The sequence below is a fragment of the Acidovorax sp. genome (genome assembly GCF_046314175.1).
In the GTDB taxonomy this organism is placed as follows: Bacteria; Pseudomonadota; Gammaproteobacteria; order Burkholderiales; family Burkholderiaceae_C; genus Acidovorax.
On sequence record NZ_JBKBXG010000047.1, the window covers coordinates 1 to 42490 of the forward strand.

A 42490-nucleotide genomic window follows, 5' to 3' on the forward strand; every position below is an offset into this window, starting at 1 on the left:
CGAGCTGGGCGCCCATGTTCTGCAGCTTGTCCTTGAGTTCGATTTCCTTGGCCACGGACACACCGTCCTTGGTCACGGTAGGGGCGCCGAACGAGCGCTCCAGCACCACATTGCGACCCTTAGGGCCCAGGGTCACCTTGACCGCGTTGGCCAAGATGTTCACGCCTTCAACCATGCGTGCGCGGGCTTCGCCGCCGAAAACTACGTCTTTTGCTGCCATGATGGAGCTCCTAAATTTGGTTCAAATTGGCTGCTATCGCTTATCCAGTGAGCGTTAACAGCTATGAAAATGAGAGTTTCTGAATGCTGGGGGACTTCTGTCTCCGGCCGGGCTTGCAGCCCTTAACTTGGCTGCGCCAAGTTAGCCTTCGACGAAAGCAATCGCTGAAGCGATTACTTTTCAACCACTGCGAACAGATCGTCTTCCTTCATGACCAGCAGCTCGTCGCCGTTGACCTTGACGGTCTGGCCCGAGTACTTGCCGAACAGAACGCGGTCGCCGACCTTCACGTTCAGGGCCATCACTTCGCCCTTGTCGTTCTTCTTGCCGGGGCCGACGGCCAGCACTTCACCTTGATCGGGCTTTTCAGCGGCGTTGTCAGGGATCACGATGCCGGATGCCGTCGTGGTTTCGCTTTCGATACGCTTGACGATCACGCGATCGTGCAGAGGGCGAAGATTCATTGCAATGCTCCTGATTTCAGTAAAAAAACTGTCGTACTCAATAAGCGCCCGGTGACCCAGGCGCTACCAAACTGCCGGCAGGAGAAATGTTGTTAGCACTCGCCTGCAGTGAGTGCTAATGATACGGGCATTTGTGGCCATTTCAAGACACCCCCAGGTTCAGCAGGGGAAACTTCACAAATTTGTGGCGCGGGGTGTCGAGCCCGGCTACCCCGATAATCGACCATGGGCCAACCCTCCAACCACGGCGTCGGCGCACGCACTTCAAGTGCGGTTCGTGCCGTGGGGTTGGGAGCGTCAGCCGGTGGGCTGATCGCGTTGGAGCAATTTCTGGCGCATGTTCCACGGTCGAGCGGTCTGGCCTACGTGGTGGTTCAGCATCTGGACCCTACGCAAAAGGCGATGCTGGCTGAACTGCTGCAGCGCGCTACGGCGATGGAGGTGCTTGAAGCGACCGACACGATGCGCATGGAGCCCGACGTGGTCTACGTCATTCCGCCGAACAAGGAACTGACGGTGGCCGCAGGGCTGCTGCACCTTGCGCCACCGGCCCAGCCCCGCGGCATGCGGCTTCCCATTGATCTGTTTTTTACATCGCTCGCCCGCGATTTGGGTGCGCAGGCCATCGGTGTGGTTCTTTCGGGCATGGGGTCCGATGGCACCTTGGGGTTGCGGGCAATCCAGTCCGAGGGAGGCCTGACCCTGGCCCAGTTGCCTGAGTCCGCCCAGTTCGATTCGATGCCCAAGAGTGCTATTGCCGCAGGGTGCGTTGACATCATTGGCCTGGTGGCCGAACTGCCGGATCGCATCATGCGCCGCATCGAAGAAGAGCGCGGCGCTCCAGGGACGCCAAAGGACGGAGCGGTAGACGAGTGCGCAACGAGTGATGAAGGTGATGAGAGGGGCGGCGGGCCCGCGATGGGAGCCATCCTGGGGTTGCTGAGAGAACGCAGCAAACACGACTTGTCGGACTACAAACCCAGCACGCTGCGCCGACGCATCCAGCGGCGCCTGGGTGTCCATGGCCTGAGCACCACGGCCGCTTACGAGAAGTTCGTCAGAGACAACCCCCAAGAACTGGACTTGCTCTTCAAGGAGATGCTGATTGGCGTAACCCAGTTTTTCCGAGACGCCCCTGTCTGGCAAGAACTCAAGGAGGTCGTCATGCCCGCCTTGTTGGCGCGCTGCGCGCCAGGCACCCGACTCCGAGCCTGGGTGGTGGGATGCTCGACGGGCGAAGAGGCTTACTCCCTGGCCATGGTCTTCAGAGAGGCGGTGACAGAGTGCGCTGGCGCCGAACGCTGTTCGCTGCAGATTTTTGCCAGTGATCTGAGTGCCGACGCCATCACTGCAGCCCGCAAGGGCCTGTATCCGTTGAAGATTGCGGACGATATGGACCCCGTCCGGTTGGACAGATTCTTCACGCGGCAAGGCGGTGGTTTTGTGGTCAGCAAGGAGATTCGGGAAATGGTGCTGTTTGCACAGCACGATGTCATTCTTGACCCCCCCTTCACCAAGCTGGACCTGCTCTCGTGCCGCAACTTGATGATCTATTTCAATGCGGCACTGCAAAGTCGACTGATGCCGCTTTTCAGCTACAGCCTGCGCCCTGGCGGCGTGCTGTTGCTCGGGGGTTCCGAGACCATCGGCAACTCGCAAGCGCTTTTTACGCCGATGAGTCAGAAGTCCCGGCTGTATTGGCGCAGTGAGAATTCAGTCAACGCTGGCTCGGTGCACTTTCCGACCAGCCCTCGCCGGGCAACCAGCCGGCATCCTCAGGAGTTCAAGGTGTCCCCTTCGGCCGTGCTTCCCGCCAATCTGCAAACCCACGCTGAGCAGGCGTTGCTGCGGGAGTTTTCCCCTGCTGCGGTGCTGGTCACCGACCAGGGCGACGTCGTCTATATCAACGGCAGCGTGGGCAAGTACCTGGAGCCGGCGTCTGGCAAAGCCAACTGGAACATTCATGTGATGGCCCGCCCCACCATCCGGACCCAGATTGCAGCGGCACTGCGACAAGCCATCCTGGAAAAAGGCAGTGTGGAGCTACGCGGTTTGCACCTGGGCGAAGAGCCCACGCAAACGTCTTTGGATGTGACGGTCAAGGTTCTGCACGAACCCCATTCACTGGCAGGGTTGGTGATGGTTGTTTTTCGCGACGTGGTCGCGCCGGTTGCGGCCAAGCGCAGGCGCCGTGTCTCTTCAGGTGTTGCCGATCCTCAGGCGGCCGAAGAACTGCAGCGCTGCAAGGATGAAATCAAGGCCCTGCGGCAGGAGATGGGGGCTTCGGCCGAGGAGTTGCAGGCTGCCAATGAAGAGCTGCAGTCCACCAATGAGGAACTGCAGTCAGCCAACGAGGAGCTGACCACTTCGAAGGAAGAGTCGCAGTCGATGAACGAGGAGCTGCAGACGCTGAACCAGGAGCTGCAAACGAAACTGGACGATCTGGCGCTGGCGCAGAGCGATATGCAGAACCTGCTCAACAGCACAGACATCGCCACCTTGTTTCTGGACAGTGCCTTGAATGTGCGCCGCTACACCGAGCAAATCACCCGCATCATCCACCTGCGAGAAGGTGACATCGGCCGACCGCTGACGGATCTGGCCAGCACGCTCAATTACCCCACGCTCAACGACGACGCCCGTCAAACCCTCAAGACGCTGACCTTGACAGAAAAAGAGATCACCACGACCGATGGATTGTGGTTTCTGGTGCGGATCAAGCCTTACAGAACACTCGCCAATGTGATTCAGGGGGTGGTCATCACCCTCATTGATATCACCACGGCGAAAGAGCTCGAGTCTCGGCTTCGCAAGGGGTAGAGTCAAAAGCAGCGGCGAAACGTACGCTTTGCAACGCACATTTTTTGGAGCATCCATGTCATACCTCGCGGAATCTTCGCCTTACCTGTCGGGCTTGCGCGAGCGGGCGACGAGCCAGTTGACGCAAGGCGTCCGAAGCGACTTGTCCCGTGCCAGCACATCCGAAGCGATGGCGGTGTTGTTCCAGTTGGCGTCCTCGCCATCCACCGCTGGCGATGCCCTTGCGCTGCTGCACGAACTCCAGGTCCACCAGGTTGAGGTCGAAATGCAGCACGAGGAACTTCAACAGTCCCGTGCCGAGCTGGAGAACCAATTGGCGCGTCAGCTGCACCTTGTTCAGCAAGCGCCTGCAGCGTTTCTGGTCCTTGATGAAGCCAGCGTGGTGTGCGAGATCAACCAGGCGGGTGTCCGCTTGTTGGGTGCTGCAGGCAACGACGTGCTGGGCAGATCCTTCAACCGCTTTCTTTCACCGTCCAGCAATGCGCAGCTGCAGAAAATGCTCACGCAGGCAAAAGATGACGCTGTGCCCGAGTCCTTTGAGCTGCAACTGCTGCCGCTGCAAGGCTGCGCCCCTCGAAAGCTGCTGTGCACCGCTGGCAGGGAAGTGTCTTCAAGCCGGTTTGTGTTGGTGCTCGTAGCGGTACCGGCGTAGGGCCTGGGCCCGTGGGCTAGACACAGAGGCGCGGGGCGCTGTCTTCCTAAGACCCACGCGAACGCATGAGGATGCCTGAAGGTTGAGCGCAGCGTGGGGCAGACGCGCGTTCATCAAAGCATTGGGCGACTTTCCCGGTCAGTACGTGCGTAAGCGCACAGACGCAAGCGCAGCAACGCTCTAAAAACGATTTGTTGGGTTGTTCGGCCTGAGCCGTGCGCGCGGTCGAACCCAACGGGCAGATCTGTTCTGAAGTAACTTGACCGGAGCAATTCAATGGCAATGACTTCATCTGAAGCATCGACGGCGGCGGCTGCGCAATGCTGGCAGCAGCCAGTATGTCCATGGTTCTCCGCAACACCTCCTGCCCAGCGCCGCGCACCGCAGGGCGACTCCTCCTGGTCGTCACGAATGCTCTACACCACGCTGGGCAAGGCGGCCACCTGCGCCCCAGCAAAGCGCAACTGCGCTGCCCCACATCTTGGTCCCTCAGCTTCCCCTGTAGGTATTGCAATGGAAGATTGGCATTTGCTTTTTGGGGCGGTGACAGAAACGCTTGCCCGGGCGGTGTCCGAGAAGGGGTCCGTCAACCCTGCGGGTTTTCGATGGGAGACGCCGCAGCAGGTGGTGGCCGACTGCGTGAAAGCGCTGGATCAACTGCGCAGGTCTGTACCGAATGCGCCGCCCCATCGGGTGTGTTGAGGCCGGGCACAACAGCCCACGCATGACCTGACCCACCGCGCGTGAAAAGAAGCTGTATTCAATCCGGAGGCGTAGATTGTTGACAGATGAAAGCGACGGAACGCCATTTGCTGGGGCCACCACGTCCGGTAGAACACAGCCTGTGAAATGTGGCTACAAAAACTGCGTGCGCACGCCCACCATCAAGCGCCGACCCGCTGCGGGTTCAAAGAACCGCCCGTTGCCGTCATTGACGATCAGCGTACCGGCGTACTTGCGGTTGAAGACGTTGTCCATCCGTGCCCAGAACTGCCAACGCGTGGCTCCAGCGTCGCTGCTGCCCACACGATAGGCTGCGTGCAGACTGACCACGGCAAAGCCCGCTGCGGATTCACTGTTGCGGTCGTTGGCAAAAACGGCGCCTGATACGTTCACCGCTGCGCCCACCTGCCAGTGCGCTTGGGGCGCGTAGTCCAGCGCCAGTTGCGCCGCGTGTCGCGCGGTGCCCGGCAGCCGGTTGCCCGCCGCGATGGTGGCGTTGCCTGCGCCGGTGAAAGCGCTCCCGAAATACGCGTCCAGGTAGGTGTAGCTCACGCGGGGCGACCAGGTGCCATGGTTGGCACGCCAGGTCAGTTCCAGCCCGCGGCGGCGCACGTTGTCCACATTCTGAAACACAGAGCGGCCGTTGACCGTTGCGACCGGAACGATCTCGTCTTTGCTGCGGGTGTCGAACCACGCCACATCCAGCTCATGTGCGGCTGCACGCCACTTGGCTCCAAGCTCCCACTGACGACTGCGCGCGGCAGCCAGGCCGTAGTTGGGGCCCCGGTTGTCGATGCCATAGGCCATCTCGGCCAGTGTGGGCGTCTCAAACCCCCTGCCGATGTTGGCGTACAGGTTGAGCTGGTCGGTGGCGGTCCACACCAATCCGACGGAAGGGCTGGTGTGTCGCCAGGTGCGTGATCCGCTGTCGTCGGGGTTGGTGGGGGTGATGTATCGGTCGTCCACATTCACCCGAACCTGGCTCGTGCGCAGGCCCGCAATGGCACGCCAGCGGGGCGACAGCCAGGTGTCCACCTGCGCATAGGCATCCATATTGCCTGCGCTGTCTTGTTCATTGCGCCGCAGGTCGCCGCTGGTGCCCGCAGCGTTCACAAAGCCCTGGCGGTGCTCGGACAGGCGGTGGGCTTCCAATCCTGCTGTTAGCGTCAATGGCAGGCCCGAGGCCAATCGCAGCGATCGTGTCCAGGTGGCTGCCGCGCCGTAGTAGTCGCGGTCCAGGTCCACCACGCCGCCGGAGCTGTTGGCGGCCTCGCCGCTGAAGCTCAGGTACTGCGTGAGTTGGCGCGTGCCGCCATAGGCGCGCAACTGCACACTGTCGGTGTCGCTGAGCTGGTGGTCCAGCACTAGCCCCAGCTGGTTTTGCCCCACGGATTTGCGTGTGCCAAATGCGGTGGTCGCCGCAATCGCCTGGCGTGGGTTGGCCTGGAACTGCGCCTTGGTCATGCCGACCGGGTCCAGCGCCAGAGGTTGGTCGTACAGATTGACCAGGCCAGTGACGCGCGTTCGGGCGTCGATTTGTGCGACCAGTTTCCCGTTGAGGTGCGTGCGCCGCGCGGCGCTGTGGTCGCGCCAGCCATCGGTCTCGAAATGCGAGACGCCCAGCACCCCGCCCAGGTTCTGGTCGCCAAAGTCAAATGACGCCTCGGCAAGCCGCTGGCCGAAGGAGCCCAGGCCGATGCCCGCTTGCGCCCCGCCCCCGGGGCGCGGGTTGCGGGTGGTGACTTGCAACACCCCGCCCGCGGAGTTGCCATACAACTGCGCAAGCGGGCCGCGCAGCACGTCGATCTGAGATGCCGTTAGCAACTGCGCCGTGGCGGCCTGGCCTTGGCCGTCGGGCATGCTGGCCGGGATTCCGTCCACAAGAATGCGCACGCCCCGTACACCAAAGGTGGAGCGTGAGCCAAATCCGCGGACTGACACCTGCAGATCTTGCGCATAGTTGCCCCGGTCGGATGCCACCACGCCCGCCTGGCCCGCGAGCACTTCGGAGACATGCACCAGAGGGGTTGTTGCCGTGAAGCTATCGATGGCGACGCTGCTGTGGCTGGCGGCGCTGTCAAAACGCTTTTGTGCCTGCGCGCTGTCCACCACGTCGACGGTGCCCAGCGACACGGGAGGCTCGGTGGAGCTGGGTTCTGGCGCGCCTTGCGCGTGGGCAGTCGCAATCGTGCTGCTGACCAGAAACACCGGGACGGCCCACTGCCACGGCAGGTGTCGGGTGAGGGATTGAGAAGGCTTTTTAGTCACAGTGACACATCACTGTACACGCCCAACGCGCCAGATCACGTTGCCCACATCATCGGCCACCAGCAGCGCGCCTTTGCCATCCAGCGCCACGCCCACGGGGCGGCCATAGGCGTTGCCGTCCTTACTCAAGAACCCGGTCAGAAACGGCACGGGTGCGCCTGTGGGTCGCCCCTGGGCAAATGGCACGTACACCACGTTGTACCCGGTCAGTTCCTTGCGGTTCCATGAACCGTGCTGGCCGATGAAGGCGCCACTGGCAAATTCAGCAGGCATGCGTGCATCAGAGAACGCCAGGCCCAGCGGGGCCACATGCGAGCCCAGGCCATAGTCTGGAGCAATGGCCTTGGCCACCATGTCCGGGTTGGGTGGCTTCACCCGGGTGTCTACGTTCTGGCCCCAGTAGCTCCAAGGCCAGCCGTAAAAAGCGCCGTCCTTTACTGACGTCAGGTAGTCCGGCACCAGGTCATTGCCCAGCTCGTCGCGTTCGTTCACCACGGTCCACAGGGCTTTGCTCTGCGGCTCCCAGCCCAGGCCATTGGGATTGCGCAGGCCGCTGGCAAACAGCCGCTTGTTACCCGACGCGACATCCACCTCCCAGATGGCCGCGCGGCCTTCTTCAGACGCCATGCCGTTATCGCCGATGTTGCTGTTAGACCCCACGGTGGCGTACAGCTTGCTACCGTCTGCATTGGCAATGATGTTTTTCGTCCAGTGGTGGTTTGCGCCAGCGGGCAGGTCCGTCAATTTCACCGGGGTGGTGGTGATGGTTGTCTGTCCCGTCTCGTACGGCACCTTCACGATCGCGTCGGCATTGGCGATGTAGAGCTGGTTGCCCACCAAAGCCATGCCGAAGGGGGAAGTCAGGTCTCTCAGAAAGACGGATTTGGTTTCTGCCACGCCATCTCCATCGGCGTCGCGCAGTAGCGTGATGCGATTGGCACTGGGCGTTCCGGCACCGGCCCGCTTCATCACCAAGCCCATGGCCTTGCCGCGAAGGCCATCGGCGTGAACGTTCTTCACGCCTTCGGGTTGCGGGGGCTTGTTGCTTTCGGCCACGAGCACGTCGCCATTGGGCAGCACATACACCCAGCGAGGGTGGTCCAGCCCTGAGGCCAGCGCGGTCACCTTGAAGCCTGCGGGCGCTTGCGGGATCACGCCTTGGGGCCAGCCCTCGGCGGGCGCAATATTGACCGTGGGGATCAGCAGGTTTTTGTCTGGTGCTGGTAGCTGCGGGCTGGCTCCCACTCCGACACCTGGCGCCTGCTGGGCGACCGCAGCCGCCATATGGCCGACGAGTGCAAAAAAGGGCACCCATCGGATGGGCGAGCGGCGTGAGGTGCAAGATGGCATGGTCATGGCGAAAGTATGGGCGGCCCACTTTGGCTGCCTTTGTAGGTCAAGGCCGCAACCCCGACGGGACGCAGGCGTGGGTGCTGCGAGCTACGTCTCCGTTCCCTATCTGCTGCGCAGCACTAAGGAGATGCAAGGCGCACAAAAGCGCCCATATTCCAGGGAAGATTTCACTTGGCATGTGGCGATGCCAAGAAAATGGCAAAGCGCTGGACAAGGAAAGCAACGCCATTGACGCTCTGATCGACTAGGTTCAGAAGATCAAGGCCAGCATCAGTGCCAAGGAGGGAGCATCCGTTCCGGATAATCAAATGGCAATTTGGCTATACCAAGGCGCTCTACCGGGAGGGCTGAAGAAGAACGCGCTAAAGCTTAAGACGCTGTGTGCTCTATCGAACCTGTGGATGGTGCGTCGTCAGTTATAGGTGGTGGCGTGGGAATGCGTGCGCTCGGTAACGGATTGCGGGCCGCAAAAAACGGGGCACATCACTCGAAACTGCGTGATAGTGGCGCGAAGACGCGAGCAAACGACTGCAACTGCGGCATATGAAAAAACTTTGGCCCTGTAGTACTCACGAATCCGAGCTGCTCAGAGTATCCCCAACCCGTCCTTTACAATACGGGCAGCATGGGTCGATCGGCTGTCGCGCCCATCAGATGTGTATCGCGTCCATGCTCCAGCGGTACAAACAGTCATTTCCCGCCCGCAAGAGTGTCGTCGGGCACCCTCACAAGTTTTCAGAATTGGGCCTGGAGCGTCATGCCATCTTTGCAAATAACTACCGCGCTGATGGGTATTGGCTTGGCGGTGCTGATTCTCTATCTGATACGCCGGGATCACCTGTACCTTATGCACGGTTTGTTCTGGGTCGTGGTGGCTGTGGCAGCGGCGGTGTTAGGTGCCTGGCCCGGCCTTATAGATCGTTTGGCGAGGTGGACGGGTTTCAGCTATCCGCCTGCGCTATTGCTGCTTTTAGCCTGCATGGTGCTGGTGGTCAAAGCCTTGCATGCAGATATGGTTAACACCCGAATCGAGCGCGACGTGCGTCGCTTGAATCAACGGTTGGCCTTGCTGGAAGCAGATCTCGAATCGGTTCGCCAGTTTGGGTCATCTGATTCTTTCAACCCGTGACAGACCTCTTGCTTCCCGTCATTTTGTGCGGAGGCTCAGGCACTCGCTTGTGGCCGCTTTCGCGAGAAAGTTATCCTAAGCAGTTCTTGGCGTTCTCGGGGACAAAAACCATGTTGCAGCATACCGCTACACGCCTGCATGGTCTACACCCTGCCATCCCAATCGCTTACGCGCCGCTATTGGTTTGCAACGAAGATCATCGGTTTCTGGTGGCCAGCCAGTTAAGAGAAGCAGGTGTACTTGGTGCGACTATTCTTCTAGAGCCTGTTGGGCGAAATACAGCGCCGGCCTTAACCCTCGCAGCGCTCCAGGCTACAGCACAGGGGGCAGACCCCGTCATGCTTGCCATGCCAGCAGATCACGTTGTTTCTGACTTGGCCGCTTTTCACAGCGCAGTGCAAACTGCTTACGCAGCAGCAATCCAGGGGCATGTGGTCACTTTTGGTGTTGAGGCAGACTATCCCGAAACAGGTTATGGCTACATACGCCATCAGAGCACTCAGGCAGAAGGAGTTTTTTTGGTCGACGGCTTTACCGAGAAACCGGATGCTGACACTGCCCAGCAATACGTGAACGCAGGTAACTACCTGTGGAACAGCGGCCTGTTTATGCTGCGCGCCAGCACATGGTTGAAGGCGATTGGCCATTGTCGCCCCGACATGCGTCAAACCTGTGAGAAGTCGATGCAAGCGGCCCGCCACGATATTGACTTCATTCGACCGGATGCCACGGCTTTTTCGCTCTGCCCATCCGACTCTATTGACTACGCTGTTATGGAAAAGCTGCCAATGCACCCTGAATGGGGCGTGGCGCCGTGCGTGGTGCCTTTACAAGCGGGGTGGTCTGATGTGGGGGCATGGGATGCTCTGTGGGGTGTAAGTGCGCGTGACGCACAAGGCAATGCGCTACTCGGCGACACCGTGGTGCAGCACAACTGCACCAACTCACTGCTGTTGGCCAGCAGCCGCTTGGTAGCCGGAGTTGGGCTGCAAGATATCATTGTGGTTGAAACACCCGACGCCGTGCTGGTTGTTGACAAGCGCTTTACCCAAGAGGTCAAACAAGTGGTGGCAAACCTTGCGCGCAATGGTGATGCCTTGGCACACACACATCGCAAGGTCCATCGCCCTTGGGGTTGGTATGACAGTATCGACCGCGGCGAACGATTTCAGGTCAAGCGCATCGTGGTGAACCCCGGAGCTAGCCTTAGCCTGCAAATGCACCAGCGCCGCGCTGAGCACTGGGTGGTGGTGAAGGGAATAGCTGAAGTCACGCACGGTGATCGATGCTATCGCTTGCACGAAAACGAATCCACATTCATTCCCGTAGGCCACACACACCGGCTGCGCAACCCAGGTGCAGAGCCTTTGGAGATTATCGAAGTCCAGTCTGGCGCCTATCTTGGCGAAGACGACATCGTGCGTCTGGATGACGCTTACGGCCGCACAGAGCGGGTGCAATGAGATGAGCGATGCGCAACCGGCATCCGGAGCCGCCGCCGTTCTGGTGTCGCGGCTTGATGCGCCGTACGCACCCCTGACTGGGATTGGCGTGCTCGTGATCAACTACAACACCGCCCGGCAGACCTTGCGCTGCCTGGAGTCCATTCAACAGTCCACTGTGTTGCCAGACTGGGTGCTGGTTTTGGACAACGCGTCGTCCGCCGAAGATTTCGAGCACCTGCGCCAGGGGTGTCGGCCGCCTGCGGGCGGAAGCCTTCAAATCTATCGGTCAGACACGAATCTGGGCTTTGCCAACGGCAGCAATGCGCTCATCGACTTGTTGCTTCGCCAATCCGCATGCCAGCAAATCATGTTGCTGAACAACGATGCCGTTGCGCAGAAGGAGATGCTGGCCACACTGAGCGCAGCGCTGGATGCCGCAGGCAGCGGGGCAGGCTTGGCCGGAGGGCGCATGCACAAACTGGCAAACCCTGCAGAGGTGGATACGCTGGGCATATCCATGTATGCCAGCCTGATGCCGGCAGACCGCAAAGCGCTGGACGACAACTACATAGGGCCCACGGGCGGCTGCTGCATGTTCACCCGGGCACTGGCAGAGCGCCTCAAAGCCGTGTCCGGCTACTGCTTTGACCCCCGTTTTTTCTGCTACTGCGAAGACACCGACATGGTCCTGCGTGCACTGTTACTGGGTTATCGCCCTATTTTTATAGACCAGTTGATGGCACTGCATGAAGGCCAGGCGAGCAGTGGTGGTGGCTACAACGCTTTTATCGCTTACCACGGGCTGCGCAATGCCTTGTGGATGCACATCAAGCTCATGCCGCAAGGCATGTTTTTGCGGTACGGCCTATTTTTGCTGCTTGCCCATATGTTGATGACGGCGCGACATATCCTTGCGGGGCGGTTCTCGCTGATTTGGAGGGTTTATAGAGACGCCCTGCGCCAGATGCCAGAATTCATGGCTGAGCGCAAAAGCCTTCGTCCCCACCTCCAATTGCATTACAGCGCCCTGCCAAGCTTCATAACACCGCGCTTTTACCGTGCGGGCTACGCGCGTATGGTTGCGCAAGAGTATTCTTTTTTTAGAAGTTTCTTTTTCAGTTCCAAAAAATGACCAACGTGACTGGCAGCGACGGCTTCACTAGCGCCGACACTATTGTTGACTTTCCAGGTGCCTGCGTCGGGTGGGCGCTTAACCTGAAAAAATGCGGTAGCTGCTCGATATGAAAATCGTCCAATGAATTGCACCACGGGTTCCAGCATGCCGCTGGTCAGCTACTGCATCCCTGCATATAACCATGCGAAGTATGTAGGGGCATGTCTCAAAAGCATACTGGCACAGTCGTACCCCAACATTGAGGTGGTGGTATTCGATGACTGCTCTACCGATTCAACCTATGAAATTGTCCGCTCGCAGAGCGATTCGCGTATCCGTGTGTATCGTAATTCCATCAACGTCGGACCTGGAGAAACCGTCAACCGATGCATACGGATGGCTAAAGGTGAGTTCCTTGCGGTCAGCGGATCTGATGACATTCACTTGCGTGATAAAACAGCGCTTCAGGTTGAGCACTTGTTCGCGAACCCAAAAGTGGGTGCTGTCTTCTCAACCCCAGTATTCATTGGCCCCCAAGGAGAGTCACTAACACGTCGACAGTATTCGGACCTGCCTGTGTTTCCAGCGTTCAATGCAGACAAGGTTGTTATTTTCCAAGAATTGCTGCGGCGGGGAAACTTTCTGCTAGCGCCGAGTGCTTTAATTCGCCGATCGGTGATCGAACGAGTTGGATTTTTTGATCCTGGCCTGATTCAGTTACAGGACTATGATTATTGGCTGCGCGTTGCAGTCGACAATGACTTGTTTGTGATGGATCAGCCGCTTGTCCAGTACCGGATGATGCTCAACGGGTCCAATCTGAGTTCCGAAAATGAAGCATCGCGAAACCGCCACCATTTTGAGCTTAGTGTTGTCTATGAAAAACTGGCCGCCCCAGTTTATGAAGGGGAGAGCGCGCAGCAAGTGGCCGTGCGCCGTGCGCTGATGTTGGAGGCACTGGAAAACTTGCATAGCCGTGAGGTTTTGAACTTCAGGGCCCGTGTGCTGTATCACCGTATTTCTGGCGGTGTGGCCGACCACAGTGGGGCATCCATGACTACGTACCGGCAACTCATATCTGACAACGCGATTTTCTCGGATCGAAATCCGTTGGTGGATTTCGTGGACAAGTTACGTCGGTATGCACGGAAAAAAATAGTGAGGAATACTTAATGGAAAGGCAGGTGGACAGGTGCATTGAATCCGCGCCTCAGATCAGGCCAGTGAGTCAGGCGTCTTTGTTATGCAAGGACATCGGGGAGTCGCTGCGAAACTGGAGATTCTGGGTTTTTCTGGGGTGGAACGACATTGCCAAGCAGTACCGCCGATCATTTGTGGGACCGCTATGGATCGTCTTCAACAGCGCGTTCTTCATTGTGGCCTTCGGCCTTATCGGTGCGCAGCTTTTCAAGCTTCCCATCGCCGACTATTTGCCCTATTTCTGCGCCGGACACATCTTCTTTGGTTTCATCTCCGCGTTAATCAATGAAGGATGTATGACGTACATCCAGTCGGATGCGTTTCTCAAGCAGATGCCCTATCCCAAGCTGACGTTTGTGTTCAGACTGGTATGGAGAAATGTGATCATGCTTGCTCATAATCTCGCCGTGCTGGTGGCTGTGCTGCTATGGTCTGGACACTTCGCCCACGTGCAGTGGTTACCCTTTCTCGCGGCGGTGCTGCTTACCCTTGTGTGTGCCTGGGCGGTCGTTGCCATCCTCGGGGCACTGGCTGCTCGTTTTCGCGACATTCCCATGGCTGTGGCCAGCGTCATGCAGATAAGTTTTTTTATTACGCCGGTCATGTGGCGCCCGGACCAACTGACCGAGAGGGCCAGGATATTGGTGCATTTGAATCCGCTGGCTGCGTTTCTGGAGATATTGAGAGCACCACTTCTCGGCGCGGCGGCAGCGCCTCAGGCTTGGACGCATGCCTGGGGGGCCACCGTCCTGGCACTGGCGCTTTTTTGCGTTCTCTACCTGCTCGCTCGCAGGCGCATTATTTATTGGCTGTAGCAGAGCGTCATGGTCGGAATTACACTTCAAAACGTCTCCATCGATTTTCCCGTATACAACTCGCGGTCGCGGGGGTTGATCAATACCATTTTTGGGCATTCGCGGCGCGAGCAAAATCGAGTGGAATCTGCAGGTATGGGGAACGTATGTGTCCATGCGCTCCACGACATCAGCCTTGCGCTGAAGCCCGGCGACCGCATCGGCCTGATAGGCCGCAACGGCGCCGGCAAGACCACGCTGCTGCGGGTGCTGTCGGGTGTTTATGAGCCGACACGCGGACTTATGGCCCAGGAAGGTCGGATATCTTCGCTGACGGACATCATGCTGGGCATGGACTTGGATGCCAGCGGTTATGACAATATCGTGATGCGTGGCATCGTGATGGGACTCAATCGACGCGCCGCCATTGCGCTAATTCCTGAGATTGAGCGTTTTACCGAACTGGGCGAATACCTGCAATTGCCCGTGAGGACTTATTCGCAGGGCATGCTTTTGCGCCTTGCATTCGCCGTATCCACTTCGATAACCCCCGATATTCTGCTGATGGACGAGATGATCGGCGCCGGCGACGCGTCTTTCGTCAAGAAAGCACAGGCCCGGATCAACGGGCTGATCGACGGCGTGTCGATCTTGGTGCTTGCCTCACATAACGAGAGTATTCTCCAATCGTTCTGCACAACCGGAATCGTGATGAAGCGCGGACGGATCGAATTGATCGCGCCCATCGATGAGTGCCTCCGCTGGCACCGTGAGGATGGAGATGCTGAGCTGATGCAGATTTGAGCATGGCAGACAATCCGACACCCATCGCCCCGACCGTGGCCGTTGCCGACCCGTCAAGTGCTCCGCCTTCCGCGAACGCCGCGGCCATGGAAGCCATCATGCTCGTCGCACCACCCCCCCTGCCAGCCAGTCCCGTGGACCGCGCCAAGAGCCTTTGGCTGGGACAGTTGTATGTCCGCCATGCCAAGCGCTATCCGGTCGTGCGGACCATGGTCAATCGCTGCTGGCTGATGTTCTTTCCGCGCTATCGCAGACTCCGTCGGCGCCTGGAACTGCTCTTGGGCATCCTCCCTACCATGCCCTTGGCCGCACAATCCGTTTTCGTGCGCACGCATGGCCTGAAGACGACTGTCCTGGCCGCGCCCCATGAGGTGGAAACGCCTGCGCCCCGTGCCTACCCCCTGCGAGACCAGCACCGCCTGAAGTCGCCCCACGCCCGCTATACGTTTCCAGAGACCTTCGTCGCGGAACTGTCCGATGCTTTGGTGCAGGGTGGAACCCACATCGTGGGCGCCATGGGTTGTGCGGTCCACCATGACCTGTTCGCACGGGCTGAAGACTTCACGAGCGAAGAACTACACGACCGCATGTACCTCGATGTCGGGGCTGGCACCGTCAGCTGGTACGCACCTGACCCGACGCCTGAAGTCATGGATGTCGCCGCGAATTTCGTGGACGCCTGCGCGCTGAACTACGCACATTGGCTGACCGAGGTGGCGCCGCGTATCGCCCTCCTGTGCGCGAGGCCCGAGTTCGATGGCATTCCGCTCATCGTTAACGACGGGCTGCACCCCAACATCATGGAGTCGCTGCGGACGCTGGTAACGGACAGGCACCCTATCGTCGCATTGCCGCTGGGCCGGTCGATGAAGGTCACACGGCTCTATATCGTCTCCAGCGCCGGCTATGTTCCCTTCGAGCCGCGGGGAGGGCATGCGGCCGTAATGAGCCATGGCAAGTTCAGCCGTCTGGCCTTCGAGGCCATACGCCAGGCCTGTTTTGCGTCGCTGCAGCCAGGCCCCACGCCGCGCAAGATCTTCCTGCGCAGGAATTCGGGGGTACGGCGCCTGGTGAATACCGACGCGATCGAATCTCTGCTGGTCAACCGGGGATTCACGGTGGTGGAGCCCGAGAAACTCAGCTTCGCGGTGCAGGTGCAACTGTTCCGACAGGCTGAAGTCATCATTGGCCCGACAGGCGCAGCGCTGGCCAATATCATCTTTTCCAACAGCCAAGTGCACATCGCGATACTGATCAGCCGCCAGGAAGATGTCATCTACTGGTACTGGCAGAACATGGCGAAAGCCTCTGGAAAGGCCGTCAGCTATGTGTTCGGCAACCATGTCGAGGGTGCCGCCAGCCATGTGCATGCAGATTTTCAGGTGCCCCCTGAGGCCGTCAGTGCATTCATCAACGATCTGGAGCCTCACACGCCCATGAGCCATCCCAACATCCATCCCTCCGCGATCATCCACCCGGAAGCCATTCTAGAAGAGGGTGTCGTTGTTGACCCTTATGCAGTCATCGGCAAGGCGGTGATCGGGCGCGACACCCGCATCCACGCCCACGTCGTGATCGCGGACGGCGTGCGCATTGGGGACGCCGTCGAGATCTTCCCCGGCGCTTTCATCGGCAAGGAGCCCAAGGGCGCTGGGGCGCTGGCCAGGACGCCGGAATTCGAGCGCTTCGTCGAGATCGGTAGCAGTTCCAGCATCGGCCCGCACGCGGTGCTGTACTACGACGTGCGCATCGGGCACAACACTTTAATCGGGGACGGGGCGTCCATCCGCGAGCAGTGCCGCATCGGCAGTTTTTGCATCGTCAGCCGCTATGTCACCCTGAATTACAACGCCCATGTCGGTGACCGCACCAAGATCATGGACAACACGCACATCACCGGCAACTGCCGGATCGGCAACGATGTCTTCATCAGCATCCATGTCGGGACGACCAACGACAATGTCATCAGTGGAAGCTATGCGGACCATATCGCTGGCCCTGTGATTGAAGACGGTGCCACGCTGGCTGTTGGCGTCAGCGTGCTGCCGGGCGTGGTCATCGGAGCGCATGCCATGGTCGGCGCCGGCGCCGTGGTCACCCGCGATGTCGCTCAGGGCGCGACGGTCATGGGGATCCCTGCCAAGCCTAGGCCCACTGTCTCCGCGGATCCTGCTGTCCGCATAGAGCCTTGAGGCAAAGATGAATTTCAGTATCGATATCTGCCAGGTTGTGGAGCTGCCGAAGATCTCCGATCCCCGCGGCAACCTCACCTTCATTGAAAGCCAGCGGCATATCCCGTTCGGTATCGAACGCGTCTACTACCTCTACGACGTTCCTCAGGGTTCCGAGCGGGGCGGACACGCCCATCGCGCGCTGCATCAGCTGCTGATCGCGGTGACCGGATCCTTCGATGTCCATCTAGAGGACGGTCGGCAGAAGAAGACGGTCCATCTGAACCGCAGCTTCCAGGGGTTGTATGTGTGCCCAATGATCTGGCGCGAGATCGACAACTTTTCGTCGGGTGCAGTGTGCATGGTGCTGGCTTCCGCGTACTACGACGAATCCGATTACTACCGGGACTACCCGGAATTCTGCAAGGTTGCGAACCCATGACCCGAGCGATCCCCTTTCTCGACCTCAAGAGGCTGCATTCCGAGGTCCGCGAGGAGCTGGACGACGCTTACCGCCGTGTTATCGACTCCGGCTGTTTCGTCATGGGGCCTGAACTGCAAGCGTTCGAGGGCGAGTTCGCACGCTATTGCGGTGTGGAGCATTGCATCGGCGTTGGTAACGGGTTGGATGCGCTGAAGCTCTTGCTACAGGCATATTGCATCGGGTCGGGCGACGAAGTGATCGTTCCCTCCAACACCTTCATCGCTACCTGGCTGGCGGTTACGCAGTGCGGCGCGACAGTGGTTCCCGTCGAGCCCGACATGGCGACGCACAACATTGACGTTGCTGTCATTGAGGCGGCCATTACATCCCGTACTAAAGCAATCATTCCAGTGCATCTGTATGGCCAGCCGGCGGAAATGGACTCGATCATGGCAATCGCCGCCGCGCACAGTCTCGTGGTGATCGAGGATGCCGCGCAGGCGCAAGGTGCTCGCTACAAGGGTCGTCGTGCAGGCGGGCTGGGACACGCGGCCGCCACGAGCTTCTATCCTGGCAAAAACCTGGGCGCGATGGGGGACGGGGGCGCTGTACTGACAAGCGACTCGTCCATCGCCGAAAAGGTTTCCCAGCTTCGCAACTATGGGTCGAAGCGCAAGTATGTGCATGACATCCAGGGAGGCAACTCCCGGCTGGACGAGTTGCAGGCTGCCTTCCTGCGCGTGAAGCTCTCCGCGCTCGACCGCTGGAACGCCCGGCGGCAGGAGATCGCCGACTGGTACGCGGACTACCTCGCAAACAGCGCCTTGCAGCAACCCCGGATTGAGGCGGGCTGCGAATCCGCGTGGCATCTCTATGTCGTGCGCGCCGAGCGGCGCGACGATCTACAGCGATTCCTGTCTGAGCGGGGCATCTCCACGGTGATCCATTATCCAATCCCGCCGCATCGTCAGGCCTGCTATGCGGGCATGGTCGGCACGTCGCTACCGCGTGCCGAACGCTTGGCCCATGATGTTCTCAGTCTACCCATGTGTCCCACCATGGGCCGCGAGGACGTCGCCATCGTGGCGGATGCCATTGTTGCGTTCGGCGCTTGAGTCCGGAGCGCAACCCATGATTTTGGAAACGCTTCGGTCAGTGTGGCGCGTCGGCTACGCCGCATTCCGGCAGCGCGGTACGGCTTCGCAAGAGGCCGGTGGCGCGCTGCCGGGAGAAATCCGGCCGGGTGTAGATGCCAAGGCGACAGCCCTGGCCTCAGGCCGCGCGGACCGCACGCCCTTCGCTCCCCATGCGCAGCATGAGGCCATCCGCGTCGTCTTCCTAGCGCAGCATGCGTCGTCATGGGCGGGCTGGCGGTCCATATGGCAGTCTGCCCAGCGCCATCCGCAGGTGGTGGCCAAGGTGGTCTTGGCGCCTTTCGTCCACCACCTTACTTCCGAGGCGGCGACCTACGATGCGCTCAGGCAAGCAATGCTTGAGGAGGGCATTCCATTCCACCCCCTCGCATACTTCGACCTCGCGGCGTTCGCGCCTCATGTGGTACTGGTTCAGAACCCTTACGACGAAACCCGGCCGGAAGGCGTGCGCATGCCGGCGCTCGCCGCGATGGGGGCGCGGGTCGTATATGTTCCATACGGGTTGGAAATGGGCGGCGGTGCATGGAACTGCAAGGCACAGTTCGACACCGACGTGCAGCGGGGTGCGTGGCGGGTCTATTCCCGTTCCGAGCGCCACCGCCAGATGTTCGGCAAGCACTGTGCGTCGGGCAACGGCCACGTCGTCGTCACGGGGCACCCCAAATTCGACGGAGAGGACGCGCCGGAGCCCTCGTCTGCGGCACGCGGCTGGCTGGAGGAGGCCGCGGGCCGGAAGATAGTGCTGTGGACGCCCCATTTTTCCGTGGCAGGCGCGCCCGCCTGGTCGACCTACAACGCGTATGGGAACTTCATTCTCGATGCGTTCGAGCGTCAGCCGGATCTATTTCTGCTGGTGCGTCCTCATCCCATGCTGTTTTCCGCCATCCGGCAGGCGTCCCCCGATGGCCCGTCCCGTGAAAGCGCGTTCCGGGAGCGCATGGCGGCGATGCCCAACGGGGCATTGGACGAACTGCCCTCCCATACCGACGCTTTTGGCGTATCGCACGCGCTCATGGCCGACGTGGGGTCCTTCCTGCTGGAATACTTGCCACAGGACAAGCCGATGCTGTATCTTGAACTGCAAGGTGGCATCGGGATGAACGAGGACGGAGAGCTGGTAGAAGCGCTGCACGTCGCCCGCTCCGGGCAGGACATAGCTGCGTTCCTCGACATGGTGGCTTTGGGAAACGATCTCCGTGCCGCCCAGCGGCAGCTGGCGACGCGTCAGTTCCTCTACCGGCTGGACAAGAAGGCTGGGGAACGCATATGCCAAGACATCGTCGAGGGGGTGTATCGCGCCGACCCGGCCGCAAACCTCGCGAAACGGTGGCCGCCCGAGTTGGACCAGCAGTCTCTGCGCTACTGGCGGGCCGCGCAGACGACCTTTCTTGCTCCGGACCATTACTATGAAACTAAAGAGCGATCTCTTGTCCGGACGCTGGAAGCGCTGGGCCCCGTCGGCACGGCCATCGATGTGGGCTGCGGCACTGGCCGCTACACGCGCGTGCTGGCGCGATTTGCCGACGACGTGCAGGGGTACGACGTATCGGCGGGCCTCGTGGCCCAGGCGCGGGAAGCGGCGGTAGCCGAGGGGACGGGCAACGTTCGCTTCGACTGCGTTGCGATCGAGGACCTGCGCCCCGTGGAAACTTTCGATCTCGTGGCATGCCTGGGTGTGACCAGCTGTGTGATAGACGACCTTGCGTTTCTCGCTGCCGCAGACAAGCTGATGCAGCTGGTCAAGCCTGGCGGCCACGTCTTGCTGGTGGACACGCTGGCGAGGGGCGGCGGGCGTGTTGCTTCCGACGTCACAGGTTACGTGGCCCACTACCGCACGATAGCAGACTATCAGAAGGTCTTCGAGCGCAGGGGGCTGCGCCTGTTGAATTCGACTGAACTCGTGGTTTCGGAAGACGGCACGCTCATCAACATGCTGTGGCTTTTCCAGGCGACTCTCCGGACAGGCCACGCAACCTCGGATAATCGGTCGTAATGATGTCTAGGCAATTTTCAACAGCCCACGATCCTAAGCCGCTCATCGACCCGGCGTCAGTGCAGGATTTTTTCGAAGAGCGCGCTCGTAAGGCGGGAGCGCTCGGGCCCGTGCGCGCCGTCATCTACCAAGACAAGAACCCCACGCTGGCGCAGCAGCGCGACTTGGCGGAGAAGGCGCTGCTGCTTCCGCTCATCGGCGTCCGGCGCCATGACGTCGTGCTCGATGCGGGCTGCGGTTCTGGACGGTGGGCAGAGGTGCTGATACCGGCCTGTGGGCGGTATTTCGGTGTTGACGCCAGCCGCGGGTTGGTCGATATCGCGCGGCAGCGGTTCGGTCAGTGCCACAACGCCCGGTTCGACGTTGCCTCCGTCGATAGGCTGTCGGACAGCATTGTCCTGGCGGCAGAGCGTTTCACGCGCCTCATTTCCTTCGGCGTCTACATCTACCTGAATGACGCAGACGTCGAATCCGCGCTGCAGCAGCTGTGCTCAGTGGCCGCCCCCGAAGCGAAGGTGGTGCTGCGCGAGCCCGTGGCGACTGGCGACCGCCTGACGCTGACCGATTTCTATTCTGAAGACATGGACCAAGCCTACAGCGCTGTTTATCGCCCCGAGTCGGAGCTGATGGAAATGTTCGAGCGTACCCTTGGGGCGGCCGGTTTCCGGCTGCACGGGCGCGGCGACGTGTTCGAGGCGGGACTCAATAACCGCGCCGAAACCCGGCAACGTTGGTTTGTCTGGAGCCGAGTTCGCTGATGACACGGGCTTTCTGCTTCGATCTCGACGGCACCATCACTACCACCGAGATCCTCCCATGCGTGGCTTCCGAGCTGGGCGTTTCCGACGAGATCGCCACGTTGACCCGCGCCACGATGGATGGCCTCATAGACTTCGAGTCGTCCTTCCGCCTACGTTGCGTGGTGCTTGGGCAGGTGCCGCCGGAAAGGGTGGACGCCATCGTTGCGCATGTTCCGCTGAACGAGGCGATCCTGTCGTTCATCCAGGCCCACCGGGAGAATGCGTTCATCGTGACAGGCAATCTGGACATCTGGATACGCACCATCGCAGAGCGCTGCGGGTGCGAAGCATTCTCTTCCCATGCTACCTACGAAGGGTCCCAGTTGCGCCTGCAGAAGGTGCTGTTTAAGGCCGACGCGGTGGCCGCGCTGCGCCAGCGCGGGTTCGACGAGATCGTCGCCATCGGCGACGGAGCGAACGACGTGCCCATGCTCTCCTCGGCCGACATTGCCATCGCCTATGGCGGCGTGCACCCGCCTGCGGCGTCCGCTAGGGCGGCAGCTCAGTACATCATTCATGAAGGAGAGGCTCTATGCAGGTTGTTGAAAGCGCTGTGATCGCTGCGGCCGGCATGGGAACCCGGCTGGGCCTGGGCATGCCCAAGGCCATGATCGAGGTGGGCGGCAAGACGATTCTCGCCCGGCTGGTGGACAGTCTGCGCCGACACGTGAAAGTGATCCACGTCGTCGTCGGCTACCGCGAAGAGATGATCGTGGACTATTGCCACAAGTATTTCCCGGACGTGGTTCTTGTCAGGAACCCTGATTTTCGCACCACGAACACAGCGCATAGCTTGTACTTGGGCGCCCGGCATTTACGGGGCAAGATCATCTACTTGGATGGTGATCTCATACTGGAGCCATTGAGCCTGGAACAGTTTCTCGCCGCAGCTGCCGATGTGCCGCTGTTGGTCGGCGTCACAGAGGCGAAGAGCGAGAATGCCGTGTTCGCTGAGGTCGGTGATTCCGTTGAATCCCCGGTCGTGGCAAGGTTTTCCCGCGAAGTGCGCTCGCGGTTCGAGTGGGCAAATGTCTTCTGCGGTGACAGGGATATCATGCGCGATGCACCGGGCTACGTATTCGAACGCTTGGCTCAGCATCTCCCACTCCATGGCTGTATGCTGCGTTTGGCGGAGGTGGATACTTCAGCTGACCTCCTTGCCGCAACACAGTTCCTTGCTGAACTGCAATCGGCCGCGGCGCCAGCAGCCGTGGCAGTGCTGGATAGAAGGTTTTGACTGGCTAGTTTGCCCGTGGCGGGGGAGTTGTGTGGTCCTGCCCTGTTGGGTTTGGCTTGAACGCTAGGAGCTCTTAGCGACCTCCGGTGCAGCGCTCGCGCGCCGTCCATGCGCAATGCTGAGAAGTGAAGAGGCTGCCATGTACCGTAAGGCATTGGCCCAAGACCTGAAAATCTTCGACTGGTCTTTCTTTGGGGTGTGCATCGTTAGTGCCACTTCCGAGATGCTCTTGCCTTCGCGTCTCATCAGTACCAGCGTGCCGATGTCCTGGTAGTCCAGCAGTGTGGCTTCCGCCGAAGCTGCCACTTGCATGGCTGCTCGGTTGTAGAGGCGAAATCCTGATACAAAATCGCGAAAAGTCAGACCTGTTATCCAACGTAACCACTGCCACGCCGCGCGGCGGGGGAGACTATTTTGGTCTGCAAAAAAAGCCACGACCATGTCGCTCCCGCTGCCTGCAGCCAGTAACGTAGGGAGCTCCTCCACTTCATACCGGCCCTCCGCATCGATGGTGACCACCGATGCATAGCCCTGGGCTAACGCGTGGCGTATCCCAGTCTGCAGGCTCCCCCAAGGTGTCATGGCCAGCAGGGGACGCAGTACGCGAACACCCTGTTGTTCAGCTAGGTGGCAGGTAGCGTCAGTGCTGCGATTGTCCACTACCAAAACGGGGGCATTGACGAGGGCACGCACGCGCTGCAGCAGGTGGGTAATGTCAGCCGCGTTGTTGTGGGTAGAGATCACCACCATTACCCCTTGGTCAGCTGCGATGTTTGCGCTGCCCGGGGCCAAGCCGCGGTAATGGCGGGCAGTGGCGCGTTCGCATGGTCCTATGCTGAAATGCTTGTGCAGAGCCTTATGGCCCGCCTGTCCCAAGCGGTGGCGCAGTGCAGGGGTGTGCTGAAGGCGGGCAATGGTGGTGCGCCAAGCATCGATGTCTTCAAAGGGTACATGCAGGCCGCAATGGGCTTGCGAAACCACCCAGGGCATCCCTGACCCGGGCAAGTCCGTCACCAGGCAGGGGCGAGCGTGTTGCATGGCCTCCAGCAGCACAATGCCAAAGGCTTCGGTGCGCTCACGTGATGCCAGACAGAACAGGTCACATTGGGCTAGCAGGGCATGTTTTTGGGCGTCATTCACGGCGCCGAGTAGGCGCACAGCAGGGGGCTTTCCGAGTGGTGTGGTGCTCTGTATCAGCGCTTCCAACGTGTCGCGCAGCTCACCTTCTCCTGCAATGAGGAGTTCAACCTCGGGCATGGTAGAGACGGCCTGGATCAGTGTCTCAAAGCCCTTGTAGTAAGTAAGCCTGCCGATCGACAGCAGCCGAAGCTGCGTGTCTGTTCGCCATTGCACGGCGTCTGCTTGCGGGGTGATTGGCGGAGAGTGGCGCAGGTTGATCCCGAGCGGCACCACTTCGCATTTACTGTGCCAGCGGCGCAGCGCAGCACTGGCCTGCAGATACGGGGGGGACGTGACAAAAACTTGCTGCGCGCGCTCGAGAAGTGCTTGTTCAAAAGGGCGGTAGAGCATGTAAGCCAGCGCTACAGACCACTTAATGTTGGACACCACGACATCCGAATGCCAGTGCACTACCCAGGGAACCTTGCGAGCGCTTGGCAGCGTCAATGCCCACAGCACCGAATTGTTCGGCATGTGCAAATGCAGTACGTCCGGTTTGATGTGGTCTATGGCGCGCCCCAGGGATTTTCTGAAACCCAGCGCTATGGGCGCATAGACCAGGTTGAACTGCACTGGCACACGCTGCACCCAATCGGGGTCACCAGGAAGCGGGTCGCCATGTACCAGCGCGTGTGCGTCGATGCCTTGGCGTCTTTGCTCGGTGATTAAATCGGCCAAAAATACTTCCATGCCCCCCAGGTAAGGCGGGAAGAATTTTCCAATGTGCAGAACGCGCAGTGCCATGGAGTCGGTTGTCTGGCTGTTGCCCTATTTTTTATTCGTCGCAGCCAGCTGCGCTCGCACCTGCGGATATTGCGGATTGCGGGGGTCAAGTGCAATTGCGCGGTCTAAGTCCTTCAGGCTATCTTCAAGCCGTTTAGCCGCGTTGTGCGCCATTGCGCGGCCGTAATACGCTGCTGCGGCATTCGGTGTACTTGCAATGATCTGGTCAAACTGTGCAATCGCCGCTTGGGTGTCGCCTTTGCCTACAAGCGCCATCCCCAGCCCCAGCAGTAGGCGCCTGTTTTGCGGGCTTGCCGTGAGCAATGTCTCGAAGTCACCTATGGCGGTGTCGTACTGGCTAGCACCTATGGCCGCCTCAGCTCTTCGTAGGCGCACGGTTTCACGCATGCGAGCACCGTCTGTGCTCAAATCTTCGTGTACCGTATTGGACAGGCCTTGTGTGAAGCTGTCAAAAGCCATAGCAAACTGTCCCAGCGCAAAAGCGGATTCCCCGCGATGGTAGTAGAGAGCTTGATCTTTGAACCCCTGCTTTTCAGCTTCCGCAAACGCTGCCAGTGCTTCTGCATGCTTCTTTTGCTGTTGAAGTGCTACCCCCAGGTTGAAGCGGGCTGAGCCGTGTAGTGCGCCCAGTGCCTCTGCAGTGGCAAAATTCCGCTGCGCCTCAGTCAGGGAGCCCCGATCAAGGTGGTAGGCGCCCAGATTCAAAAAGGGCTGCCAGCGGCCTACCGCATTTGCAGATGCCTTGAGATCAATTTTTTCAGATGCGTCGTTCCAGGCGGTATGCTCATCCCGCAACGATTGCACGCGCTCAAAAGCCAGCACACTGAAAGCCAGGGACAACGTGCAACCGATAATGTAAAGAGTTTTCGGCTGGAAGCCTGTCAGCACAACAGACACCAGCACGGGCACCGCCACTGCCCACAGGTAACTGCGATACAGCACGAACGGGTCTTGCACCCACACTGTGGCAAATTCTGTTGCATACAGCAGCAGCGGAAACATCAGCGCCACCCCTGCCAGGCTGAGCGCACCGCGCCGTCGCAACACCGCCCACAGGGCTGCTACCCACAGCCCGACGTAGCCAAAGATCCCCAGGACCTGGGGGAACGCACCGAAGGACAAAGGGAATTCGGGGCGCAGGTCCACCGACATCCACATCACGTTCGGTACAAACCAAAGAAAACCGTAGGCGAAGAAAAGTGCTGCCTCGTTCAGGATGCTGAGCGGATGCATGCGCTGGGTGATTCCCGGGCTCAGGCGTTCTAGTTGCTGTGCGAAGTCGAGCGAGCGCTGATCGAAAAGCTTGCCGATGAACTCGCCATAAATGCCAAAAAGGACCGCCGCTGCAACTGCGATGACAGCAGCGGATGCGCCCGCAATGGTGGCAATAGTTTTCCAGCTCGGGCGGCGCACGTGGATGTAGAGCGGCACCGCCATTGCCGCCAACATGACGGCATGCTCTTTGGACAACACGGCCGCAACATAGCCCAACAAGGCCAAGCCGTACCAAGTCACTCCGCGCCCCGACAATCCGCGTACAAAACACCAGCAAGCCAGTACGGAAAAAAGCGTCGCCATTACGATGGAGCGCTGCACCAGGTAGCCCACTGCATACACAGCCATTGGATTGACCGCGAAAAGTGCTACGCCCACTTGTACGGCCGCTTTGCGCGACAAGCTGAAATGCGATTGCGATTGGAAATCTTCCGGGAAACGGGTGCGTTCCAGAAGGTCGCGCACCAGTGCATAGAGCGCAGCCACTGTGGCTAGGTGCAGCCCTACGTTTAACAACCGCTGCTTCCACCACCCTGGGCCGACAAGTGAGTCCACCCAGATGAAACTGCCATAAGACAGCATGCGCTGCTTGAGCGTGAGCAGGCTGCCGTAGTTATCAAAAATTGCACCGTCTGTCAGGCGCAGATCATCGAAAAGTAGCTCATGGTTCCATCCGGGAAGATAGATGGCGAGGACTGCCGCCACAACGAATGCGCCAAAGAGAACGGGTAGGGTAAGCAGTTTGGCCATGGTCGATACAGGCGAGTGGACAAGAGCGATGGCAAGTAGTCTGCGCAGGCTAGAGCAGGAGTCTAAGCGAAAGAATTTTCACTCGGCTTGCTCAATGCGAGCTCCGGCATCCCAGAAATTTGCTTCTGTTTGGGGTCGTATCAATCCCTTGAAGGGTTGCCCCGCGCGGGCTCCAGGCCGCGTAGAACCAGATGACAGATGAGTTCTTCGGCCTTTTTATAGTCATTTTCGGTCAGCGCGGGCTTGCCCAGCAGCAACGCAAACTGGGCCTCCTGCTCGGCATAGGCCTGCGTCACCGACCAGATGATGAACATCAGGTGCGTGAAGTTGACCTTGGCAATGCGGCCCTCGCGTGCCCAGCGCTCAAAGGTGCGCACTTCCGTCCTGAGCAGCGGGCCCACGCGCTCGGTAATGGCTTTGCCGTAGCGTGGTGCACCCGCAATCACCTCTTTGGTGAACACCTTGGCCCCCTGGGGGCGCACGCGTGAATACTGCAGCTTGGCCCGGATGTAACGGCGTAGCGCCTGCTGCGGGTCGTCACTGTGCGACAGGTCTTCCATGCCGGCCAGCCACTGTGTGAGCACATCGTCCAGCACACGCTGGTACAGCGCTTCCTTGCTGGGAAAGTAGTACAGCAGGTTGTGGCGGCTGATGCCGATGGCTGCTGCAATGTTCTCCAGCGACGCCCCTTCAAAGCCAAACTGCGCAAAGTGGTTCTCGGCCTCGGCCAGGATGCCTTGCTCTTTCAGCAGGCGTGACGCGGTTGGCGCGCGGGGCGTGGTGTCTTCAAGTACATCAACCGCAGTAGCTGCACCCGCCACGGGGGGTGTGGTCTGGGTGCGCTGCGTTCTGGGGCGGCGGGGGGTGGGGGTGTCAGCCTTGGATTGGCGGGCGTCGGTCATTGCACCATTGTGGAACAAGCGGCGCGCCAAATGCTGGCAATTCGCTTGCGCAGGGGTGGTCAAAGGCCGTCTGTGGCGGTTTTCGGTGCATTTTTGCTGGCACGGGGTTTGCTCTAGGGATTTTACCAATTGGTAAATTTTTACGGGTTGGTAAATTGACCCACATCGCAGGGCACCGCAGCAACCATAGCCGCGGGCACCTGCACCCACCAGCGAGGCCCACGATGAAACCTCCGAAGTTTGCTGGCACCAGCACTCCCGCTGGCGTCGCATTGACTGGCGCCATTTTCTGTCGCGCCAGCGCTCCACGGCATGCGCTCGTATGTCCTGTGCACGCCCAGACACCCACCCTGACCCCCTCGGAGGAAACCTGATGGACACACCCGCAAGCCGTGCCTGCGGCATTCATGCCGCACGCCTGAACCTGGCCGACTACGCCGCCAACTTCAGCGACGCCCATCCGCCACTCACCCGTCCCCAGGCCCTCATCGAGGCCGAGCGCTGCTACTACTGCTATGACGCACCCTGCGCCACGGCATGTCCGACCGGGATCGACATCCCATCGTTCATCCACCGCATTGCGCAAGACAACAACCGCGGGGCGGCGCGCGCCATCCTGGAGGCCAACCCGCTGGGCGGCATGTGCGCCCGCGTGTGCCCCACCGAGGTGCTGTGCGAGGAGGCCTGTGTGCGTAACACCAATGAAGACAAGCCGGTGGAGATCGGATCGCTGCAGCGCTATGCCACCGATGCCTTCTTTGCCAAACCGGGCGCGCCCTTGTTCCAGCGCGCTGCCGCCACCGGCAAGCGCGTGGCCGTGGTGGGCGCGGGTCCCGCGGGTCTGGCCTGCGCGCATGGGTTGGCAGTGCGTGGTCACGACGTGGTGCTGTTCGAGGCCAGGCCCAAACTGGGTGGCCTCAACGAATACGGCCTGGCCAGCTACAAGACCACCGACAACTTTGCGCAGAAGGAGGTGGAGTGGCTGCTTTCCATTGGCGGTATTGAGGTGCGCACGGCGCAGCAACTGGGCCGCGACATCACGCTCGATGGGTTGCTGCAAGGGTATGACGCCGTTTTCCTGGGGCTCGGTCTGCAAGGGGTGAATGCACTGGGCGTGGCCGAGCCCACCGCCACTGGCCTGCGCAATGCAGTGGATTTCATCGCCGAGCTGCGCCAGGCTGCCGACCTTTCCACCCTGCCTGTGGGCCGCCGCGTGGTGGTGATTGGCGGCGGCATGACAGCGGTGGACGCTGCGGTGCAGTCGCGCAAGCTGGGCGCCGAAGACGTGACCATCGTCTACCGCCGCGGCGCGGATGCGATGTCTGCATCGGCGGTGGAGCAGCAATGGGCACAGACCAACGGCGTGAAGATCCGCCACTGGGCCGCACCCAAAGAGGTGCTGAGCGAAGGTGGTGCGGTGATCGGCGTGCGTTTTGCCGCCACCGTGCTGAGCGCTGGCAAGCTGGTGGAAACCGGCGAAACCTTCACGCTTGACGCTGACATGGTGCTCAAGGCCATTGGCCAGACCTTTGTTGCCGAACCTGTTGGCAAGGCCATCGCGCTGGAAGGTGGGCGCATCGTCACCGACGCCGAAGGCTGCACCAGCCTGGCCCGCGTCTGGGCCGGGGGCGACTGCCGCGTGGGCGGCCGCGACCTCACGGTGGAAGCGGTGGAGCACGGCAAGGTCGCTGCTGTCTCCATCCACGCCGCGCTCATGGCACCTGCCGCCCAGGCTGCCTGACACGCCCACCAGTCACACCGCACAACACACGGGAGCATCCCATGGCAGACATTCGCAGCAATTTTCTGGGCATCCAAAGCCCCAATCCCTTCTGGTTGGCCTCTGCGCCACCCACCGACAAAGAGATCAACGTCACCCGCGCCTTCGAGGCGGGCTGGGGCGGCGTGGTGTGGAAGACGCTGGGCGAAGACCCGGCCGTGGTCAACGTCAACGGCCCGCGCTACTCCACGCTCATGTCGCAAGACCGCCGCGTGATTGGCCTGAACAACATCGAGCTGATCACCGACCGGCCCCTGCACACCAACCTCGAAGAGATCAAACGCGTCAAACGCGCCTGGCCCGACCGGGCGATGATCGTGTCGCTGATGGTTCCCTGCGAGGAGCAAAGCTGGAAGAACATCTTGCCGCTGGTTGAAGACACTGGCGCCGATGGCATTGAGCTGAACTTCGGCTGTCCGCATGGCATGAGTGAACGTGGCATGGGCGCCGCCGTGGGCCAGGTGCCCGAATACATCCAGATGGTCACAGCCTGGTGCAAGCACTACAGCAAGCTGCCCGTGATCGTGAAGCTCACACCCAACATCACTGATGTGCGCCAGCCTGCGCGCGCCGCCAAGGCGGGTGGTGCCGATGCGGTGTCGCTGATCAACACCATCAACTCGGTGATGGGCGTGGACCTGGACCGCATGGTGATGAGCCCGAGCACCGATGGATGGGGCTCGCACGGAGGCTATTGCGGCCCGGCCGTCAAGCCCATTGCGCTGAACATGGTGGCGGAGATCGCTCGCGACACGCAGACCGCTGGCCTGCCCATCAGCGGCATCGGCGGCATCACCACCTGGCGCGACGCGGCCGAATACATTGCGCTGGGCTGTGGCACCGTGCAGGTGTGCACTGCGGCCATGGTGTATGGCTTCAAGATCGTTCAGGACATGTGCGACGGGCTGTCCAACTTCATGGACGAGCATGGCTACGCCACCATCGACGACTTCAAGGGCCAGGCTGTGCCCACGGTCAAGGACTGGAAGAACCTCAATCTCAATCACATCGAAAAAGCCGTCATCAACCAGGATGCCTGCATCCAGTGCGGCCGCTGCCATGTGGTGTGCGAAGACACCTCGCACCAGGCCATCACCAACATGGTGAACGGCGCGCGGCGCTTTGAAGTGAAGGAGGAGGAATGTGTGGGCTGCAACCTGTGCGTGTCCATCTGCCCCGTGCCCGAATGCATCACCATGCGCGCCCTCCGACCCGGCGAAGTGGATGCACGCACGGGCAAAACGGTCACTGGCGAATACGCCAACTGGACCACCCACCCCAACAACCCGCAACGCGTGTCTGCCGCAGCGTGAAGCGAGCTTCAGCGCACCAAATAGAGCCATGAAAACGGACTTCAGCCCCGCTGATCTGGTGCACATTCGCAACGCGTGCTGCACTGCATCTGGTGCAGTTCTTGCGTGATCTATAGCATCGCTCGCTTCCCTTTTGCCCGCTATCTGCCAGCGTGAGGGCGCTGAACCAGACGGCGGGTTGTGTGCAACCCCAACGAAGTCTTTAACAGGAGTACAGGTATGACAAAAAGTACCGGCAGTGCCGCCCACGTGGCGGGGCAAATGCCCGGCGGTGGAATGAGCCCGCTCGCGAATGAAGATTTGCTCCCCACCACGCAAGCGCAGCGCCACTGGGCCTGGAAGGACTATGCGGCGCTGTGGGTGGGTATGGTGGTGTGCGTGCCCACGTACACCATGGCCAGCTCCATGCTCGATCAGGGGTTCACCTGGCAGATGGCCGTGTGGCTGGTGTTTTTGGCCAACTGCATCGTGTTGGTGCCCATGCTGCTCATTGGCCGTGTGGGCCCCAAGTACGGCATCCCGTTTCCGGTGCTGGCGCGTGCGTCGTTCGGCGTCAAGGGCGCCAACCTGCCTGCCGTGCTGCGCGGCCTGGTGGCCTGCGGCTGGTTCTCCATCAACTGCTACTTTGGCGCGCTGGCGCTGCATGGGTTCCTGAACATCCTGGGCATGGGCCTGGCAGGACCGGCTGAGGGCGAGACCATCAGCAGCTCGCAGTTCATGTGTTTCCTCGCCTTCTGGGCGGTGCACATCTACTTCATCTGGAAGGGGCCTGAATCCATCCGCAAGCTCGAGGTGATTGCAGCGCCGCTGATGATCATTGCGTCCATCGTTCTGGTCGTGGTGTTGCTTAGCAAGGTGCCCGCCAGCCAGTTGTTCAACCTGCCCGCCAAGGTGGTCGAAGGGGGCCCCAAGACCTGGGCGGCGCTCACCGGTCTGGTGGGGTTCTGGGCTACGCTGGCCCTCAACATCCCCGACTTCACGCGCTTTGCCCGGTCGCAAAAGGACCAGGTCATCGGTCAGGCCATTGGCCTGCCGATTCCGATGGCGCTGTTCTCCATGGTGGGCGTGATCGGGTTCTCGGCATCCGCCATCCTGTACGGCAAGGCGCAACTGTTCCCTGACGGCTTGCTCACCCAAATGGGCAGCGTTGCAGCGGGCGTGGGCCTGCTGGTCATCCTGCTGGCCAACCTGACCACCAACGTCGCCGCCAACCTGGTGTCGCCTTCGTATGACTTCAGCCAGGTGGCGCCATCCAAGATCAGCTTTCGCACTGGCGGTTTGATTGCAGCCTTCATCGGCCTGCTGTTCATGCCCTGGAAGCTGCTAGCCACGTCGGGCGGTTACCTGTTCACCTGGCTGGGCGGCTACGGCACGCTGCTGGGCGCCATTGCGGGCATTTTGCTGGTGGACTACTACCTGGTGCGCAAGACAGAACTGAAGGTAGACGACCTGTACCGCCGCGGTGGTGACTACGAATACAGCAACGGCTGGAACGTGCAGGCCCTCATCGCGTTTGCGCTGGGCGTGCTGCCTTGCTTGCCAGGCTATCTGGCCGTGTCAGGCGTGGTGGACAAGGCCTCGGTGCCCGGACTGCTGCTGGCGCTGTTTGACTTTGGCTGGTTCTTCAGTCTGGCAGTCGCCGGCACCTACTACTACCTGACCGCCAAGAAGAAGTGACCCGGTGGCTCTGCCCGTGGCCACAGGCCGGGGCAGAGCCTTTTTTGATTTGTACCCTCTGAAGGAGACCCCCATGACCCAAGCCCTTGTGATCCGCGGTGGAACCGTGGTCAACGCCGACCGCGAACAAGCAGCCGATGTGCTGTGTGTGGACGGCCGCATCGTGGCGGTGGGTTGGGGCGCAGCGACACTGGCGCCTGCGGGGGCCGAGGTGCTGGATGCCAGCGGCCAGTACGTGCTGCCCGGTGGTATTGACCCGCACACCCACATGCAGCTGCCGTTCATGGGCACCACGACCATGGATGACTTCTACACCGGCACGGCAGCTGCGCTGGCCGGTGGCACCACGAGCATCATCGACTTCGTGATCCCCGATCCGCAAGAACCCATCCTTGATGCTTATCGCAAGTGGCGCGGCTGGGCGGAGAAGTCGGCCGCCGACTATTCGTTTCACGTCGCCATCACCTGGTGGAGCGAGCAGGTGCGCGCCGACATGGGCACCCTGGTGCAGGACGAAGGCGTGAACAGCTTCAAGCACTTCATGGCCTATAAGAACGCCATCATGTGCGACGACGAAACCCTGGTGAACAGCTTCAAGCGCGCGCTGGAGCTGGGCGCCATGCCCACGGTGCACGCCGAGAACGGCGAGCTGGTGTACCTGCTGCAGCAAGAGGTCGCCAAGATGGGCATCACTGGCCCTGAAGGCCACCCGCTCTCGCGCCCCCCCATGGTCGAGGCCGAGGCCGCGAACCGCGCCATCGCCATAGCCGACGTGCTGGGTGTGCCCATCTACGTGGTGCATGTGAGCTGCATGGAATCGGCAGACGCCATTGCCCGCGCCCGTGCACGCGGCCAGCGTGTGTATGGCGAGGTGCTCGCCGGGCACTTGTTGATTGACGACAGCGTGTACCGCGACCCGGACTTTGCGAAAGCGGCTGCGCACGTGATGAGCCCGCCCTTCCGGCCCAAGGGCCACCAAGAGGCCCTGTGGCGCGGCCTGCAATCCGGCCAGCTGCACACCACGGCCACCGATCACTGCACCTTCTGCGCTGCGCAGAAGGCCGCAGGCAAAGACAACTTCGCCAAGATCCCCAACGGCACCGGCGGTGTGGAAGAACGCATGGCCGCCATCTGGGACGGCGGTGTGAACACCGGGCGCCTCACGCCCTCCGAGTTCGTGGCGATCACCTCGGCCAACGCGGCCAAGCTGTTCAACATCTACCCGCGAAAGGGATTCATTGGCGAAGGTGCCGACGCCGACCTGGTGCTGTGGGACCCCCAGGGCACCAAGACCTTTTCGGTCAAAACCCAGTTCAGCAAAGGCGACTTCAACATCTTTGAAGGCCGCACGGTGCGCGGCATCCCCAGCCACACCATCAGCCAGGGCCGCGTGGTGTTTGCCAACGGCGACCTGCGGGCCGAGCAGGGCACGGGCCGCTACATCAAGCGCCCCGCGTTTGGCGCCAACTTCCAGGCCGTGCAAAAGCGCGCCCACGATCTGGCCCCCACTGCGGTCGCTCGCTGAAGAACGAACGCCATCACGGAGAACACCATGGACACCCAAGTGAAGACCGACATCGAGAACCTGCGCATCAACGGTGACCGCCTGTGGGCATCGCTCATGGAGCTGGCCCAGATCGGCGCCACCCCCAAAGGCGGCGTATGCCGCCTCACCCTCACCGACCTGGACAAACAAGGCCGTGACCTCGTCACCCGCTGGGCGCGCGAAGCCGGCATGACGGTGACCATCGACAAGATCGGCAACGGCTTCATGCGCCGCGCAGGCCGCAACAACAGTTTGCCGCCCATCATGACCGGCAGCCACATCGACACCCAGCCCACCGGCGGCAAGTTCGACGGCAACTACGGCGTGCTGGCGGGCATCGAGGTGGTGCGCACCCTCAACGACCACGGCATCGAAACCGAGGCCCCCATCGAAGTCGCCTTCTGGACCAACGAAGAAGGCAGCCGTTTTGTGCCCGTGATGATGGGCTCCGGCGTGTTCGCCAAAGCCTTCACTTTGGAACACGCCTACGCCGCCACCGACACCGAGGGCAAAACGGTGAAGGGCGAGCTGGAGCGTATCGGCTACATCGGAGACCAGGAGCCTGGCGACCACCCCATTGGCGCCTACTTCGAAACCCACATCGAACAAGGCCCGGTGCTGGAAGACAACGACAAGACCATCGGCGTGGTCAGCGGTGTGCTGGGCATCCGCTGGTTCGACTGCACCGTCACTGGCATGGAAGCCCACGCAGGCCCCACGCCCATGGCCCTGCGCAAGGACGCCCTGCTGGCCGCCACGCGCATCATGCAAGACGTGGTGGCCGCTGCCCACCGCCACCCGCCGCACGGGCGCGGCACCGTGGGCATGGTGCAGGTGTTCCCCAACAGCCGCAACGTGATTCCGGGCCGGGTCAAGTTCAGCATCGACCTGCGCAACAGCACGGACGAACTGGTGGACGCCATGGCCGCCGAGGTCAAGGCCTTTGCCGACCAGGTGGCCCAAGAACACGGCGTGCAGGTGCACATCGAGATGGTGTCCAGCTACCCCGCGCAACTGTTCCAGCCCGAATGTGTGGAGGCCGTGGGCCGCGCAGCCGCCAAGCTGGGCTACAGTCACATGCCTGCCGTCTCCGGCGCGGGACACGATGCCGTGTATATGGCCAAGCTCGCGCCCAGCGGCATGATCTTCATCCCCTGCAAGGACGGCATCAGCCACAACGAGATCGAGGACGCCAAGCCCGAGCACATCGAGGCGGGGTGCAACGTGCTGCTGCATGCCATGCTGGAGCGGGCTGGAGGCTGAATCTCAGATGACTATAAAAATGATAGCTATTTGCGCTTGATGGATAAGCGATAGAGCCATTTTTGATGTTTTTTCGGCTTGCGGCACTCGCAGGTCCCGCTAGGGTTTGAGGTGGGCCATCCCGGGCTTGGCTCGGCATGAAGGGGTCAGAAGGCCTGCAGCTTTGGGGGGGGGGTGACCTGGGTGACTGGCGGGAGTCGGCCCTGCGCGAGGTGGCGTCACCGGCCCGGCTTGATCGGGGCACCACTGCACGGGCTGTCGCCGACGTGTCCAAAAAATGCGTGGAAAAAATGAAGACCTGTGCGACCATGTAAGAGCCTGTAACGGTCCTTGGTCTCTTGCTCTGCGCGTTTTCCACATGTTTTTTCCCGTTGTCCTGATCACCTCGCGAGGTGCTTGTCGTGGTGGCCGCCCGCCGTGTGGGCCTGCATGAAGGTGACCGGGATGCAGCTTTACGCGCCCGCCCCCAGCCGCCACGAGCCTGATGCGGTGCAACTCGCGGAGCGGGTGGCGCGCTACGCCGCGCTGGAGTGGTTGTCGCAGCCCGTTTGGGTGTTTGACATCGACCACAAGCGGGTGCACTGGGCCAACACCGCCGCTTTGTCCGTGTGGAACGCACCCTCGCTGCAGGCGCTATGCCTGCGCGACATGGGTGCCGACATGTCGGAATCGGTGGCCCAGCGGCTCGCGCAGTACCAGAGCGACTTTGTGGCCTCCGATGCACGGTTCAACGAGCAGTGGACGCTGTACCCCGAGGGTGTTCCGGTGTCGCTCAACGTTCGCCTGAGCGGCCACCGGCTGCCCGATGGGCGCATGTGCATGCTGTGCGAGGCGGAGCCAGTCGGGGGCGTGGCACCCGAGTCTTTGCGGTCCGTCGAGGCGTTGCTTCATACGGCCGTGATGATCACGCTCTACGGGCAAGATGGCCGCCCGCTGTACCGCAACCCTGCCGCGCGCTCTGCGGTGTTTCAGCCCGACGAGCGCCTGGAGGACCGGGTGGGTGATCCAACTGCGTATGCAGCCTTATCGGCCAGCCTGGCCAACCACGGGGTGGGAACGCTGACCTTGTCGGTGCAAACGCCCACGGGCAACCGCTGGCACGAGTTGGCGGCCCGGCGATGCCGCGACGCGGTGACCGGGCAGGACGCGCTGCTCGTCAGCGAGGCCGACATCAGTGCCATCAAGCACACGGAAGAGCGTGCCAACTTCCAGGCGCTGCACGACTCTTTGACGGGCCTGCCCAACCGGACCCACTTCATGCAGCGGTTCGCCTGGGCGGTGTCCGAGGCTCGCGCGATGGGGCACGAGGTGGCACTGCTGTTCATCGACCTCGACCATTTCAAGGATGTCAACGACACCCTGGGGCATGCGGCGGGGGACCATTTGCTGGTCACCATGGCCCAGCGCCTGCGCCACGCCAAGCGCAGCGCCGACATGGTGGCGCGCTGGGGCGGTGATGAGTTTTTGGTGCTGGTGATGTCGGCGGACATCCGCAACGACCTCAGCGCCCTGCACGAACGCATTGCGGCGGCAGTGGCAACGCCCGTGCGCATTGCCGATGTGGATGTACGCGTGACGCCCAGCGTGGGCGTGGCCCTGTATCCGCGCGATGGAGAGACCATCGATATCCTGCTGCGCAACGCCGACCTGGCCATGTATGCGGCCAAGGCACAGGGGCGCGACACCATGGCGTTTTTTGACGAACACATGGCACAGACCGTGCGCAGCCGCACCGAACTGGAGGCCGAGTTGCGCCAGGCGCTGGACCGCCAGCAGTTCGAGGTGTACTACCAGCCCCGCGTGGACGCTGCCACCAACACCATCATGGCGGTGGAGGCCCTGGTGCGCTGGAACCACCCGCGCCTGGGGTTGGTGTCGCCCGACTACTTCATACCCCTGTGCGAAACCACGGGGCTGATTCGGCCGCTGGGGTTGTGGGTGTTTGCGCAAGCCGCGCAGCAGCAAGTGGCCTGGGCCGCGCTGGGCTTTGACATGGTGGTGTCGGTCAACCTGTCGGCCCGCCAGTTCATGCACCCCGACTTGCTGGCAGACCTGACCCAGGCCTTCCGTCAGGCCGGCGCCGACCCGACGCGCCTGGAGGTGGAGATCACGGAGTCCATGCTCCTGGGCAACGACGCGCGCCAGCTTGAGGTGCTGCATTCCATCGCCGCGCTGGGCTTGTCCATCGCGCTGGATGACTTTGGCACCGGTTACTCGAACCTGGCCTACCTCCAGCGCTTTCCCATCCACACCCTCAAGATCGACAAGACTTTCATCCAGGGGTCGGACGCCAACCGCTCGCTGGCCGAGCTGATCGTGTCGCTGTGCAAGCTGATGAAGCTCACGGCCGTGGCCGAAGGTGTGGAAACGCAGGAACAGCTCGATTGGGTGGTGGCGCAGGGCATCCCGCAATACCAGGGCTACCTGTATGCGCGGCCCCTGCCGGTGGCGCAGTTCACGGCCATGCTGCCGAGCTGTCCGTCCGTGCCTGTCTAGGTGTCCACCCGCCGGGGGCAGGGCGCTGCATTTTGGCCACAGGGGGCGGGGCACCGGGCATGGGGCACCGGGATATGACATCGGCGTGACATCCGGGTGTATCGTCTGGTTACTTATTTCCTTCCGAGAGCACACAAGCATGAAATTGAAAACCCGAATCCTCTGGCTGTGCGCTGCCACCCTTCTGGGGCTGGTCGTGCTGTCCGCTGTGGCCCTGACCACGCTGTACCAGTCGATGATGAAGGAGCGCACTGCGCAGTTGTCCAATCTGGTGGTGCTGGCCCACGCCGCCGCTCAGAAGTCGCACGAGAAAGAAAAGAGCGGCGCCATGTCGCGCGAGGACGCCATCAAGGAAGCGACCCGCACCATCGGCAGCTTTGTGGACAAGGACAAGTATTTCTTTGTCCGCGGGTTCACGAACGACGTGAACTACGTCCACCCCAACCCCAAGCGCATCGGCATCGTCGATGAAAAAGGCGGCAAGGAGGCCGGCGTGCGCTACCGCGCTGCGCTGCAAGGCGTGACAGTGGGCAACGTGACTGCGCCCGGCACGCGCCCCGGCGCCAAGGAGCCGGTGGACAAGCTCTATGCCGTCATCAAATTCGAGCCCTGGGACTGGATCATCGGCTTTGGCGACTATGTGGATGACATCGAAAACGCCTTCTGGCGCAACACGGCCATCCTCCTGTCCATCGGCGCGGTGCTGATGCTGGTGATTGCCCTGATGGCCTGGCAAATGCTGCGCACCCTGGTGCACCAATTGGGTGGCGAGCCGCAGTACGCAGCCGATGTGGTCACGCAGATTGCGGATGGCAACCTGGCCGTGGACGTACAAACCCAGCCTGGCGACACCACCAGCATCCTGCACGCCATACGCGCCATGCGCGACAACCTGTCGCACCTGGTGACCCAGGTGCGCGACAGCACCGACTCCATTACCACGGCCTCGTCCGAGATCGCTGCGGGCAATGGCGACCTGTCAGCCCGCACCGAGTCGCAGGCCAGCGCCCTGCAGGAAACGGCGGCATCGATGGAGCAGCTCACATCCACCGTGCAGCAAAACGCCGCCAACGCCAAGCGTGCCGACGAACTAGCACGTGCCGCATCCGATATGGCCGTGCGCGGTGGCGACGTGGTGCAACAGGTGGTGGGCACCATGGGCTCCATCGACCAGTCCTCGCGCAAGATCGTGGACATCATCAGCGTCATCGACGGCATTGCGTTTCAGACCAACATCCTGGCGTTGAACGCGGCGGTGGAAGCCGCACGTGCGGGTGAGCAGGGCCGTGGTTTTGCCGTAGTGGCCAGCGAAGTGCGCAGCCTGGCGCAGCGCAGCGCAGCAGCAGCCAAGGAGATCAAGGGCCTGATCGATGATTCCGTGGCAAAGGTCGGCGTGGGCACGCAACTGGTCGAGCAGGCCGGTGCCACCATGAACGAGGTGGTCGCGGGCGTGAAAAGCGTCACCACCATGGTGGCCGAGATCAGTGCTGCCAGCGGCGAACAAAGCGCCGGCATTGCGCAGGTCAACCAGGCCATCTCGCAGATGGACCAGAGCACGCAGCAGAACGCGGCCTTGGTGGAAGAAGCCCTGGCCGCTGCGCAGTCGCTGAGCCAACAGGCGGTGATGCTGTCGCAGACAGTGGGGAAGTTCCGCGTTTCGTGAGGTGGAAGGCGGCGTTGGCCTGAACGCGGTGTGTGGGAGTAACGATTTATGGATTCGCGTGCTTGCCTTGTAGGCAGGTGTGCCAAGTCCATGGGCTGGTCATCGGTTCGGGCTAAGGCATCGGGCCAGCGCCGTGTTTCAGGCCCTCAATCGGCAGGCGCTCAAGGGGCCTCCAAGCGTTGCGCGGCAGTGGTCAGCGGTGGCTGGTGGCTAAGGTATGCCGCATCTGCGGCACTGCCATCAATGATTTAACATGCCGCGCTGCGCGATCGCCGATCGCTGCGCCCGCTGCCTTGTATGCCATCCCCTTCTTCCTCTCCTGTCGATATTGTTTACCTGTGGGTCAATGGCAATGACCTTGGCTGGCGCACGAAACGCCAGCGTGCCGCGCTACAGGCCAGCATGGCCGATCACCGAGCGATGGCGTTGTATGGCAACGTCGAGGGGCGCTTCCGTGACAACGACGAGCTGCGCTATAGCTTACGCGCGCTGGAGCGGTACTTCCCCGGGCACGGCCACGTGTATGTGGTGACCGACGGGCAGACGCCGGCGTGGCTGCGTGCGTCGAGCCTGCTCACGGTGGTGGACCACCGCGATTTGATCCCCACCCAACGGCTGCCGATTTTTGACTCGGGCAACATCGAGTCTTATATCCACCGCATTCCTGGCCTTTCGGAGCGATTCTTCTACTTCAATGACGACGTCTTCTTTGGCGCACCCGTGCAGCTCAGCGACTGGTTCTGGGAGCACGGGGTTTATGTGGCGTGGTCGGATGACCCGGCTGTGACCGGCACCGCCATGCAGCCCGATGCCACCTCGCTCGAAAATGGCAGCCGGCTGTCAAAACAATGGCTGGATCAGGATGAAATGGCGTCGCATTGGGTGGATGCCTACGTGCACACGCCACGCACTTTCGCGCATTCGCCGCGCCCGCTGTTGAAATCCCTGCTGTACCAGCTGGAGCGCGATGCAGCTGGTTTGTTTGAACGGGTGCGGTCCACCGTGTTTCGCAATTGGGCCACGCCCACCATCGTGTCCGACTTTGTACTGCGATGGGCGTTGGCCCATGGTATGGCCCGGATTCGTGATTATTCGCACCTGTATGTGACCACGGGTGACCCCGACCAGGCCGCGCAGCTGCAGGCATTGCGGGCTGCGCATGGCTCGCTCGACTTTTTCTGCATCAACGACACCACCGACGATGCCGACCTCAGCGACCCCCGACTTGCGAACGCACGCACGACACTGCAGGCCATGTTTGGGTCACCGTCACGCATGGAGCGCGACGCTGGCAGCCAGCCTACCGCTACCCGCGCCCATCTGGACCATGTATGAGGCTCAATTGCGTTCGAGCCTCGTGAAGCCGTTCGCACGGGATTTCCATTTCGTGAGCTTGCCGAAGCGGTGAATGGGCGAAGGGTTGAGGGTTGAAGAGCGTATGCTGCGCAGTGCCCCGACGGGCTCAACCCGAACGGCCTCATTTTGTTTTGTAAGCATATGGCGATGAGCCCGCCAGGCAGGCCCCCACCCCGCGCCATCGTTATGGCCTTACCGGCCCGGTGGAAGCGGTGATCGTCAGAAAGTGGTCCAGCATATGGAAGTGGTCTTCGAAGAATTCCTCTTCCAGGCTTGCCAGTTCGTCGATGGGCGTCCACTGCACCTGCATCGCGTCGTCATCGGCCAGCACGGTGGGGAAGGCCGCGTTTCCCAGATCAAAGTAATGTGCGTGGGTCAGCGTGCGCCCGCGTTGGCTGCGATCAGGGTGGTCGAAAACGGCCACAGATTGGAGCGCGGCGCGCATGGTGGCTTCGGGCAGATTGCAGTGGGTTTCTTCCACCAGCTCCCGCAGGCACGACTGCCACACGGTTTCGCGTTGTTCGATGAAACCGCCTGGCACGGCCAGTTGACCTTTGCCAGGGGCGTGGGCACGGCGGATCAGCAGCACGTGGTCCTGGCAGCGCAGCACGGCGTCTACCGTCACAAACACGGGCGGGTAGGGCGCAGCGCCCCAGGCCTCGCGGTAGCCGCGCAGCATGCGCCATTCCTGTTGCAGCGCGAGGTACGAAGGGGTCTGAGCAAACTCGGTCAATAGCGCCAGTGTGCTGGAGGGCATCTGGTTGGCCAGGGGGCTCAACGCAGACGCTACCGTGCCTGGGCTGGCCCCGAAGTAGGCGTTGCGGATTGCAGTGGCGTCAATCGGGCCCTGGCGTTCAACATGGATCAGCTCCCACCCCGGGAACGCGCTGAGGTATCCGCTGGTGGCGTCCTTGAAGTGGCCCACCAGGCCTACGCGTCCACCGGGTTTTGTCAGGCTTGCCACGCCGTGGCGCACGGCCTGGACCCATACGGCCTCGTTGTAGTAATCGCGTATGGGCAGCACCTGCACACGCGCGCTGTCGGCGGCGGGCAGTGCGCCGCGCAGCATGGCCTCGCGCTCTTGCCAGGTGAAGGGGTTCTTGGGCGAGCGTGCTTGCCAGGCCGAGCCCACCACCACGATGACCTGCTGCGCGCTGTCGAGTGCGCGCTGCAGCAGTGCCATGTGGCCGTTGTGCACGGGTTCAAAACGCCCGATGTAGATGGCGGTATCGACCATGTGTCTCCAGTCGTTGTCGGGTGATTTTTAAGTGTTTTTGGCCGCTAGCGCTTATATATAAAGCGCTAGCAGCTATCTTTTTGGTAGTAATTTTACCGTGGAGCCGTTTCACACATACCGCGCTGCAATCGGCATCTGCCGCCCGCTGCCAAAGGCCCGGGCCCGCACGCGCACGATGGGCGGGGCCTGGCGGCGCTTGTATTCGTTGCGCGCCACCATCATGCGCACGCGTTGCACCAGGGCGCGGCCCGCGTCGTCGGTTTGCAGCTGGGCGACAAAATTCTGGGCCGCCGCGTGCTCCGCGGCAGAAAGGCGGTCGCCTTCGATGAGCAGCTTGAGCACTTCGTCGAGCACGGGGTAGGGTGGCAGGCTGTCCACATCGCGCTGGCCGGGTGCCAGTTCGGCCGAGGGTTCCTTGTCGAGGATGGCCTGCGGAATCAGCGCGCGCCCGGCGTGTTCGTTGACGTGGCGCGACAGGGCAAACACCTCCGTCTTGTAGAGGTCGCCAATCAGGCCCAGGCCGCCATTGGTGTCGCCATACAGC

At 61.3% G+C, this 42490-nt stretch carries 32 protein-coding genes and 1 pseudogene; 24 read left to right on the forward strand and 9 right to left on the reverse strand.

The annotated features are described in order from the left end of the window. Both ACK4OE_RS14520 and ACK4OE_RS14525 read right to left on the reverse strand, forming a co-directional pair. Positions 1 to 220, reverse strand: a 220-nt coding sequence (locus ACK4OE_RS14520; RefSeq protein WP_409885519.1) for a TCP-1/cpn60 chaperonin family protein, incomplete at its 3' end; no start/stop codon positions are given. 173 nt (positions 221 to 393) lie between these two features. Then, the gene (locus ACK4OE_RS14525; RefSeq protein WP_291505108.1) at positions 394 to 684 is read right to left on the reverse strand and encodes a co-chaperone GroES; all 291 of its coding nucleotides are present in this window, start codon (positions 682 to 684) and stop codon (positions 394 to 396) included. A gap of 225 nt (positions 685 to 909) precedes the next feature. Between ACK4OE_RS14525 and ACK4OE_RS14530 the strand changes: the two genes are divergently transcribed. Both ACK4OE_RS14530 and ACK4OE_RS14535 read left to right on the forward strand, forming a co-directional pair. Further along, positions 910 to 3504, forward strand: coding sequence for a chemotaxis protein CheB (locus ACK4OE_RS14530; RefSeq protein WP_409885520.1), 2595 nt, complete (start codon positions 910 to 912; stop codon positions 3502 to 3504). A 55-nt stretch (positions 3505 to 3559) separates the two neighbouring features. Continuing rightward, the gene (locus tag ACK4OE_RS14535; RefSeq protein ID WP_409885521.1) at positions 3560 to 4156 is read left to right on the forward strand and encodes a PAS domain-containing protein; all 597 of its coding nucleotides are present in this window, start codon (positions 3560 to 3562) and stop codon (positions 4154 to 4156) included. An 855-nt stretch (positions 4157 to 5011) separates the two neighbouring features. On the opposite strand, the gene ACK4OE_RS14540 is transcribed toward ACK4OE_RS14535, so the two are convergent. Continuing rightward, the gene (locus ACK4OE_RS14540; RefSeq protein WP_409885549.1) at positions 5012 to 7066 is read right to left on the reverse strand and encodes a TonB-dependent receptor family protein; all 2055 of its coding nucleotides are present in this window, start codon (positions 7064 to 7066) and stop codon (positions 5012 to 5014) included. A 90-nt stretch (positions 7067 to 7156) separates the two neighbouring features. After that, positions 7157 to 8503, reverse strand: coding sequence for a PQQ-dependent sugar dehydrogenase (locus tag ACK4OE_RS14545; protein ID WP_409885522.1), 1347 nt, complete (start codon positions 8501 to 8503; stop codon positions 7157 to 7159). 282 nt (positions 8504 to 8785) lie between these two features. Here ACK4OE_RS14545 and ACK4OE_RS14550 point away from each other — a divergent pair. The 14 genes and pseudogenes from ACK4OE_RS14550 to ACK4OE_RS14615 form a co-directional block, all read left to right on the forward strand. Further along, positions 8786 to 8922 (forward strand): annotated as a pseudogene (locus tag ACK4OE_RS14550) (IS5/IS1182 family transposase); the annotation flags it as partial. Positions 8923 to 9257: 335 nt separating this feature from the next. Beyond that, on the forward strand, positions 9258 to 9629 hold the full coding sequence (locus ACK4OE_RS14555) for a DUF2304 domain-containing protein (RefSeq protein ID WP_409885523.1): 372 nt from the start codon (positions 9258 to 9260) through the stop codon (positions 9627 to 9629). Further along, positions 9626 to 11092 carry a mannose-1-phosphate guanylyltransferase/mannose-6-phosphate isomerase gene (locus tag ACK4OE_RS14560; protein WP_409885524.1) on the forward strand — a complete coding sequence of 489 codons (1467 nt, stop codon included), beginning with the start codon at positions 9626 to 9628 and terminating at the stop codon, positions 11090 to 11092. The genes ACK4OE_RS14555 and ACK4OE_RS14560 overlap by 4 nt, the downstream gene beginning before the upstream one ends. 1 nt (position 11093) lies before the next feature. After that, entirely contained in the window at positions 11094 to 12206 is a 1113-nt protein-coding gene (locus ACK4OE_RS14565) for a glycosyltransferase family 2 protein (protein ID WP_409885525.1), read from the forward strand. A 123-nt stretch (positions 12207 to 12329) separates the two neighbouring features. After that, complete coding sequence (locus ACK4OE_RS14570) at positions 12330 to 13361, forward strand: glycosyltransferase family 2 protein (RefSeq protein ID WP_409885526.1); 1032 nt, start codon at positions 12330 to 12332, stop codon at positions 13359 to 13361. Then, positions 13361 to 14203 (forward strand): ABC transporter permease, encoded by an 843-nt coding sequence (locus ACK4OE_RS14575; RefSeq protein WP_409885527.1) that lies wholly within the window; start codon positions 13361 to 13363, stop codon positions 14201 to 14203. Before ACK4OE_RS14570 ends, ACK4OE_RS14575 begins: the two co-directional genes overlap by 1 nt. A gap of 9 nt (positions 14204 to 14212) precedes the next feature. Next, complete coding sequence (locus ACK4OE_RS14580; RefSeq protein WP_409885528.1) at positions 14213 to 14986, forward strand: ABC transporter ATP-binding protein; 774 nt, start codon at positions 14213 to 14215, stop codon at positions 14984 to 14986. 2 nt (positions 14987 to 14988) lie between these two features. Further along, complete coding sequence (locus ACK4OE_RS14585) at positions 14989 to 17178, forward strand: glycosyltransferase 61 family protein (protein ID WP_409885529.1); 2190 nt, start codon at positions 14989 to 14991, stop codon at positions 17176 to 17178. Positions 17179 to 17185: 7 nt separating this feature from the next. After that, a complete protein-coding gene (locus tag ACK4OE_RS14590) occupies positions 17186 to 17599 on the forward strand; it encodes a sugar 3,4-ketoisomerase (RefSeq protein ID WP_409885530.1) in 414 nt (137 codons plus the stop codon). Continuing rightward, complete coding sequence (locus tag ACK4OE_RS14595; protein ID WP_409885531.1) at positions 17596 to 18696, forward strand: DegT/DnrJ/EryC1/StrS family aminotransferase; 1101 nt, start codon at positions 17596 to 17598, stop codon at positions 18694 to 18696. The genes ACK4OE_RS14590 and ACK4OE_RS14595 overlap by 4 nt, the downstream gene beginning before the upstream one ends. 16 nt (positions 18697 to 18712) lie before the next feature. Continuing rightward, on the forward strand, positions 18713 to 20728 hold the full coding sequence (locus ACK4OE_RS14600; RefSeq protein ID WP_409885532.1) for a methyltransferase domain-containing protein: 2016 nt from the start codon (positions 18713 to 18715) through the stop codon (positions 20726 to 20728). A gap of 110 nt (positions 20729 to 20838) precedes the next feature. Then, complete coding sequence (locus tag ACK4OE_RS14605) at positions 20839 to 21486, forward strand: class I SAM-dependent methyltransferase (RefSeq protein ID WP_409885533.1); 648 nt, start codon at positions 20839 to 20841, stop codon at positions 21484 to 21486. Further along, on the forward strand, positions 21486 to 22085 hold the full coding sequence (locus ACK4OE_RS14610) for an HAD family hydrolase (RefSeq protein WP_409885534.1): 600 nt from the start codon (positions 21486 to 21488) through the stop codon (positions 22083 to 22085). The genes ACK4OE_RS14605 and ACK4OE_RS14610 overlap by 1 nt, the downstream gene beginning before the upstream one ends. Beyond that, positions 22061 to 22765 (forward strand): NTP transferase domain-containing protein, encoded by a 705-nt coding sequence (locus tag ACK4OE_RS14615; RefSeq protein ID WP_409885535.1) that lies wholly within the window; start codon positions 22061 to 22063, stop codon positions 22763 to 22765. The genes ACK4OE_RS14610 and ACK4OE_RS14615 overlap by 25 nt, the downstream gene beginning before the upstream one ends. Before the next feature lie 63 nt (positions 22766 to 22828). On the opposite strand, the gene ACK4OE_RS14620 is transcribed toward ACK4OE_RS14615, so the two are convergent. The 3 genes from ACK4OE_RS14620 to ACK4OE_RS14630 form a co-directional block, all read right to left on the reverse strand. Continuing rightward, on the reverse strand, positions 22829 to 24688 hold the full coding sequence (locus ACK4OE_RS14620; protein ID WP_409885536.1) for a glycosyltransferase: 1860 nt from the start codon (positions 24686 to 24688) through the stop codon (positions 22829 to 22831). A gap of 24 nt (positions 24689 to 24712) precedes the next feature. Beyond that, entirely contained in the window at positions 24713 to 26713 is a 2001-nt protein-coding gene (locus tag ACK4OE_RS14625) for a tetratricopeptide repeat protein (RefSeq protein ID WP_409885537.1), read from the reverse strand. 140 nt (positions 26714 to 26853) lie between these two features. Continuing rightward, entirely contained in the window at positions 26854 to 27615 is a 762-nt protein-coding gene (locus tag ACK4OE_RS14630; RefSeq protein WP_409885538.1) for a TetR/AcrR family transcriptional regulator, read from the reverse strand. Between the two features lie 373 nt (positions 27616 to 27988). Between ACK4OE_RS14630 and ACK4OE_RS14635 the strand changes: the two genes are divergently transcribed. The 8 genes from ACK4OE_RS14635 to ACK4OE_RS14670 all read left to right on the forward strand — a co-directional run bounded on the left by ACK4OE_RS14635 (position 27989) and on the right by ACK4OE_RS14670 (position 40688). Next, on the forward strand, positions 27989 to 29356 hold the full coding sequence (locus ACK4OE_RS14635) for an NAD(P)-dependent oxidoreductase (RefSeq protein ID WP_409885539.1): 1368 nt from the start codon (positions 27989 to 27991) through the stop codon (positions 29354 to 29356). A 41-nt stretch (positions 29357 to 29397) separates the two neighbouring features. Further along, complete coding sequence (gene preA / locus ACK4OE_RS14640; RefSeq protein WP_409885540.1) at positions 29398 to 30708, forward strand: NAD-dependent dihydropyrimidine dehydrogenase subunit PreA; 1311 nt, start codon at positions 29398 to 29400, stop codon at positions 30706 to 30708. A 219-nt stretch (positions 30709 to 30927) separates the two neighbouring features. Next, entirely contained in the window at positions 30928 to 32385 is a 1458-nt protein-coding gene (locus tag ACK4OE_RS14645) for an NCS1 family nucleobase:cation symporter-1 (protein WP_409885541.1), read from the forward strand. Positions 32386 to 32458: 73 nt separating this feature from the next. Beyond that, entirely contained in the window at positions 32459 to 33910 is a 1452-nt protein-coding gene (hydA, locus tag ACK4OE_RS14650) for a dihydropyrimidinase (protein ID WP_409885542.1), read from the forward strand. A gap of 27 nt (positions 33911 to 33937) precedes the next feature. Then, the gene (locus ACK4OE_RS14655; protein ID WP_409885543.1) at positions 33938 to 35194 is read left to right on the forward strand and encodes a Zn-dependent hydrolase; all 1257 of its coding nucleotides are present in this window, start codon (positions 33938 to 33940) and stop codon (positions 35192 to 35194) included. A 444-nt stretch (positions 35195 to 35638) separates the two neighbouring features. After that, positions 35639 to 37690, forward strand: a complete 2052-nt coding sequence (locus tag ACK4OE_RS14660; RefSeq protein WP_409885544.1) for a putative bifunctional diguanylate cyclase/phosphodiesterase — start codon at positions 35639 to 35641, stop codon at positions 37688 to 37690. A 139-nt stretch (positions 37691 to 37829) separates the two neighbouring features. After that, positions 37830 to 39353 (forward strand): methyl-accepting chemotaxis protein, encoded by a 1524-nt coding sequence (locus tag ACK4OE_RS14665; RefSeq protein ID WP_409885545.1) that lies wholly within the window; start codon positions 37830 to 37832, stop codon positions 39351 to 39353. Between the two features lie 297 nt (positions 39354 to 39650). Beyond that, positions 39651 to 40688 carry a Stealth CR1 domain-containing protein gene (locus tag ACK4OE_RS14670; RefSeq protein WP_409885546.1) on the forward strand — a complete coding sequence of 346 codons (1038 nt, stop codon included), beginning with the start codon at positions 39651 to 39653 and terminating at the stop codon, positions 40686 to 40688. 205 nt (positions 40689 to 40893) lie between these two features. On the opposite strand, the gene ACK4OE_RS14675 is transcribed toward ACK4OE_RS14670, so the two are convergent. Together ACK4OE_RS14675 and nadE are read right to left on the reverse strand one after the other, a co-directional pair. Continuing rightward, on the reverse strand, positions 40894 to 41946 hold the full coding sequence (locus tag ACK4OE_RS14675; RefSeq protein ID WP_409885547.1) for a bifunctional nicotinamide-nucleotide adenylyltransferase/Nudix hydroxylase: 1053 nt from the start codon (positions 41944 to 41946) through the stop codon (positions 40894 to 40896). A gap of 108 nt (positions 41947 to 42054) precedes the next feature. Next, positions 42055 to 42490 (reverse strand): NAD(+) synthase (gene nadE, locus ACK4OE_RS14680; protein WP_409885548.1); only part of this gene is annotated, 436 nt, incomplete at its 5' end.

Excerpts from the sequence above, each read along its gene's own strand:
- ACK4OE_RS14525 (WP_291505108.1), bottom strand. The coding sequence starts at position 684 with ATGAATCTTCGCCCTCTGCACGATCGCGTGATCGTCAAGCGTATCGAA.
- ACK4OE_RS14530 (WP_409885520.1), top strand. The coding sequence starts at position 910 with ATGGGCCAACCCTCCAACCACGGCGTCGGCGCACGCACTTCAAGTGCG.
- ACK4OE_RS14535 (WP_409885521.1), top strand. The coding sequence starts at position 3,560 with ATGTCATACCTCGCGGAATCTTCGCCTTACCTGTCGGGCTTGCGCGAG.
- ACK4OE_RS14545 (WP_409885522.1), bottom strand. The coding sequence starts at position 8,503 with ATGACCATGCCATCTTGCACCTCACGCCGCTCGCCCATCCGATGGGTG.
- ACK4OE_RS14555 (WP_409885523.1), top strand. The coding sequence starts at position 9,258 with ATGCCATCTTTGCAAATAACTACCGCGCTGATGGGTATTGGCTTGGCG.
- ACK4OE_RS14565 (WP_409885525.1), top strand. The coding sequence starts at position 11,094 with ATGAGCGATGCGCAACCGGCATCCGGAGCCGCCGCCGTTCTGGTGTCG.
- ACK4OE_RS14570 (WP_409885526.1), top strand. The coding sequence starts at position 12,330 with ATGAATTGCACCACGGGTTCCAGCATGCCGCTGGTCAGCTACTGCATC.
- ACK4OE_RS14575 (WP_409885527.1), top strand. The coding sequence starts at position 13,361 with ATGGAAAGGCAGGTGGACAGGTGCATTGAATCCGCGCCTCAGATCAGG.
- ACK4OE_RS14580 (WP_409885528.1), top strand. The coding sequence starts at position 14,213 with ATGGTCGGAATTACACTTCAAAACGTCTCCATCGATTTTCCCGTATAC.
- ACK4OE_RS14585 (WP_409885529.1), top strand. The coding sequence starts at position 14,989 with ATGGCAGACAATCCGACACCCATCGCCCCGACCGTGGCCGTTGCCGAC.
- ACK4OE_RS14590 (WP_409885530.1), top strand. The coding sequence starts at position 17,186 with ATGAATTTCAGTATCGATATCTGCCAGGTTGTGGAGCTGCCGAAGATC.
- ACK4OE_RS14595 (WP_409885531.1), top strand. The coding sequence starts at position 17,596 with ATGACCCGAGCGATCCCCTTTCTCGACCTCAAGAGGCTGCATTCCGAG.
- ACK4OE_RS14600 (WP_409885532.1), top strand. The coding sequence starts at position 18,713 with ATGATTTTGGAAACGCTTCGGTCAGTGTGGCGCGTCGGCTACGCCGCA.
- ACK4OE_RS14610 (WP_409885534.1), top strand. The coding sequence starts at position 21,486 with ATGACACGGGCTTTCTGCTTCGATCTCGACGGCACCATCACTACCACC.
- ACK4OE_RS14615 (WP_409885535.1), top strand. The coding sequence starts at position 22,061 with ATGCAGGTTGTTGAAAGCGCTGTGATCGCTGCGGCCGGCATGGGAACC.
- ACK4OE_RS14620 (WP_409885536.1), bottom strand. The coding sequence starts at position 24,688 with ATGGCACTGCGCGTTCTGCACATTGGAAAATTCTTCCCGCCTTACCTG.
- ACK4OE_RS14625 (WP_409885537.1), bottom strand. The coding sequence starts at position 26,713 with ATGGCCAAACTGCTTACCCTACCCGTTCTCTTTGGCGCATTCGTTGTG.
- ACK4OE_RS14630 (WP_409885538.1), bottom strand. The coding sequence starts at position 27,615 with ATGACCGACGCCCGCCAATCCAAGGCTGACACCCCCACCCCCCGCCGC.
- ACK4OE_RS14635 (WP_409885539.1), top strand. The coding sequence starts at position 27,989 with ATGGACACACCCGCAAGCCGTGCCTGCGGCATTCATGCCGCACGCCTG.
- preA (WP_409885540.1), top strand. The coding sequence starts at position 29,398 with ATGGCAGACATTCGCAGCAATTTTCTGGGCATCCAAAGCCCCAATCCC.
- ACK4OE_RS14645 (WP_409885541.1), top strand. The coding sequence starts at position 30,928 with ATGACAAAAAGTACCGGCAGTGCCGCCCACGTGGCGGGGCAAATGCCC.
- hydA (WP_409885542.1), top strand. The coding sequence starts at position 32,459 with ATGACCCAAGCCCTTGTGATCCGCGGTGGAACCGTGGTCAACGCCGAC.
- ACK4OE_RS14655 (WP_409885543.1), top strand. The coding sequence starts at position 33,938 with ATGGACACCCAAGTGAAGACCGACATCGAGAACCTGCGCATCAACGGT.
- ACK4OE_RS14660 (WP_409885544.1), top strand. The coding sequence starts at position 35,639 with ATGCAGCTTTACGCGCCCGCCCCCAGCCGCCACGAGCCTGATGCGGTG.
- ACK4OE_RS14665 (WP_409885545.1), top strand. The coding sequence starts at position 37,830 with ATGAAATTGAAAACCCGAATCCTCTGGCTGTGCGCTGCCACCCTTCTG.
- ACK4OE_RS14670 (WP_409885546.1), top strand. The coding sequence starts at position 39,651 with ATGCCATCCCCTTCTTCCTCTCCTGTCGATATTGTTTACCTGTGGGTC.
- ACK4OE_RS14675 (WP_409885547.1), bottom strand. The coding sequence starts at position 41,946 with ATGGTCGATACCGCCATCTACATCGGGCGTTTTGAACCCGTGCACAAC.